Source organism: Amycolatopsis sp. NBC_00348 (assembly GCF_036114655.1).
In the GTDB taxonomy this organism is placed as follows: Bacteria; Actinomycetota; Actinomycetes; order Mycobacteriales; family Pseudonocardiaceae; genus Amycolatopsis.
In genome coordinates this window covers 6,185,581-6,243,251 of record NZ_CP107994.1, presented here as the reverse complement: position 1 = coordinate 6,243,251, position 57,671 = coordinate 6,185,581, and the positions used below count along the sequence as shown (strand labels likewise).

Here is a 57,671-nt window from a genome sequence, read left to right as displayed (position 1 = left end):
GTTGACCAGCTCCAGCAGGCGGTAACCGCCGTTGCCGACGCTCACCTCGTCCAGCAGCAGCACCGGGTACGTCATCCGGCGCCGCCGCCACACCCGCCACGGCCGCAGCCGGTAGGCGCGCCGCAGGTCCTCGAGGAAGGCGTTGAGCAGCAGCCGGCAGACGTATTCGGGCGCCTCCTCCTGCCACTGCCCCTCGGTGAGCCGCCGCGCGAACCGCACGAAGCTGCCGGACATCTCCGGCGCCAGGTGCGGCTGCCGGAGGAACCAGCGGTACCGGCCGGACAGCAGCGGGACGCGCCCGGTGACGGCGATCCGGAAGGTCAGCAGGGTCAGCCCGCGCACGAGCAGCGAGAAGACCTTCCAGATGCCCTGGTTCTCCGGCAGCTGCTTGACCGCGTCCTCGGCGGACGAGCTGAACCGCTCGGCGAGGCTGATCCGCCGGATGGCCCGCCGCAGCACCCCGTCGGGATCGTCGCGGCCGTCGTAGTCCTGCAGCATCAGCCAGTAGACGAGGTCGAACAGCGGGAACGGCAGCCGGCTGGTGTGCGCGGTCGCGCTGTCGCCGAGCTCCTTGCGCGCCTCCCGCAGGACGTCCCGGACGACGGTGACGGAGTCCGCCGTCGCGGGCCCCGCCTCGTCCCGGTCCTCGTGCTCGGCGAGCCCGGGCCGCGCGTACCGGATGCTGCCCTGCGGTTTCGCGGTCTTGAGCCGATCCGCGACGGCGGCCAGCACATCGGCGCTTTCCGGTGGCCGGACCAGGCACACCATCGGCAAACCGCGCCGTTCGGACCGCTCGTCCTGGTAGTCCGTCCACTCGCACTGTTCGTCGAGTTTCCGCGGCCGATCCCCGAATCGCGGCCGCAGGCACAGCGCACCGAGCAGTTTCACCAGCGCGTCGGCCCCGAGAAAGCCGAGCGGTCCCGTTCTCCCCATGGGCCCAGAATGGCACATTGGGAGCGGCGCTGGTCCCGGAAATGTACCGACAATGCCGGAACCGAAATCCTATCCCCGCTGGACGTCGGGCCCGCCGGCGGCGGCCGGACCGGTGTAGCGCGCCCCGCCGAAGGCGAGAATCAGGTAGCCGATGATGGAGAACACGAACAGCCCGAAGAACCCGAAAACCCCGCTCTTGCCGAACGCCTTCGCGACGTCGATCGAGACGATGATCGCCACGACCAGGTTGACCACCGGGATCAGCAGCAGGAGCAGCCACCACCCGGAGCGGCCGGCGATCTTCAGCAGGATGTAGGCGTTGTAAATCGGGATGATCGCCGCCCAGCCGGGCCGCCCGGCTTTGGTGAACACCTTCCACAGCGCGATGATCGTGAGCACAGCGAAGATCAGGCCGGAACCGAACCCGATGCCGAGGCCGAAGACGGACGTCGAGTTTTGATCGTTCATGGAGCGGGAGTGTCCTTCCGGGAGCGTCAGTCGTGACGGGTGACCTTAGCGTCGACCGAATCGGCTCACCGCAGGTGGGCGGTCATTTCCCGCGGCTTTCGAATATCGGGCGGCCCACCGCATTCGAACGCGCCGGGATCACGGGCGTTGCTCAGCCCAGCCGGCCGGCTTCCGCCGCGGCCCGGGCCACCGACTCCGCCGCGCGGCGGGACGAGCCGGTCAGCTTCCCGCGGGCCATCGCCAGGAGCACGGCCGGCTTCGGCGGGAACGCGCCGAGCTGGCTGAGCATGGTCAGGTCGTCCCGCACCGCCTCGTGATTCGTGACGCCGTCCGGGCCGACGCGCAGCACGTGGATCTGCTCGAAGTCCATGGCCCGGCCGGTGGCGGGCAGGATCTTGTCGGGCTTGCCGTCCCGGAAGCGGACGAACGGCCGGTTCTGCACCCCCTGCATCCGCAGCCGGACCCAGGCGACCCCGGCGTCGAAACCCGCGTCGAGCACCGGGAACCGCAGGTCGTCGAAGGCGGCGCGCATCCAGGCACCCGAGGCGAGCAGCGCGCCGGGCCCCGGCACCGAGCAGGCGGGCGGGGCGACCGCGGCCTCCCGGTTGACGAACGCCGGCGCGGCCACCGACCGCGCGAGATCGGGATCGCCGGTCACCAGGACCCGGAAGACGTCGATCGCGGACTGCAGCTCGGTGCTGGTGGTCACGGTTCCCTCCTCGGACCGGACCGCGCTGATCCGGCGTAGCCTCATCTAATGATAGTAATGCGTTCCAGTCAATGTGACGCATGACGGTGAAGTACGCTGAGTGACGTGACGCGCCCCTACAAGTCCGCCAGGCGGACGTCCGCGGCGGCGGAAACCCGCCGCGCCGTGCTCGCGGCCGCACTAGCCCTGTTCGAGGAGCGGGGCTACGTCGGGGCAACGCTGGCGGAGATCGCCACGCGCGCGGAGGTGGCGGTCAACACCGTCTACACGAGCGTCGGCGGCAAGCCGCAGCTGCTGATCGAGCTGATCCGCGAAGCCGCGAACAACGACCAGATCGACGATTCCCTGCGCAGGCTGAACACCGCCCGGTCCGGCCGAGAGGTCATCGCCGAAGTCGCGGAGGGCACCGCAACAGTCTTCCGCGACCGCGCATGGCTGCTGGGCGCGCTGTACGACAACGCGGGCACCGAGCCGCTGTTAACCGAGGCGGTGGAGAGCGCCGAAACGGCGTACGCCGACAGACTCGCCGAAGCAGCGTCCCGCATAGCTGCCCTGGGCGAACTCCGCGAGGGGGTCGACATCGCGACAGCGTCGGACATCCTCTGGTTCCACTTCGGTTTCCGCCCATGGCGAGACCTCCGAACACGAGGCTGGTCCTGGCAAAGAGCGACCACCTGGCTGACCACCCAGGCGGGCCACGCACTGCTCGCCGAGCCACCAGCTCAGTGAGCGTCGGTTCGCGAGCGACCACAGTGGACGGTCCGCGGCCGGACGGGAATTCCGAAACCATTTGACGCGTCAGTAGTACCTTGTGGCGCAAGAATTGGCTTCAGGTACTTCATCCCCGATCAGATCGCGTACTTCAACCAGTGGGGAACCTAGGACGGAATCCAGCCGGTGCCCGCGGAGTGCGGAGGTGGGGAGTTCTTCCCGTTGGCCAACGGTCCCGTGGCCAAGACGGCGACCGGTGACTCCGTCTTCTTCGTCTGGGACGAGACCTTCAACCCCGGGCTGCTACCGTCACGTCGTCGACTGGGTCACCTTCACCACCAAGTACCACTTCGACCGCGAATATCCACTACCGCGAGGAGGCCTTTGTGCTTCATGCGGGTCCTTCCTGCGGTTCGGGGATCGCTTCGAGTATCCTCCCTTCGCTCTTCAGGACGCGGAGCGCCATGACCGCTCCATCACCATCCATGGTTATGATTCCCGTCCAGTCCCGCTGTACCGCCGCCCAGCGCCTCCTGCACTCGGTGACCACCTCCGGCATTTTCTCCGCGTAGTCCCGGGCGCCGTCACCCGTCTTGAGGATCTCGTGCAGTTCTTTCGGCATCGCCGAGAAGACCTCGACTCGCTCACGTGCGAACCGGAAGACGTGGTCGGTACCGACGAATTCGATCCCGCCGAGTTCGACGCGAACGTCACATTCCGCGTTGACCGCCTGCGGAGAGTGATCGGCGCCCAGTCGCCGTTGCTGCCGCACGGTCAGGTACTTGTACGCGTTGTCACGATCGCCGACGAAAGTCAGGAGTGCTGCAGCGCTTGCGCGGACCAACACACGTGAAAACCACTCGAACCTGTCCGATGTGATGTGGAAACCGGGACGGCTCGAGGTCTGGCCCTGTGCATCGACGGTCTGGATGTCCGGGAAGAAGTTTTCCTCCTGCACCAGGCCGTACGGGTCGGGAGAGGGCTTGCCTGGTTCGGCGAGTACACCGCCGCCCACGGGATCGAGCAGGCGTATCTCGATCCCGCCTTCCGCGACGAAAGCTGTCGACATCAGCAGGCTCGGTAGCGGATCGGCACTGCCGCGCCCATCGCCGAGTGCGATCACTTGGACCCGCTCGGCCGAGGCCATCAGCTGATTGTGCTGCGCGCTGGGCTGGCCGTGTGACCCGCGTCCGTCGACCAGCGCGATGCGCAAGGGCTCACCGGCTTTCTTGCCAACGAGAAAATGCCCAGGTCTGCTCCGTCGTGAACCCTTCGCCTCCGCACCTTGACCCCGCAGTGCCCAGCCTGCGTCGAGTGCGAGGTCCACGTCGACGGGCTCGAATCGGTACCCGGAATGCCTTCGCTGCAAGATCTTCCGCGCCGCGGTCAGCGCGAACGCTGCACCGAGTTCCTGCGCTTGTACGCCCTTGCGGTGATACCTCGGGTCGTGTCCGTCGGGTGAGAGTGCCATCCGGCCGCCATGAGCTTCCAGCGTGGTGAGGTAACGCAAGCAGTTCCAATGCTGGGAGAGGCCGCGCGACGGGTTTTGCCCGGACAGCGTGGTCGCGCGGCCGAACGTCTGCAGCAACTCCCACGGCGTGATCGTGAAGCCGCTTAGGTGTTCGGCTGCAGGGACGGGCCCGAGGGCAGGTTTGCGCAGCACCTCCGGTTTTTCGTCTTCGGAACGCTTCTTGTCCTGTTTCGCGATGTAGCGGGCTACGGCTCCGGACAGCTCTGCGGTGGAGTGAATCGCCACATGAGAGCTCTGCAAGAGCTTTTCCAACGCGTCTCTGAGCTCCATGGTCTTCCCCGTCCCCTTGTGCGTTTGCAGTGATGCACCGCCTTCCAACTCACCGGATTTCCCGGAGTTTGTCTGCCGCCTGAAGGATGACGATCCGCGCAGGGCAGTTGACTGTACGTATGCCTTGTCCGGTGAACAGCGGCAACCGTCCGCTCGGCTGTTTCCACGCCACTCGTTCGGCCCAGCCGTGCTACCGATCCGAGTGTTCCCTGGTGAGACTGCAAATGCAGGTCCTGCCCTTACCCCCCCCCCGTGTGACCATGGGCATGGCACAGACCACTTCCGCCACTCGCGAACGTCAACAGGATCCGCTCGCCTTCCCCGGGAGCGAGAAGCTGGTGAAGCTCATCGGCGTGCCCTGCGAGCGGCCGCGGATGGGGGATCTGCCTTGGTCGCTGCGCCAGGTGAACGTCGAGTGGGAACCCGGGTACCAGGATCGGCAGGAACGCGCCGGGCGTCGTGGGCTGCCGATGGTTGATGCTCAGCTCGGCCGGTAGGCCGGCAACCTGGATCGGTGCCCGGGTGGCGGGCGGTGTGGTGCCGTCGCCGATGACGGTGAGGGGTGCCGGCTGAGGAACCCGACCCGGATGCCGCGGGTGTCAGGGTGCTGGGAGAGCGCGGTGTGTCAGTGGGCCGGGCCTGGGCGGGTCGCTGGCGCCGGCGCTGGCGACGTGGTGCTGTCAGTGAGGCCGCGAGCGGGACCTGGAATCGTTGCTTCACAACGAGACTATGACGAAGTAGTCGTACCGGACTGGCATGAGCGGCCTGTCGGCACACTTGGCCATATGCTGACCTCGCTGATCACAGGGCTTTTCGCGCTTGGGGGTGTGGCTCTTGGTGTGCTCCTTGAGCCCGTCAAAGCGGTTGCGGCCAGCCGAGTAAAACGCCGTCAAGACCGCACCGAACTATGTTCATCGTTTATCAGAACTGCAGCCGCGATGCGCTCACACGTCTTTGCCTTGAATGTGCGGCATCGTATGCAGGAGATCGGCGGAATCGAAGTCGACAGCAGTGAGGTTCGTAGCATCGAGGAGCAGTACTTCTCGCATCGCACCGAGCTGCGACAGCAACTTCTCCTGTTGCAGCTACACGGACCGGATGAGCTCGCTCCCCAGGCGGGGATCGTGCGCAATGCCGACCGCGCGCTCCGTGACGCACGGTTCGCGCTTGACGACGACAGCAAGTTCGATCGGCACGTCATGCCCAACGCGGTCAAGACCGCAGCATACGCATTCGAAGCGGAGATCGAAGTGTTTGCGATCCTGGGCCGTAAACTGATCTGACAAATTGACTAAAGTCGACTTCGGTCGAGTCGAGATCCGGCGCGCTCAAGGTGAGATCTTCCCTCGGCGACGGGGACGAATCGTCCTCGCTGGAGGCGGGTGGCTCGCGGCGCCGGCCGCGCGTGTGGTTCCGGGTCGTCCGGTGACCCTGCAGCACCTCGCCGCATGAACGAACGTCGGTTCTGCCCGTGTCACACCGCGATGGCTCAGGATCGGCGTTCGATCCCGGGGGCATTCCGGCCCAGGCCGGCTTCGCCGGGTTACGGTGCCTGAACGAGGGTGCGGCCGATGTAGTCGTCTGGGGCGGCTGTGGTGCCCGGTAGGACGAAGAAATACCCGCCGCCTACCGGGAGTACGTACTTGTCCAGGGCCTGGCCGGCCAGGCGGCGTTGCACCGTCGCGAAACCCGTCTCGACGTCGCGCTGGAAGCAGACGAATACGATTCCCTCGTCGCGGTCGGTGGTCGGGGTCGGGTTCGTGCGGAATGAGTAGCCGCGGCGCAGGATGCGGTTCGGCTCTGTCTCCGGGGTTCGCGGGTTCGCCCGCCGGATGTGGGAGTCCAGGGCGACCACTTGCCCGGACGGGTCGGCCGCGTAATCGAACGTGGCGTCCTCGCGGTCGTGGCCCAGTGGGGCGCCGTCCGTTTTGCGGCGGCCGATTACCGCCTCCTGGCGGGCTGTCGGTTCGGCGTCCCACAGTGCCGGTGAGAAGCGGATCCGGCGCACTACCTGGTAGGTGCCGCCCGCGGCCCAGGCCGGCTCGCCGTCGTCCGCCCAGACGAACCTCGCGGCGACGGCTGGGTCGCGCACGTCCGGATTGCCTTCGCCCTCGCGGAACCCGAACAGGTCCCGGGTCGCCGCGCGGCCGTCGGTGGTGGTCGTGTTCTCCTCGCGGAAGCCGTCGATCCGCCAGCGCGGGCGCAGCGCGCCGCCCACCGGTGCGAGCGCGCGGCGCAGGGCGGCGTCGGCGGTCCGTGCGTCGTGCGAAGCCACCTGCAGGAGCAGATCTCCGTGGCACAGCGCGGGATCCAGGACGTCGTTCGGGAACGCGGGCATCGCGCCCAGCCGCCGCGGTGCGCGCTTCGCCAGGCCGAACCGGCCGTCGAACAGCGACGCGCCGACCGCGATGGTGACCTCGGCGTCGGTCGCGCGCGTCCCGGGGGTCAGGGCCCGGAAGATCGCCTCCGGCGTTCCGGAAACCACGTCGAACGCGGCGAAGACGGCGGCCGCGGGCGGTGCCGTCACCACGCCCGGCTGGTGGGGGACCGGCGGCGCCGGGGCCGCAGGCGCGGGCGCGCAGGCCGCCACGCCGAGCAGGCCGGCGCCCGCCAGCACGGTTCGCCGCCGCACGCTGGTCAACAGCCCACGGCGGCTAGCACGTGCTCGTACCTCGGGCGCGACGGCGAGTCCGGTGGGTACGCGGTCGTCAGCAGCTCCTTCGCCCGCTCGGGCTCGCCCAGCACCAGGAACGCGGCCGCGACGACGACGGGTTCGGCGCCCCACTGGCCGTCATTGCCGCCGAGCCGGGTGATGACCTCGGCCTTCGGCTCGGCGAAGGCCCGCACCGTGCGCCGGGCGTCGAGGTGCGGCAGGACGCCGGTCCGCAGGTACCCCTCGATCGTCGGCACGTGGGCGGCCAGCTCGGCGGGCGTGCGGAAGGTGAGCACCGGCGGGTTGCGCACCAGCGTGCCCAGCAGCTCGCGCTGGACCAGGTCCGGCTTACCCCGGACGAAGGGCTCGCCCCGCAGCTCGGCGGCCTTCGCGCCCACCTCCGGCAGCAGCAGCGAGGTGAACAGCGTGAGCTGCACGGCGTCCTTGGCGTACCGCGGGCGCATCACCAGGTCGAAGTCGATCCGCTGCTTGCCGCCGTCGATCTTCCGCGTGTAGGCGATGCTCTTCGCCGGCCGCGTGAAGCCCTCGGCCCGCAACGGCTCGTCCAGCCGGGCCGCCAGCACCTCGCGGGTCCAGGCCGCCGCTGTCGCGCGGTCGAGGGGACCGCCGTCGCTCGTCATGGGACGTTCCACTGGTACACACCTACCACCTGCCGGCCCACATGCCTACCGACGCCGACGGCTTCCGCACCCGGTGTCGTGTTGAGCCAGGTGTCGAACGCCCGCTGCTCCGGGGTCAGCCGGGCCGTGCCGCTCTTGACCTCGATGCCGATGAGCCTGCCGTCGTCGGGCCGCACGATGGCGCCGTCGAAGATCCGGGTCTGGCCGTCGTTGCCGGTGACCGTCACCGGCTCGCGGATCACCTCGTAGCCCAGCTCTTCGAGCCGGTCCCAGACGTCCGCTTCCGCCTGCGAGCCCGGCCGCGCCCCGGTGGTGCCGACGAAGTGCCCGGCGTGGTCCCGGATCGAGCCGTCCGGGTACTGGAAGGTGCCGTCGCCGAGCGCGATGCGCCGCGGCTTCTCCGGGATGGCCGGCTTCGCCGACGTGCCCAGCGGGTCGACGAACGTCGTCGGGGCGTCGCCGACGTAGGCGTACAGGTTGGTGTCGCCGCCGCCGAAGCCCAGCGAATCCTGGCTGAGGAAGCGCTGGTCGGTGGTCGAGTAGTACCGCGAGCGGTACTGGTACAGGCCGTTGCCCTCGTCGTCCCGGCCGGTGAAGCGGGTCGGGTTGCCGCCGTCGTCGCCGGTCAGCGTGGTGGCCCCGAACGGCTGGTAGGTGTACTCGCCGGTGACCGTCCCCGCGCCGTCGGCGACGGCGATCGTGCTGCCGAGCCGGTCGGTGAGCAGCGAGCGGGTGGTGCCCCCGGACGTCCGGGCGAAGACCTCGTCGACACCGCCGGTGAGCAGGTTCGCGCTGGGCGTCCCGCCGGTGAGCTCCTGGACGACGTTGAGCCCGTCGAACAGGTACCCGGTGGTCACGCCGACGGTGGTCTTGCCGGTGCGGCGGCCGAGACCGTCGTAGGCGTAGGTGGTGCTCACCCCGGCCTTGGCCGACGACGCCAGCTGCCCGCGCGCGTCCCAGACGTAGCTCGTGGTGCCGTCCGAGGTGGGGTTCCCGTCGGCGTCGTAGGTCCGGGCGACCCCGGCCAGGCTGGTCAGCTGGTTCGCCGCGTCGTAGACGGCGGGCCCGTAGGCCGCCGGGACGTCGCCGCGGGCGTAGCTGCCGCCCGCCTGGGTCAGCCGGCCGGCCGGGTCGTAGGCGTAGGACAGGTCGCCCAGCGCCGTGCCCGCCTTGGCGTACCCGATCGCGGTGATCCGGTCGTCGGCGTCGTAGGTGTAGTTCTGCGCGATGCCGTCGGGCAGGGTGACCGCGCTCCGGCGCCCGGCGGCGTCGTAGCCGAGGGTCACCGTGTCGGTGCCGCGCTGGAGCTGGGTGAGCTGGCCGTCGGCGTCGTAGCCGTAGGTGATCTGCGGCTGGCCGGTGACGGTGAGGCCGGTGCGCTGGTCCGCCGCGTCGAAGGTGTAGTCGAGCTGCCCCTGCGGGCTCACCGCGCGGGTGATCCGGTCGAAGCCGTCGACGGTGAAGGTCGTGGTGCCGCCGGCCGAGTCGGTGATCGAGGTCGCCCGGTCGCCCGCGTCGTAGGCGTAGGCGATCTGGCTCTCGGCCGTGCTCCCGGAGACGCCGAACCGGGCCTGGGTCAGGCGGCCGAGCGAGTCGAACGCGTAGTCGCTCGCTTTGCCCCGGGCGGTGGTCAGGCCGGTCCGGTTCCCTTCGGTGTCGTAGGACGTCGTCGTGACGCGGTTGAGCGGGTCCGTCTCCGTGGTCGCCCGGTTGGCCGCGTCGTAGGTGTAGGCGGTGACGCCGCCGCGCGGGTCGGTCAGCTTGACCGGGTTCCCGTTGGCGTCGTACTCGTAGGCGGTCACCCGGCCCAGCGGGTCGGTGATCGACCGGACGCGGTCGTCGGCGTCGTAGGTCGCGCGGGTGACGGCCCCGGCCCGGTCGATCTGGGCGACCGGGCGGCCCGTGCCGTCGGTCACCCGGCGGGCGACGCGGCCGAGCGCGTCCGTCACCGTGACCGGGTCGCCGAGCAGGTAGCCGTAGCTCGTCGCGTGCGAGAGGGGATCGGTCACCTTCGTGACCCGGCCCTGCTCGTCGGTGTCCACAGTGGTCACCCGCGTCAGCGGGTCGGTGGTGGTCCGCGGGGCGCCGTTCGCGCCGTAGCCGAACGTGGTGACCCGCCCGAGCGGGTCGGTGGCCTGGCTCAGCTGGCCGAACGGCCCGGCGTAGGCGTAGGTCCGGGTGCGGGCGGCCGCGGTCCCGGCCAGCTCGGTGGTCCCGGTGACGTCGCCGAAGGCGTCGTAGGTCAGGTCCGTGCGCCGCCCGAGCGGGTCGGTCGTGCTGGTCACCAGGTTGGTGGCCGGGTCCCGCGCGATGGTCGTCGTGCGGGCGAGCGCGTCGCCGAACGCGGCGGTGTCGGACGTGCTGTAGCCCGCCGCGTTGAAGGTGACCCGGCGGACGGTGCCGCGCGGATCGGTCAGCTTGGTCTCCGTCACCTTGCCGGCGGAGTCGGTCAGGTAGGCGAACTGGTAGGTGCCGCCGCCGGCGACGGTCTGCTTGCTGACGCGGCCGTTGGTGTCGTAGAGGTTGGTCAGGTAGACGGTGCCGCGGGGGTCCTTCGCCGTCGCGAGCCGGCCCTGCCCGTCGTAGGTGTACGTCGTGACCGCGCCGGTGGCGTCGGTGAACGTCGAGAGCCGGCCGCTCGCGTCGTAGGTGTAGCCGACCGCGCGGCCCGTGTTGTCCTCGGCGCGGGTGATCCGGTTCGCCGTGTCGTGCGCGAAGCTGATCCAGCGCCCGTTGGGCGAGGTGACCTGGGTGATCGGGCCCTTCGCCCGGACGTGCCCGTCGGTGTCGGCCTGCGCCGGCCCGCGGGTGATCGTCACGGTGTTGCCGAAGCGGTCCCGGATCGCCTGCAGCGGCGCCTCTTCGCCGAACACCAGCGTGGTGCCGTCGCGCAGCCGGAGGTCGAAGCCGTTGCCGTTCCAGGCCAGCACCGAGCCGGCGTACTTCGTCGGCGTCGGGTCGGCGGCGAACGCGGCCGTCAGGTAGTCGGTCGGCCCGGTGCCGCCGGGGGTGATCCGGTGGTACTTGACCTTCGCGCCGTCGGGCAGGATCAGCTGCCCGTCGATCCACTGCTGCTGGGCGTAGAGGTAGACGTCGTAGTCCGAGCCGGTGCCGACGCCGAACGTGCGGCGCCCGGTGTCGGCCTGCTGGTAGGTGCGGGTGACGCCGATCGGCAGCGTGTCGGACACCGTGAGGTCGGTGTGGGTGTCGCTGAGCAGGCCGCTGCCCAGGTCGACGGGATCGCCGCCGACGGTGTCGCCGCCGGGGGCCGGCGCGGCGTCCGGCGGGGCGTCGACGCCCGGCTCGATGAGCATCGCGCCGGTGAACTGGTAGACCTCGGTGCCGGGATCGGGCACGACCTGCTTGCCGTCCGCGGTCACCTTGCCGTGCCCGTAGACGAACCAGCCGCGCCCGGCCGGGTCGTAGTGCCAGAAGTCCATCGTCGCGCCGGGCGGGGCGTGCGGGTAGTTCGGGTAGATCACCCGCGCGCCGGTCGGGAAGACGTAGGAGCTGCCGGGCTGCACGGTGAAGTACGTCGGCACGTTCGACTTCGGCAGCGGGAACGGCGGCCGGTCCACCGGGATGGCCGTGATGCCGAGTTCGGTGACGACCTTGCCGGCGCTGTCGCGCACGACGGCGCCCTTCGGCAGCCGCACCTCCAGCCCGGGGATGGCCGGGGTCGTGACGACCACTTCGGCCGGTGCCGGCGACGCGAACCGCACCACGTGCTTCGTGTCGAGCGCGGTCATCCAGATCGGGTACGGCAGCACGGTGGTCCGCCCGGCGACGAGGTCGACGCCGTCGTCGTAGAGCCCGAACCGCCGGTCCGGGGTGCTCGCGCTCGCCCCGTCGATCCGCAGCACGCCGTGGCCGGGGGTGACGCCCTCGAGCAGGAACCGGCCCTGCGCGTCGCTCACCCCGCGGGCCGCGCCGACGGACAGGGTGACGCCGGCCAGCGGGTGGCCGTCCAGGGTGCGCACCCGGCCGGACACCGCGGTCGAGCCCGGCTTCCCTTGCAGCGCCGGGGTTTCGTCCCCGGTCACCGGGGGCAGGTGGGTGGTCCAGTCGGCGCCCGACAGGTTGCGCGCGTCGGGGACCCAGGAGGCGCCGGCGGCCGGGCTGGTCTGCGTGCCGGTGTCGGGCCGCTCCGCCCTCGGCCGGTTCGCGGGCTTGCCGCCCTCGGCCAGGGCGCGCGGGACACCGGGCAACGGCGGCGCCGCCGTCGCGCGCGGGGCGGACGGCTGCGTGACGAGCGGCTGCAGCGCGGCCCGCGTGACGAGCTTGAGGGTGTCCGATCCGGTGTAGGAGTAGGGACTGACGACGATCTCGTAGGTGCCGGTGACCGGCAGCGTCGCGATCGGCACCGACGCGGCGCCGGCGTGCTGGGTCAGCACCGTGCCGTCCGGCTTGCGCACCTCGACGTACGGGTAGTAGGGCAGCGTGGTGCTGGTGGAGTTGAGCGAGAGGTTCTGGCCCGCGGTCCCCGCGTACGTCAGCCGGACGCTCTGCCCGGCACGGCTCATCGTCACGGTTTTCGCGGTGTTGAAGGCGATCGCGCCGCCGTCGAGCTGCTGCGACAGCGTCGCCGAAACCGAGCCGGTCGCGTTCGCCCCCGGCGCGAGGATCAGCCGGTACGTCCCGGCCGCGCCGACCTTGGTGTCGACGGCGCCGCTCTTGTAGACGAGGATGTCCGCGCTCTCGACGCCGTTCGCGTCGACCACGCGGGCGCGGAAGTAGCCGGCCGCGGGGAAGGTCCAGTTGGTGAACCCGATCGACAGCCGCTGGTTCGCCGTCGCGGTGAAGGACGTTTCGACGTACTTGCCCGCCTGCGCGACGGTCATCGTCTTCGCGGCCCCGCCGACGGTCGCGGTGCCGGCGTCGGTCCGTTCGGCCAGGGTCAGTTGCGCCGTACCGGTTTCGGCGAACGGGTACACCACGATCTGGTAGGTGCCCGCGGCCGGCAGCGGCCCGAGGTCGACCTGCGTGGCGGTGATCGTCCCGTTCCGCAGCAGCCCGCCGTCCGGCCGGATGACCATGACGCCCAGGTAGTAGGTGAAGCCGTAGGACGGGAAAGCCAGGCTGAGCCGCTGGTTCGCGGTCCCGGTGAAGCTCAGCCGGGTGGTCTGGCCGGGCCGGGTCGCCGAAACCGTCTTCGGGGTGCCGACGGCGATGGTGCCGCCCGCGGTTTCCGCGGACAGCGTCACGGCGGCGGAACCGGCGCCGGACCCGTCCGGGGTGAGCAGCAGGCGGTACGCGCCGGAAGCCCCGGGCACGAACCAGAACGTGCTGAGCGAGCCGACGTCGTAGGCCGCCTCGACCTCTCCCGTCGGCTTGATCACCTGCGCGAGGACCGTCCCGGGCAGCGTCCAGTTCGTGAAGGCGAGCGACAGCCCGCTGCCGGCCGTGGCGGTGAAGGCGAGCGACGCCGTCTGCCCCGACTGCGGGAGGTTCACGGTGACGGCCGGGCCGGTGGTGGTGAGGGTGCCCGCGTCCTGCCGGGTGGTCAGCAGCAGCGTCGCGGACCCGGTGGTGGACTGCGGGCTCACCGTGATCAGGTAGCCGCCGTCGACCGGCAGCGCGGGGAAGTCCGCGTGGTAGCCGGACGGGCCCGCGTAGAGCGCCGAGCCGTCCGGCTTGGTGACCGTGAGGTAGGGGAAGTAGCCGAAGGTGTACTGGTCGAAGTCGAGGCTGAGCTGCTGGCCGGCGACCCCCGCGTAGGTCAGCCGGGCGTCCTGGCCGGGCCGGGAGATGGCGAGGTTCTTTGGTGCGCCGAGGGTGATCGCGCCCGCTTCGAGGGCCGGGGACGCGGTGACCGTCAGCGAGCCGGTGGTGGCGTCCGTCGAGCCGACCACCAGCGTGTAGGTGCCGGTCTGGCTCGGGACGAAGTCGTAGTCGCCGCCGCCGTCGGACTTGAGCAGGCCGCGCGTGGAGCCCTGCGCGTTCCACAGCAGCGGGGTGCCGTTGGGTTCCTTGACCGACAGCGTGAGCTGGGTGCTCGCGGCGAAGGTCGACCCGCTGAACCCGACGCCGATGTGCTGGCCCGCGGTCACCGGCAGCGTCAGCTCCGCCTGCTGCCCCGCCCGGGCGAGGGCCACGGTGACCCCGGCGCCGGCGGGGTCGAGCGTGCCGGTGACGCGGCTGGACAGCGTCGCGGTCACCGAGCCGGTGCCGGCCGCGTTGGGGTCGACGACCACCTGGTAGACGCCGCTGCTGGGTAGCGGCGGCAGCTCGTAACCGCCGTAGAGGTACGTGCTCAGGCGCGGCGCGTCGTAGTCGTTGCGGGCGAAGGGCGCGCCGTAGGGCGTGAAGACGGCGACCGAGTACTCGGTGGTGATCGTCGAGCCGGTGAGCCCGAGGCTCAGCCGCTGGCCCTTCGTGCCGGCGAACCGCAGCAGCGCGACCTTGCCCGACGCGGCCACGGACACCGTGGCCGCGGTGCCGTCGACCGCCAGGGTCGCCGCGGACCCGACGTCGGCGACGGCGTAACCCCTTGGCACGACGACGAAGTCGGTGCCCGACACCGCGGCGGTGCCACCGGGCGTCGCGACGGTGATCCGGCCGGAGGTGGCCGCGTCCGGGACGGTCACGGTGAGGCTGGTGGCCGTGGCCGCGGTGACGCGGGCGCGGGTGAGGCCGAACGTCACGGTGTCGTCGGCCGCGACGGGGGCGAACCCGGTGCCGGTCAAGGTGACCGTCGTGCCGGCGACGCCGGTCGCGGGGCTGAAGCCGGTGACCGCCGGGGCGGCGGTGGCCGCGTCGACGGTGAAGGACTGCTGGCTGGTCGCGGTGCCCGCGGTGGTCGTCACCGTGACGGGGCCGGTGACCGCGCCCGTGGGCACGGTCACCTCGAGGGAGGTGGCGCTCGCCGTCGTGACGGTGGCGGCCTTCCCGCCGAACTTGACGGTGTTCGCGCCGGCCGTGGCGGCGAACCCGGTACCGGCGACGGTGACCTTCGCGCCGGCGGCGGCTCGCGCGGGGACGAAGCTCGAGACCGACAGCGCCGAAGCGACGGTGCGGTCGATCGAGGTGACGTTGCCCGAATCGTCGTAGTTGTACCGCGCGGCGGCGCCCGAACCCGTGCTCTGGGAAACACCCTTCACGCGGCCGGCCGCGTCGTAGGCGTAGTTCGTCGGGGTCGAGGGCAGCGCCGCGGCCTTCGCCGTGGCGGCGGCCGGCTCGGCGCCCGCCGGGTGCGTGAACCCGGCGATCTGGCCCGCGATGAGCAGGGCGGCCGCGAACGCGGCGAATCTGGACGACCTGGCCATGAGCTCTAGTCCCCTCGTGCCGCATCCGGTCGGGGAAAGCATGCGCCGGGCCGTGCCCAGATCTTGCCCAGATTCCGCCCAGGCCCGGCACTGTGACGCCGGACCGCGTTTCCCGAACTGCCGTTGTGCGTTGAGGTACCGGCGTAGCACTATGCGTAACGAGGGGGAAGACTAGGGGGACTCGATGCGATTCGACCTGCTCGGACCGCTGGAGGCGCGAAGAAACGGGCGGACCGCGGAGCTGGGCGGGCCGCGGCAGCGTGCCGTGTTCGCCGCTTTGCTGGTTCGTGCGAACAAACTCGCCAGCGTCGACTACCTGGCCGAAGCCGTCTGGGACACCCCGCCGGCCAGCCCGGAGTCGAACCTCCGCACGTACGTCGCCGGCCTGCGCCGCTGCCTCCGCGAAGCGGGTGACGTGGAGGACCGGTTGCTCACCCGCGCGGGTGGTTATCTCCTGCGCGTCGAGCCCGGCGAACGCGACCTGGACCTGTTCGACCGCTACGCGTCGGCGGCCGAGGCGGCCGCCCGGCTCCACCGGTATTCGGACGCGCTGGAGTACTACCAGCAGGCGTCGGCGTTGTGGCGCGGCCGCGCGGGCGAAGGCCTGCGGGTGGGGGCGTTGCTGCACGCCGAACTGCTGGCACTGGAGGACCGCCGGACCACGCTGGCCGAGCGCCAAGCCCAGGTGCACGCGGAACTGGGCGAACACGACCAAGCGGCGTCGGAGCTACGGGAGCTCGCGGCACGGAACCCGCTGAGGGAAAGCCTGTGGGCACAGGCGATGCGGGCCCTGGCGCACGCGGGCCGCCGGGCCGAAGCGCTGGAGGCGTACCTGCAGATCCGCCGCCACCTGGTGGAAACCCTGGGAGTGGAGCCGGGAGCGGTCCTGCGCGAACTGCACCAGCGCATCCTCCGCGGCGACTTCCCGGGCGACGCGGTCTTCACGGCCCACACCCGAATCTTCGGCTGAGGTTCTTCAGGCCCGGCAATGGGTCAACGCGACGTACACGGCCGCGGTCGGCTATCAGCGGTGCGAAGTCCGACAACCAGAACTACAACTGGACGCCGGTCTGGCACATCGACCCCTGCTGAGCCGCAGCGTCGCCTTGCGCGCGGCCTCGACCCGGCCGCGCGCAAGCCCGACGGCACCGCCGCATCGGCGCCGCGGCGACGCTACGACACGGTCACCGAGGACCGGAGGTCGTTGAACCCGGTCGCCGCGTCCCACAGGCCCGTGTTGGCCGTCCGGATGGAGTACTCGGGCCGGGTGGGCAGCAGGGGATCGGCCAGTTCCAGCAGCAGCGCGTACGTGCCGGGGGCCAGCGAAGACGGCACCGTCACGGTTTGCGCCACGGTCTGCGCGCCGGGCAGCCAGGTGCGGGGGTCGGCGGCGAGCGGGATCCGCGTCACCGCCCCGGTGGCGGTGTTGCGCAGCACCAAAGCCACGCTGCGGGGATTGGTCGCCGCCGCGTAGCCGTCGTTGGTGAGCCCGAGCCGGATCGCGAGGCCCGACCCGCGCACGGCGGTGGCCGGGAAGGTGCCGTCGCGCAACGTGAACCGGTAGCCGAGGCGGTTGGTCACGTCCGCGAGGCAGCCCTGTGCGGCCCACGACTGCAGGACCGCCTGCTGGTAGTCGGTGTTGAGGAACGTCCAGTGGAACCGCGACAGCTCACCCGTGGCCGTGGGGCAGTCCGAACGGGGCGGGTTCAGCGCGCACGTCTCGCCGCCCATCGGCACCGTCCGGGTCTCGCCCTCCAGGTACGGGTACTCCACGGACGGGTTCTCGTAGGTGCCGAAGTCGTCCGCGCTGGCCAGGAAACAGTCGTTGTGGTGGCCCAGCCGCGTGTTGCCGCCCGCGTAGAGGGTGCGCTTGATCTTCGGCGTCCGCAGCTGCACGGCCCGCGTGGCGGGCAGAACGCTCAGCAGCTTGTCCACGACGGCCTTGCGGTTCGCCCAGTCCGCCGACGTGATCGCGCCCGCGTTGCCGAAGTTCTGCGTGTAATACCACTCGCCCCACGCACCGATGAACCCCGCCTGCACCACGTCGATGACGTCCGCGTTCGCCTTGAGGTACGGCGCGAGCTGGTCCAGGTGCCCGAGCACGCGGTCCTTCGGCGCGTCGTCTCCGGCGTCCGACGCCGTGTAGGCGAAGCGCAGCACCAGTTTCACCCCCGCCGCGCGGGCCGCGGCGAACTGCCGGCCCAGCCGGTCCAACGCGCTCTGGGCGATCGGCGTGGTCTTGTACTCGGCGAGGTAGAAGATGCACATCACCAGCGTGATGCCCTGCGAGACCCGGTACTGGCGCAGCGTGTCGGCGGAGAAGTCGGCCTTGTCGCAGTCCTGGGTGTGGTGGTAGAGCCCGCGTTCCGGGTTGGCGATGAGGTCGGCCGAGGGCTGGTAGACCGGACCGCTCGCCCCTCCGGTGTAGGTGTACGTGATCTTGGCGGAGGTCTCCACCGGGGCTTCGACCTGGAACACCGCGTCGGCGTCGTTCGGGCTCGCCGATTCGCCGATGTCGGCCCGGTCCACCGTCCAGTGGGCGATCCCGCCCGAGGACGTGAACGGCACCGGCTTCACCGGCGTCCACGCCCATCCGCCGCCCGCGTGCCGGTAGAGGGATCCGTTCTCCAGCAGGAAGTCCGCGCCGACCGCACCCTGGGCGAACCCCGTGCCGGTGTTCCGGTCCACGTCGAGGTAGACCCGCGCGAACGCGGGCGCGCCGGTGTACCCCATCTGGTAGGTGACGGTGGTGGCGGTGCTGGTCACCGTCGGGCCGGTGATCGCGGCGGCGGCGGGAACGGCCGCGACGCCGGTGAGGACCACGGCCATCACGAGGGCTCGTACGATCTTCGGCACGCGCTTCTCCGTTCCCGCCCGCGGAGCGACTGCCGTCACCCAGCGGAAGACGTCTTCGGTGGAGCCGACCACAGTGATCGAACGTTAGACGCGCACGCCGCAGGGGTCAATATCCGGGGTCAGGATGCGGACCACACGGTCAATCGATCATTTCCCGCCCGTTCGTGAATGAGTGAAGCTCACGTGAGAAAGCGCTTTCACAATTGGTTCACGGCGTGGACCTCGAATCGGCGCCGTGGTCGTAGGCCTGCTGGGCTTGCTGGATCTGCGGGCTGTGTTCGACCGTCCAGGAGTAGAGGTGACCGAACGGCTCGCGCAGTGACTCGCCGAGCGGGGTCAGGGAGTACTCGACGCCGACCGGCGAGGTCGGCAGCACGGTGCGGCGGATCATCCCGTTGCGTTCCAGGCGGCGCAACGACTGGGTGAGCACCCGCTGGGTGACCCCCTCCAGCCGGCGCATCAGCTCGTTGAACCGCGTCGGCCGCTCCAGTACTGCCATGATCATCATCGACCACTTGTCCGCGATCTGGTCGAGGATCGGCCGGCTGGGGCAGTCCGAGCGGAACACGACCCGGCCGCCGGTGGCGTCCGCGGCCGCGCCGAGCAGGTAGGTATCCCTCATGATCCCTGGTTCTCCCAAAGTGCGTTCTTGATCTTCACCGTCGTGCTGACCAGCATGGGTATGCATCGCAAACCTACAGGCCGATCAGTAACGCGAGGGATCCGTGATGACCGAACAGCCCTACTCGACCCTGCACGTGAGCACCGATCGCGGGGTCGCCCGCGTCGTGCTGCACAACCCGCCGGTGAACGTGCTCGGCGCGACGATGATGCGGGAGCTGCGCACGCTGCTCGACGGGCTCCGCGACGACCCGTCGGTCCGGGTCATCGTCTTCGCCGGCGCCGACCCCGAGTTCTTCCTCGCCCACGTCGACATGCTGATCCTGGAGGACGCCGACGCCCTCGACGAACTCGCCGAGGCGGCACCGGCGGGGGTCAACGTGTTCCAGGCCGTCGGCGAGCTGCTGCGTCACCAGCCCCAGGTGACGATCGTCGAGCTCGCGGGCAAGGCCCGCGGCGGTGGCGCGGAGTTCGTCGCGGCCGCGGACATGGCCTTCGCCGCGGCCGAGACGGCCGGGCTCGGTCAGATCGAGGCGCTCATGGGCATCGTTCCGGGTGGCGGCGGCACGCAGTACCTGCGTGAGCGGGTCGGGCGCAACCGCGCCCTGGAGATCGTCCTGGCCGCCGACCTGTTCGACGCCGAGACCGCCGCGGCCTACGGCTGGATCAACCGGGCCGTGCCGGCGGCCGAGCTGCGCGGGTTCGTCGACCGGGTCGCCCGCAACATCGCCGCGCTGCCCGACGGCGTCATCGCCGCGGTGAAGCAGGCTTTGCCCGCCGACGACCTCACCGCCGGGTACCTGCGTGAGCACGACGCGTGGGCGTCTCAGGTCGAATCGCCCGCCGTGCAGAAGCTGATGGCCGCGGCGTTGCCGAACGGGGTTCAGACACGTGAGGGTGAGCGCGACCTCGAAACGCTGATGCGCACCATCGCCCGCTGAGCGTCAAGGAATCGACCGTCGACGTCGGTCCCGTGCGTGTGAGGGGAAACGCGAATCGCCGTTCTCAGCCGTGCAGGGCGCTCCCGGCCTGCCAGGCGCTCCAGCTGATCGCCCAGTCGCCGTGGCCGTTGTTGATCGACAGCTGCGGGCCGCCCGAGTTGGTGACCTCGACGACGTCGCCGGCGTTGAAGTTGTCGAAGAACCACTTGGCGTTCTCGGTGTTCATGTTGAGGCAGCCGTTCGAGACGTTGTCGCTGCCCTGCACCCCGACCGTCTTCAGGTTCTCGTGCAGGTACTCGCCGTCGTTGGAGATCCGGACGTCCCAGTTCTCCGGCGCCTTGTAGTAGCCGGGGTCGCCCTCACACACGCCGTAGCTGCAGGAGTCCATGATCGTGTGGTCCACCTTCGACAGCACGGTGTGCGTGCCGTTGAACGTCGGCGTCGGGCCCCGCGGCGGGGTGTCGACGGTCTTGCCCATGCTGATCGGCGCGGTCTTCACCAGCTGACCGTTGTGGAACGCCTTCATCTGGTGCGTCTTGCCGTCCGCCTTGGCGACCCAGGAGTCGTGCACCTTGTAGCTGGCCGAGACGTCCTGGCCGCCGTACACGCCGCCCCCGATCGGCATCCCGAAGGTCGTGGTCTCGAGCTTCACCGTCGAGCCGGCCTTCCAGTACTCCTTCGGCCGGAAGTGCACCTCGCGCTTGCTCACCCAGTACCAGCCGCCACCCTGGGCGGGCGAGGACGTCACCTTGAAGGACTTCTCCACCGCGGCCTTGTCGGCGATGTCGTGGTCGAACTTCAACCCGATGACCAAGCCGACGCCGATGTCACCCGACGCCGGCTGGAACAGCGAGGCGGTGGCGACCCCGGACGGCTTGAGGGTGTGCACTTCCCCGCGTTGCTCGGTCGCCGCACCGGCCTGGTTCACCGCGGTGGCGACCGCTTGGTAGGTGGCCCCGTACCGCAGGTTGTCCGCGCTGGTCCAGGTCGTCTTGTCCGGCGACAGGTCACCCTTGACGGCGTTGCCGGTCTGCGGGTTCGTGACCGTGACCGCCTGCAACGTGCCACCCGACGCCCTGACCACGATCGGGTCCTTCGGGCTCAGCTGGTCGCCGCCCTCGAACGCCACCGTCGCGGCCGGCATCCCGGGCACCGTCGCCGTCCCGGCCACTCCGACCGCTCCGACTGCCTGCGCAGTCCCGCCGGTCTCGTTCTGTCCACTACACGCGGCCAACAGCAGGGTCACCAGGCCGAGCCCGGCGATGCGGATCACTCTCACGGTCCATCAGACGTTCGACCCCGCGCCAAGTTGCGTCACGATCCGGTCACTCGTGGACGAGTTGCCGCCGGTCGTCCGAGCCGCTCGCAGCCTCGCCGGTTCCGTACCTGTCGTCGGCGTCCGGCTGGCATCGCCTGATGCCGATCCCAGCCGGACGGGGTACCCACCCAGCCCGAGGTTTCTCGGGCTGGGTGATCATGCCGCATCCGATATATGTGACGCCCACGTCGTCTCACGTCTCTTCACGCGGCCGCTGCTGGGCAACCCGACCGATCAGCCGCCGAGCAGCTCGGCGAAGCGCTCCGGGCTGATGTTGCCGCCGCTGAGGATCACGCCGACCCGGCCCGACGTGGCGATCTGCCCGCTCAGCAGGGCAGCGATCCCGGTCGCCCCGCTCGGTTCGAGGACGAGCTTCAGCCGCTCGAAGGCGAACCGCATCGCGTCCCGGATGGCGTCGTCGGTGACCAGCGCGATCTCGTCGACGAGGTTCCGGTTGATCGAGAACGTGAGCTCGCCGGGGATCTCGGCGGCCTGGCCGTCGGCGATCGTGTGGGGCACGGGGATCGCGACGCGTTCGCCGGCCGCCAGCGACCGCTTGGTGTCGTCACCCGCCGCCGGTTCGACGCCGACGACCCGGATGCCGGGCTGCAGCGCCTTCGCGGCCGTGGAGCTGCCCGCGATGAGGCCGCCGCCGCCGACCGGGACGACCAGCGTGTCCAGCGAACCGGCCTCCTCCAGCAGTTCCAGCGCCGCGGTCCCCTGACCGGCGATGACGTGCGGGTGCTCGTAGGGCGGGATCAGCGCGAGCTCGCGCTCGGCGGCCAGCGCCTGCCCGATCGCGACCCGGTCGCCGGTGTACCGGTCGTAGGTGACGATCTCGGCGCCGTAGCCCCGGGTCGCGTCCACTTTGGACTTCGGGGTGTCCGCGGGGACGAGGATCACCGCGCTGCTCCCGAGTTCCCGCGCGGCGAGCGCGACGGCCTGGGCGTGGTTGCCCGAGGAGTAGGCGGCCACGCCCTTGGTCAGCTGCTCCGGCGTGAGGCGCGAGACGGCGTTGTACGCGCCGCGGAACTTGAAGGCCCCGATGCGTTGCAGGTTCTCGCACTTGATCAGCACCTCGGCGCCGACGAGGTCGTCGAGGGTGCGGGAGCGGACCACCGGGGTCCGGTGCGCGACGCTGGCCAGCCGGGCGGCGGCGTCGCGGATGTCGTCGAGGGTCACGGGCGCGGTCATGGTGCTCCTTGGGCGCGGATGTCGGCGAGGTAGTTGTAGGCGGAGGCGCGGGAAATGCCGATCCGGGCCGCGACCTGCGGCACCGCCCGCCGCACGGCGAACACGCCGCGGGCGTGCAGGCTGCGGAACAGGTCCAGCCGCTCGTCGCGGCTGAGCGCGGCCCAGGGTTTGTCCAGGCGCAGCTGGTGCTCGTCGACGATCGCGTCGACCACGGCGTCGACGTCGTCGCCGAAGGTGGTCGTCGGTGGTTCCGCGGTCGTGCCGACGTCGGCCAGTTCGCCCACGAGGGTCCGCAGCCGGCCCAGCGCGGTGACGTCGAGGTTCACGCAGAGCGCGCCGAACACCGCGCCGCCGCTGTCGCGCACCAGCATCGTCGAGGACTTCACCAGCTTGCCGGACGCGGTGCGGGTGACGTAGTTCAGCTGGTCCTCGGCGTCGTCACCCCGGGCGAGCAGGCCCATGCCGATCTCGCTCATCGACCCGCCCACCGAGCGTTCGGTGACCGACCCGGCGATCGCGACGACCGAGCTGTCCGGCTGCCGGAAGTCGTGCACGACGACCTCGCAGAACGAGCCGAGGGTCGCGGCGATGCCGTCGGCGACCGGGGCGAGCGCCGCGAGGATCGCGTCCCGCTCGGGGACCTCAGACATCCCGCACCCGGGCGAGCGCCTCGACCTCGACCACGGCGCCGTAGGGCAGTGATGCCACCCCGACACAGGTGCGCGCGGGCCGGGGCTCGGCGAAGAACCCCTCGTAGACGGCGTTGAGGCCGGGCCGGTCGGCGATGTCGGTCAGGTAGGCCACGACCTTCACGACGTCGGCCCGGCTCGCGCCCACCGACCGCAGCGCGGCGTCGAGGTTGGTGAAGGCCTGCGGGCACTCGGCATCGAACCCTCCCGCCACCAGCTCGCCGGTCCCGGTGACACCGAGCCGCCCGGACACGGAAACCAGATCGCCGCTGCGGAAGGCCGGCGGGTAAGGGTGCTCGTTGCTCATGGACTCAGCGTATAGCGGTTGGACGAACTGTCCAGATGGCCTGCGTCACGCCGTTGCCGAGCAGGCCCTCGCGTCGGCTGCGGGTCGGCCCTTCCTGCTAAAGCGCAACGTGCGGCCGGTCGCCACCCAGTGCGGCCAGCACGGTCCGGTAGGTCAGGTCGGCCCGCGCGCCCACCTCGCCCGCCGCGGTACCCAGCGCCGGGGAGTCCGTCGGCAGCCGTGCTGCCTCGTGGACGACGGCCAGGTAAATGGCGCAGCACCACGCGGTGTCGGTGGCGGTGATTTCGCCGGCTTCGCGCAACCGCTTGAACAGCAGCTCGAGCCCGGCTGTGACCTCGGGGCTCATGGGTGTCATCTGGGTGGCCGGGTCCGCGGTGAGTTCCATGATCGCCCGGCTGCCGACCTTGAGCTCGAAGAGGAGCTCGGTCAGCCGGTACAGCGCCGCGACGGGCGGGGCCGTCGCCACTCGCGCCTGCTCGAGCCCGCGCAGGTAGCGCTCGTTGAGCACGCCGGTCAGCGCCTCCAGCAACGCCTTGCGGGACGAGAACCGGCGGTGGACGGTGGCGCGCGCGAGCCCCGCGGCGTCGGCGATCCGCTCCAGCGTGGCGTTCGCGTCGACGGCGAGCACCTCCTCGGCGGCCGCCAGGATCCGCGCCGTGCTGCGCTCCGCGTCCGCCCGCAAGCGCCGCGGTCCGGCGTCTGCGCTCATCCGAACCCCTTCTCGTCCCGGATCAGCCTACATCCGAAGCGCTGCTGTCTCGACTCCTGGACTAACTGAGACTCTCGTGTAGCATTTGTGTGGTCAAGTCAGACGCGAAAGGAACGTCATCATGGATCTGGATCTTGCGGGCAAGCGCGTCCTCGTGACGGGGGCGAGCAGGGGCATCGGACTGGCGACGGTCGAGGCGTTCCTCGCCGAAGGCGCCGAAGTCGTTGCTGTGTCGAGGAAGAGCACTCCCGAGCTCGAAGCCACCGGTGCGACGTTCGTGTCCGCCGACCTCCTCGACCCCGCCGCGCCGCGGCGGGTGCTCGACACGGTGCTCGCGAACGACCCACGCCTCGACGTGCTCGTCAACAACGCCGGCGGCGGCGATGTGGCCGAGGCCGACCTCCTCGACCCCATCGGCGGTTCCGGCGCGGTGTGGAGCGGCGTCCTCGCGCTGAACCTCGGCGCCGCCGTGGAGATGACCCGGGCGGCGCTGCCGGCGCTGTCGCGGGCGCGAGGCGCGATCGTGAACATCAGCTCGAGCTCCGCGCGCGACCCGCGCGGGGTGCCGCTGTCGTACGCCGCGGCCAAGGCCGGGCTGAGCGCGTTCTCCCGTGGGCTGGCGGAGAAGCTGGGAGAAACGGGCGTCCGGGTCAACGTCGTCACCCCCGGCGCCACCCGGACCGCGATCCTGACGAGCCCGGACGGCTACGTGGGAAGGCTGTCGGCGAGCATGGGCATCGACCAGGAGACGGTGCTCGCGGCGATGCCCGAGCAGTCGGGAATGGTGACCGGCAAGCTGATCGAGCCCGCCGAGATCGCCCGGCGGTGCTCCTGCTGGCATCGCCGTCGATGCCCAGCACGGTGGGCTCCAACTGGACCGTCGACGGGGGCATCCTCAAGACACCGTAAGCGTCCTGCCGACCCCTCCGCACCTCGTGCTCGGGGTGATCGGGTTCTTCGTCCCCGGCAACACCGGGTCGGCGCCCGCCGGTCCATTGTGGACGCAGTATTCGGTGCTGATCTTCAGTGTAAGCCGGTTCCTGAACGCCTTGCACACCCTCATCGGCGTGCTGGAGCATCATGGCCGCGCGCCTGACAGCTCCGCGGAGGCACGCCGGTGTGACCGGTTCGTGTCCGAAATGTTCTTCCCCGCTCTCGCCCGCCGGTTATAGTCGCTGGCCAGGGCTCTGGAGTGCCGGGCCCTTCCTTGGGGGAAGGAAACGACGTCGGATGAGCGGGTTCGTCACCGCGGCTTTGGCTTTTCCTGCCGTGCTCTTCAGCTTCCTGCTGATCGTCGTCATCGGGTACTGGGTGCTGGCCCTCGTCGGGGTGCTCGACGTCGAGGACGGTGAAATCGGCTTCTTCGGCGGGGTTCCGCTGCCCATCCCGCTGTCGCTGCTCGTCGCCTTCAGCTGGTTCCTCAGCCTCGTCGGGACCGTTCTCATCGACGGCGTGGGCACACCCCTGCGGGTCGGGCTCGGCTTTGGCGTGCTGGTCGCCGCGCTCGTGGGAGGGGCGCTCGGGACCCGGCTGGTCGTCGTGCCGTTGCGGCGCGTCTTCGCCGGGGCCGTGCCGAGCCGGCAGGACTTCGTCGGCCGGGTGGCCGTTGTGCGGACCTCGACCGTCACCGAGGACTTCGGGCAGGCCGAAGTGGCCGCCGCCGATGGGGCGTCGGCGATCATTTCCATCCGGCTGGCCGGGGAAGGCAACCTCGGGCTGGGCAGCCGCGTGGTCATCTACGACTACGACAGCGAGGGTGAGTTCTTCTGGGTCAGCCCGCTGGAACTCGAAGCAGAAAAGGACTGACGCATGGATGCCATCGGCCTGGGTGCCGGCGTGTTGATCGCCGTCGTGGTGCTGATCCTGCTGGTGCTGTTGTTCGTCGTGAGCCGGCTGTTCCGGAAGGTGCCGCAGGGCAAGGCGCTGATCATCTCCAAGGTGCGCAAGGTCGACGTCACCTTCACCGGCGCCGTCGTGCTGCCCGTGCTGCACAAGTCCGAGGTCATGGACATCTCGGTGAAGACGATCGACATCGAGCGCACCGGCCAGGAAGGCCTGATCTGCCGGGACAACATCCGCGCCGACATCCGGATTTCGTTCTTCGTGCGGGTCAACAAGACGGCCGAGGACGTGGTGAAGGTCGCGCAGGCCATCGGCACCGAACGCGCGAGCGACGAGACGACATTGCAGGCGCTGTTCAGCGCGAAGTTCTCCGAGGCGTTGAAAACCGTCGGCAAGCAGCTCGACTTCGTCGACCTCTACACCAAGCGCAACGAGTTCCGCGACCAGATCATCCGCGTCATCGGCACCGACCTGAACGGGTACAGCCTCGAGGACGCGGCGATCGACTACCTCGAGCAGACGCCGATGACGTCGCTGGACGCGGCGAACATCCTGGACGCGCAGGGTATCCGCAAGATCACCGAGCTGACCGCGATCGAGCACGTGCGCACCAACGAATTCCGCCGCCACGAAGAGAAGGAGATCACGCGCCAGAACGTCGACGCCCGCGAGGCGATCCTCGAACTGGAGCGGCGCCAGGCCGACGCGGAGATCAAGCAGCGCCGCGAGGTCGAGACCATGCGGGCGCGTGAAGAGGCGGAAATCCTCAAGGTGCAGGCCGAGGAGCGGCTCAAGTCGCAGGCCGCGCAGCTGCGCACCGACGAGCAGCTCGGTATCCAGCAGCAGAACCAGCAGCGCGAAATCGAAGTCGCCGGCAAGAACCGGGAACGCGTCATCGCCATCGAGTCCGAGCGGATCGAAAAGGACCGCCTCCTCGAAGTGATCGGCCGCGAGCGCGAGACCGAGCTTTCCCGGATCTCGAAGGACAAGGAACTCGAAACGGAGAAGCGGTCGATCGCCGAGGTGATCCGCGAGCGGATCGCCGTCGACAAGACCGTCGCGGAGCAGGAAGAGAACATCAAGAAGCTGCGCGTGGTCGAGGAGGCCCAGCGCACACGCGAGGCCATCGTCATCCGGGCCGAAGCCGAAGCCCAGGAGAACCTGGTCAAGGGCATCAAGGCCGCCGAGGCTTCGGAGCAGGCCGCCAAGCACAAGGCGCGCGAGGAGCTGACCCTCGCCGAGGCGCGCCAGCAGACCGCCGAGCTGGAGACGCGGGCCAAGATCCGGCTGGCGGAGGGCATCCAGGCCGAGGAGGCCGCCGCCGGCCTCGCCGCGGCGCTGGTCAAGGAGCGCGACGCCGACGCGCTGGAGAAGGTCGGCCGCGCCGAAGCGATCGTCGAACGCGAGAAGGCGATCGTGATCGCCGAGGCGCTGCGCGACAAGCTGAAGGGCGAGGCCGAGGGGCTCACCGAGAAGGCCGCCGCGCTGGCCGCGCTCGACAGCGCGAGCCGCGAGCACGAGGAGTACCGGCTGCGGCTGGAAGCGGAGAAGGAGATCCGGCTGGCCGCGCTCGATGTGCAGCGTGACGTCGCCGAGGCGCAGGCGACCGTGCTGAGCGTCGGGCTGGAGAAGGCCGACATCGACATCGTCGGCGGCGAGACCATGTTCTTCGACCGGATCGTCGGCTCGATCGGCCTCGGCAAGAGCATCGACGGCTTCGTGCAGCACTCCGACGTCGTCCAGTCGCTCGCGCGGCCCTACCTCGACGGGTCGGCGAGCCTCACCGACGACCTCGCCAAGCTGATCGGCGCGGTCAGCACCGAGGACGTGAAGAACCTGACGCTGTCGGCCTTCCTGGCGCAGCAGCTGAAGGCGGGCGGTCCGGACACGGACAAGCTCCGTGAGCTGATGACCACAGCGCAGCGGCTCGGCCTCGCCGAGACGTCGGTCGCCACCGTCGTCGCCGCGAAGCAGTGACGGCGGCCGAGACGGAGCTGGACGCGGGCACGTATGACGTGCTCCGCGTCCGGCTGGCCGCCCAGGCGGCCGAGCTGGCCAACCGCGCGGACGAGCTCAACGCGCGCCGGCTGGCGGTCTTCGGCAGCGCGCAGCTCGCGCTGGTCGGCACCGAACGCATCCGCACCGCGAACAACTGCGTGCCCCGGGACATCGTCGCGGTCGGCGGGCGGATGTTGTTCGGCTACAACGTCTTCATCGGGCTCAAGCCCGAGACGGCGGTCGATGACGTCTTCTCGCTGCAGCGCTTCAGCCACGACGAAAACGCGTTCCGGTTCGACGACGTGAGCGCGCAGGACCTGCCCGAGCTGCTGCGGGACGAGCAGTTCGGGCGGGACTTCGGCGAGCTGTACCGGTACTACCGCCAGGCGAAGCTGCTGCAGCTGCGCCGGCTGGACGGGAAGCTGCTCGCGGTGTTCCAGATCGGCCCGCGCACCGAGGACATCCGGGTGCTGCGGTGGGGTATCGCGTCCGACGGCGCGGTGTCCTACCTGGACAACCGCGGTGAGCGCGACCACGTTTTCCCGCCGTCGCACGATTTCGAGTGGGTCGAAACCACGCGCGAGAACCACGTCCTCGGCCGGCATCCGCACATCTCGATCGAGGACGAGGTGTTCGTCGAGACCGTCGGCGGCAACCTGACGGTCAAGGTCGAGAACAACACCGAGACCGGCGCCGGCGTCTACGCCGAGCCGGTCGACGAGCCGTTGCAGAGCCTCGCCGACGCCGAGGTCTCCTACGCCCGGATCGGTCCGCTGATCCTGCTGCGCATGCTGCCGTACAAGGAAACCACCCACCGCTACCTGGTCTTCAACACACGCACCCAGGACGTCGTGCGGCTCGACGGCATCGGGCAGGCGTGTCAGCGGCTCCCCGAGGACCACGGCATCATCTTCCCCGGCGGCTACTACCTCGACACCGGCGTGAGCAAGACGTTCGACACCACGGTGGACGGTCTCGAGTTCGAGCGCGTGATCCGCTCGCCCAACGGCGAGGACGTGCTCTACGTCTTCCACGCGCGGGCCGAGGGACGCTCGCTCCTGCTGCCCTACAACGTGATCCGCAAGGAGGTCGCCAACCCGATCCCGTGCCACGGGTATTCGCTGTTCGACGACGGCACGATGATCCTGTTCCGCGCGCTGTCCGGCGAACCGAGCCGGGTGCACCCGATGCAGGTGTGGCGCACGCCGTTCCAGTCGGACACCTACGCCGCGTCACAGCCCGCCGGGACCGGGCCGCTGGAGCGCGTCGGGAACGCCGATCTCGTCCGCGGGATCTCGGACTGCCTCTCGATCACGACGATGATCGCGGACATGGCGCCGTCGGCGGCGGTGTTCGAGGCGCTGATCGCCGCGTGCGCGCGGCTCTTCGACCACTACCACTGGCTCGGCGAGTCCGAGCTGGGTGATCTGCGCTCGCCGCTGTCCGACGTCCGGGTCACCGCCGAGCAGGTGCTGGACGAGTTCGAGACGGTCACTTCGCTCACCGCGCAGGCGGCCGAGGCCGTCGACACGGTGGCGGCCGACACCGCGTCCCTCGTGCGGCGGGTCCGCGGCGAGGCCCTGGACACGGCGGACGCGTGGGTGCGCCGCCTCGCCGAAATGCACCGGGCGCGGGGGCGCCTCGTCACCGTGCGGGAGCTGCGCTACGCCGACACCGCGCGCGTCGACACGCTGATCGGCGAGCTGGACACGGAGTTTGCCGAGGCCGCGCACCGCGCCGTGCGGTTCCTGCAGGGCGAGGAGGCGTTCACCGGCTACCACGCCGAGGTGGACGCGCTGGTCGCCGGGGCGGCCGCGATCGCGACGGTCGCCGAGGCCGGCCCGGTCGCCGAGCGGCTCGACGAGCAGTCAGCCGGCCTGGAGGTGCTCATCGACGTCGTCGGCGGGCTCGACATCGCCGACGCCGTCGTCCGCACGAAGATCCTGGAGCGCGTCGGCGAGGTGATCAGCGCCGTCAACCGCGCCAGGGCCACCTTGGACGCGCGGCGCCGGGAACTCCTGGAGACCGAGGGCCGGGCGGAGTTCGCCGCCGAGTTCGCGTTGCTCGCGCAGGCCATCACGGGCGGGCTCGCGGTCGCGGACACCCCGGAGCGCTGCGACGAGCAGCTGGGCAGGCTGTTGCTGCAGCTGGAGAACCTCGAATCGCGGTTCGGGGAGTTCGACGACTTCCTGACGTCGCTCGGGGAGAAGCGCACCGACGTCTACGAGGCGTTCTCCTCGCGCAAGCAGGCGCTGCTCGACGAGCGGGCGCGGCGGGCGGACCGGCTCGTCGATTCGGCGGGCCGGATCCTCGGCAGCGTGACCCGCCGGGCCGGTTCGCTCGGCTCGGTCGACGAGATCAACACCTACTTCGTGGCCGATCCGATGGTCTCGAAGCTGCGCAGCGTCGTCGAGGACCTGCGGGCGCTCGGTGACCAGGTCCGCGCCGAAGAGCTCGAAGGCCGGGTGAAGGCCGCCCGCCAGGAGGCCGGCCGGAGCCTGCGCGACCGGCTGGACCTCTACGGCGAGGGCGGCGGGACGATCCGCCTCGGACGCAGCACCTTCGCCGTCAACACGCAGGACATCGACCTGACGCTGGTGCCGCACGAGAGCTCGATGAAGTTCGCGATCACCGGCACCGACTACCGGGCGCCGGTGCGCGACGAGGCGTTCGAGGCGACGCGGCCGTACTGGGACCAGCTGCTGGTCTCGGAGTCGCCGGAGGTCTACCGGGCCGAGTACCTCGCGACGTCGATCCTCGCCGAACGGCCGGTGGCCGAGCTGGTCGAAGCCGACCTGCTCGACGTCGTGCGGAGCGTGGCCGGGGAGCGTTACGACGAGGGTTACGCGCGCGGGGTGCACGACCACGACGCGGCCGCGATCCTCGCGGCCCTGCTGCGCCTGCGGTCCGCTGCCGGTTTGTTGCGCTACCCGCCCGCGGCCCGTGCGGCGGCTCAGCTGTTCTGGGCCTTCGGCGCCGACGAACGGGCCAAGGCCGCGTGGACGACGCGGGCCGCGTCGCTGGGGCGGGTGCGGGAGGCGTTCGGCCACCCGAAGGCGATGGACGACCTGGCGCGGGAGCTCACGGACGCGATGACGGCGTTCCTCGACGGCGCCGGGCTGCGGCTCGGGGCCGAGTTCGCCGGGGAGTACCTGGTCGAGGAGCTCGCCGTCGCCCAGCCCGGGTTCGTCACCGACAGCGGCGCGCGCACGGTGCTGGACAAGTTCCGGCTCGACCGGCGGAGCTTCGCCGAGGACCTGCGTTCCCTCGACGCCCTGGCGGACCGGTACCAGCTGGCCGACGCCTGGCTGCGATCCTTCGTGGCCGCCGCCGGGCTGCCGGCCGACGAGCTGCCGGAGGCCGTCGCGATCGAGCTGTGCGACCTCCCGCGGTACGACTCGTCGGCGACGCTGACGACCACTGTGGACGGTCTGCTCGGCGCGCACCCGCGGATCACCGGGCGGTCGGTGACGCTGCGGCTGGACGAGGTGCTGGCCAGGACGCACCGGTTCCGGCGTGATCGCGTGCCGGGGTTCCGCGCCTACCAGCGGCTGCGCAACGAGCTCGTCGCGGCCGAACGCGACCGGCTCCGGCTGGACGAGTACAAGCCGAAGGTGATGAGCGCCTTCGTGCGCAACCGGCTGCTGGACGAGGTCTACCTCCCGCTGATCGGCGACAACCTGGCCAAGCAGCTCGGCGCGACCGGGGACGCCAGGCGCACCGACCAGTCCGGCCTGCTCCTGCTGATTTCGCCGCCGGGGTACGGCAAGACGACGCTCATGGAGTACGTGGCCAGCCGGCTCGGGCTGGTGTTCGTGAAGGTCAACGGGCCGGCGCTCGGCCACGACGTCACCTCCGTCGACCCGGCCGACGCGCCCGACGCGACCGCACGGCAGGAGGTCGAGAAGATCTCGTTCGCGCTGGAGCAGGGCAACAACGTGCTGCTGTACCTCGACGACATACAGCACACGTCGCCGGAGCTGCTGCAGAAGTTCATCTCCCTGTGCGACGCGCAGCGCCGGATGGAAGGCGTGTGGGAGGGCCGCACGCGGACCTACGACCTGCGCGGCAAGCGGTTCGCGGTGTGCATGGCCGGGAACCCGTACACCGAGCAGGGCAAGCGGTTCCGCATCCCCGACATGCTCGCCAACCGCGCGGACGTGTGGAACCTCGGCGACGTGCTGTCCGGGAAGGAAGACCTCTTCGCGCTGAGCTACGTCGAGAACTCGCTGACGTCGAACGCCGTGCTGGCGCCTTTGGTGTCCCGCGAACAGTCCGATGTGGACGTCCTGGTGCGGATGGCGCGCGGTGACGGTTCGGTGCGCACCGACCAGCTTTCGCACGCGTATTCGGCGCCGGAGCTGGAGCAGATCCTCGCGGTGCTGCGGAAACTCCTGCGGGTGCAGCGGACCGTGCTGGCGAACAACCGGGCCTACATCGCCTCGGCGGCGCAGGCGGACGCGTCCCGCACCGAACCGCCGTTCCAGCTGCAGGGTTCGTACCGGAACATGAACAAGCTGGCCGAGCGGATCGTGCCGGCGATGAACGACGCGGAACTCGAGGCCCTGATCGACGACCACTACGCGGGCGAGGCGCAGACGCTGACTTCGGGCGCCGAAGCCAACTTGCTCAAGCTGGCCGAGCTGCGGGGCCGCCTGTCCGAGGAGCAGGCCCGCCGGTGGGCCGACGTCAAGGCCGCGTACCTGCGGGCGCAGGCACTGGGCGGCGACGACGAGGACCCGATGAGCCGCGCGGTCGGCGCGGTGGGCCTGCTGGCCGACCGGGTGGGCGCGGTCGAAACCGCCATCGGACGTGCGGCGCAACGGCTTGTGCGCGAAGAAGCTTAGTCCGGCCGTGGTCGAGGAAACTGCGCTGTTCAACAACTCTGTTACGAGGTCTCACCGGGGCTGCTCGGGCACCTCGACCAGTGACGCCGCTGTGGCGTCGTTGACCTGCTGATACAGCCTACTCTGCGAGTGTATACGCCGCGTGTATACGCATCAGGTATAGTGATCCCTGCTCGGGGAGACCCGGGTAGGGAGGGGTAGAAAATGTCGGTCTCGCACACCTTGCTCGCGTTGCTCGAATCGGGCCCGCGGCATGGCTACGACCTCAAGCGGACGTACGACGAGCAGTTCGGGCAGGACCGCCCGCTTGCTTACGGGCAGGTCTATTCGACGTTGTCGAGGCTGCTGCGCAACGGCATGGTCGAGGTGGCGGGCGTCGAGAGCGGCGAGGGGCCGGAGCGGAAGCGCTACACGATCACCGACGCGGGGGTCACCGACGTCGAGACGTGGTTGCACACTCCGGAGAATCCGCAGCCGTACCTGCAGAACACGCTCTACACGAAGGTGGTGCTCGCGCTGCTGTCCGGGCGCAGCGCCGCCGACGTGCTCGACGTCCAGCGCGGCGAGCACCTGAACGTGATGCGTTCGCTGACCAAACGCAAGAACGGGGGCGACCTCGCCGATCAGCTGATCTGCGACCACGCGCTCTTCCACCTCGAGGCGGACCTGCGGTGGCTGGAGCTGACCGCCGCGCGCCTCGGCGAACTCGAGAAGGCGGTGCGCTGATGACCACGCCCGGAACGCCGTTGCTCGTCGGCAACGGACTGCACAAGTCGTTCGGCCGCACACAAGCGCTCGACGGGGCGGCCCTGTCCGTCTCGACCGGGGAAGTGCTCGCGATCATGGGCCCGTCCGGCTCCGGCAAGTCGACGCTGCTGCACTGCCTCGCCGGCATCGTCCGGCCGGACTCGGGCACGATCAGCTACGGCGGCGCCGACCTCGTCGGGATGGACGACAAGGAGCGGAGTGCTTTGCGGCGCACCGAGTTCGGCTTCGTGTTCCAGTTCGGCCAGCTCGTGCCCGAGCTGTCCTGCCTGGAGAACGTCGCGCTCCCGCTGCGGCTCACCGGCGTCAAGCGGAAGCCGGCCGAGGCCAAAGCGGCCGAATGGCTCGCCCGGCTGGAGGTCGACGGACTGGCGAAGCGCCGTCCCGGCGACGTCTCCGGCGGGCAGGCACAGCGGGTCGCGGTGGCGCGGGCGCTGGTGACCGAGCCGAAGGTGGTCTTCGCGGACGAGCCGACCGGCGCGCTCGACTCGCTCAACGGCGAGAAAGTCATGCAGATGCTCACCACCGCGGCGCGGGAAACGCACGCAGCGGTGGTGCTGGTGACCCACGAGCCGCGGGTCGCGGCCTATTCGGACCGGGAGGTCGTGGTGCGCGACGGGCAGACGGTCGACCGGGAGCTGGTCGCGTGATGCGGGATCTGGCGCTGGGACTCCGGCTGGCCGTCGGGGGCGGCCGGATGTCCGGCGCGGCGCTGCTGCGCCTCGCGATGACCGCGTTCGGGATCGCGCTCGCGGTCGCCGTGCTGCTGCCCGCGGCGGCGGTCCAGCACCTGACCGGCGCGCAGGCGGAGCGCAAAGCGGCGATCGCCCAGGTCACCGAGCCGCGCGCGGGCGTCGCCCCGCTGCGGACCTACAACTGGTACCCGTCGGTCGGCGACGACTTCGTGAAGGTCACCGCGGTCGCGGCGACCGGACCCGGCTCGCCGGTGCCGCCGGGACTCACCCGGCTGCCCGCGCCGGGCGAGCTCGCCGTGTCACCGGAGCTCGCCGCGAAGCTGGCCGCACCGGGCGGCGGTTCGCTGAAGGCGCAGCTGCCGGGGCAGGTGGTCGGCCAGATCTCGCGGGACGGCGTTTCCGGCGCGGGTGATCTCGCCGCGTTCTACGGGGTGCCGGCCGCGCAGATCGAGGCCGAAGGCGCCAGGGGCAACAAGGTCTACGCGTTCGGCAAGCCCTACACCGGGCTCGGGCTGTCGGCGGCCATGCTGGCCATCATCCTGCCGATCGCGGCGGTGCTGCTGCTGCCGTTGCTGATCTTCGTGACCACCGCGTCGCGGATGGGCGCGGCGCAGCGGGAACGCCGGCTCGCCGCGCTGCGGCTGATCGGCCTCGACTCGCGGCAGGTCAAGCGGGTCGCGGCGGCGGAGTCGCTGGTCGGGGCGGTGATCGGGCTCGTGGCCGGCCTCGGGTTCTTCGCCGTGCTGCGCACGTTCGTCGCGGACATCCTGCCGTTCGGCCTGCGGATCTTCCCGGAGGACTTCGTCCCGGACTGGCCGCTGGTCGTGGTGATCGTGCTGCTGGTGCCCGGCCTCGCGGTCGGCTCGGCGATGTTCGGGCTGCGCCGCACGATCGTGGAACCCCTCGGGGTGGTCCGCCAGGGCAAGCCGATGCGCCGGCGGATGTGGTGGCGCTGGGCGCTCACCGCGACGGGCGTGCTGCTCCTGGCCGTGAGCCTGGCGCTCGGTCGCGAGACAAGCGACACGACCGCCGGGATGACACTCGCCACGGGCAGCGTGTTCCTGCTGGTGGGCGTCGCGGCCCTGCTGCCCTGGCTGGTCGAACGGCTCGTGGAGCGGCTGCACGGCGGTCCGCCGTCGTGGCAGCTCGCGATCCGGCGGCTGCAGCTGGACAGCGGCACCGCCAGCCGCGTCGTGTCCGGCCTGGTCGTCGTGCTGGCCGGCACGATCCTGGTCCAGGGCGTGCTCACGTCCCTGACCGGCGGCGTCGAGCAGCAGGTCGCGCCGGACAGCGTGGCCGCGGCCCCGGTGCGGGTGCAGACCACCACCGCGCACCAGACCGAGGCCGCCGAGCGGGCGGCGTCGGCGGCCGGGGTGACCGGGGTGCACCCGGCCACGAACATCATGGTCCAGTCCGGCCGCGAGTCGACCTACGGCGTGGTCGGTGACTGTGTCGCACTCAAGGTGGAAGCCGACATCGGCGGCTGCGCCGACGGCGACGTGTTCTACGTCGTGCCGTCGCGGGGCGGTACCGCCCCGGCGGGAACGGTGCAGCTGCGGAGCTTCCTGCACGACAGCGAGGCGAACGGTCCGGAGTGGACGGTCCCGGGCGGCGTCAAGGTCGTGCCGTCGGCCACCACGGCGACGGCGGCGGAGGGGACGTTGTTCGTCACACCGGGTGCGCTCGGCGGGCTCACGGTGCCGGCCTCGTCGGTCGCGCTGTACGTGTCGGGCACCGGCGACCCGCAGGCGCTGACGGACAACGTCGCGAGGGCGGTCAACGCGCTCGCGTGGAACGCCACGGTCAGCAAGAGCAGCTACCTCGACGACTTCCACGCCCAGGACCAGCGGATGGTGGAGAACTTCCGCTCGGTGCTGATCACGGCGGCACTGTTCGTGCTCGCGGTGGCCGCGATGAGCCTGCTGATGCTGTCGATCGAGCAGATCAGCGAACGGCGGCGCCCGCTCGCGGCGTTGTCCGCGGCCGGCGTGCCGATCGGGGTGCTGGCCCGCGGAGCGCTGTGGCAGACCGCGGTGCCGGTGGTGGTCGGCGTGGTGCTGGCGATCGCGGCGGGGCTGGGGCTGACCGCGCCGATCCTGTCGCTGGCGGACCGGCCGATGATCGTCGACGTCCCGGTGCTGCTCGCGCTGGCGGGCACGACGGTGGCGGCGGTGCTGCTGGTGACCGGGTTGACGATGCCGTTGCTGCGGCAAGCGACCCGGTTGGACACGTTGCGCTCGGAATGAGCCGCTGCCGGCGCGTCGCGCCGACCCGACCGGCGATCTTGTCCAGCCGGCGGGTGAAGGACACCGGCAGTGGCAGCGGCTCGGGAGTCACGTCGTGCTCCGGTCGCGCAGTGCGGCGTCGAGTTCGGCGAGGCCGGCGGCGGTGCGCAGATCCGGCGGGTCGAGCCGGCCGACGCGGTGGTCGTCTTCTTGCAGTGCGGTGACGAACCGGGCGACGTGCTCGGGTGCCGGGGTGATGGTGGGTCCGCCGAGGTACCGCACGACGACGAGGTCCTGGCCGGAGTGGGTTTCGATGGCGGCGGCCCAGCCGCGGGTCTCGTCCCACAGCAGGGCGACGTCGCGGCCGGGGTAGCCGGGCAGCTGTTCGTCGAGGGCGACGTAGGCGGAGACCGGGGTGTCGTGGTCGACGAGGCAGGATTCAGGACCGATGCCGAGTGCGGTGGTGACGTCGGCGAGGTAGCCCCACAGGGCGGTGAGGGCGGGGTGGCCGGTCGGGATGTGCAGCGATGCGGTCACGGGTACGGGTGCCTTCCGGGACAGTGTCGTTCGAGGACAGTGTCTTTCGAGGACAGGGCCTTTCGGGGACTTGCGGGGCCGGCGCAGGACCGGTGCGGGGTTCCGGTCCTGCGCCGGGTGGGCTCGTCAGGCCTGGATTTCCTTGTGGTCGCCGGTGGTGCCGGTGATCTCGATACGGCGTGGCTTGGCCTTTTCGGCGACCGGGATGCGCAGGGTCAGGACCCCGGCTTCGTAGTCGGCGGCGATGTGGTCGGTGTCGAGGGTGTCGCCGAGGAACAGCTGGCGGGAGAACACGCCCAGCGGCCGTTCGGAAACCTGCATCTGGACGTCGCCGCCGCCGGGGAGGGGTCGTCGTTCGGCCTTGACGGTGAGGACGTTGCGTTCGACGTCGAGCTCGATGGCGTCGGGGGTGACGCCAGGCAGGTCGAAGCAGACGACGAACTCGTCGCCGGCGCGGTAGGCGTCCATCGGCATCGCGGCCGGCTTGGACCAGGTTCCGGGGGCTGCGGCGCCGAGCACCTGCTGGGCGAAGCGGTCCAGCTCGCGGAACGGGTCGGTGCGCATCAACATGGTTCCACCTCCTGGGTTCGATGATCTGGTGTCAACACGCCCCACTGTTCTAACATGTCATCACAACGATGACAAGTGAGTAGTCGTCAAAGGGATGACAGGTGGTGGACATGGATCCGATCCGTGCCGCGCGAGACGTGCACGAGGTGGTCCTCGCGACCGGCCGCGGCGAGGTGCCGCCCGACCGGCTGCTGGGCGCCCTGGTCTCGCTGCGGTCCCTGCGTGAGCAACTCACCGGGTGGGAACCGGAGCTGATCGCCGCGGCAAGGTCCGAGGGCGTCAGCTGGGCGGCTCTTGCGCCGGCCCTGGGTGTGGCCAGCCGGCAGGCCGCGGAACGGCGGTTCCTGCGACTGAGGCCGTCGGCGACGGGCGAGACGACGGGGGAGGCGCGCGTCGACGCCGAGCGGGACCGGCGTGCGGGTGATCGCGCGGTCGCGGACTGGGCTCGGCGCAACTCGGCGGTGCTGCGGCAGCTGGCCGGGCAGGTGAATGCGCTGGAAGACCTGGACGGCGCGGCTCGCGCGGACGCCGACCGCCTCGGCGCGGCACTCGGCGGCGACGACGTCACCAGTCTGCTGCCTCCGCTGGCGGCGGTCCGTGGCCACCTGGGACGAGATCATGCGGGCCTGGCCGACCGGCTCGGCGCCATCGAAGACCACGCCGACGTGGTGCGCCGTGACGCCACCGGGCACCGTCGTGATCGTGCCACCTGATCACTGCAGAACCACTTCTCGTGTCATGTGGTGGCGCATCGGAGGCTGATGGAACCCACCGCCAGGAGAACAGCTCGATCGGCCACCTGCCGGCGTGACTCGTTTCCGGCAATGGCCGCACCGTCGGTTGTGACGCGATCGACCCGCCGCCCCGAGGACGCCGAGTGGTGAATTCGGCACCCCTGCTCGCGGCCGTGGTCGCTGTGGGTCCCGACCACGTCGCCAGGTTGGTGGACCTCCCACGGCGAACCCCGCGCGTCGATACCGACGAACCTCTTCTTCGTGGCTCTCGGGTGGTCAGGTCCACCGGGACGTCACGGCCGGTCGGCACACTCGCGATGCAGGGCCGCGCCACGCTTTCCGCGGTACTGACCGCGATCTGCTGCACCAGCGCGCGATGTGCGACGTCGGCCGGCCTCTCGTTCGCACGCGCGTCTGTGGTCCGGTCCAGCTCGGGATCGCCATCGGACGGCTCGGTCGTGATCACCACGTCTCCGGTCGCGCGGGCTCCGACTGTCCCGTGTCGTTCACCTGGGTGGGCTCAGGCGCCGAGGCGGCTGTAGATGCGGCCGGCCAGGGACGCGGCCAGCCGGTTCAGCGCGCCCAGCGGGTCGACTTGCGCGAACTGCCCGAGCAGCTCGGCCGCCGCGTAGGCCTCGGCCTCCGACAGCACCGCCGCGCACCGCTCCCGCCGGCCCCGCTCCAGCAACCGCGTCAAGGCTTCGGCGTACTCGCTCAGGTCACGTACTCCGACCAGGCCGTACCGCTCATCGAGCGGGCTCTGCTGCGTGATGTCGTCGCTCATGGCCGCACGCCCTCCTCATCACTCGTTCGACTGCCTTCAGAAAATCTATGACGGTCGGAGTAGACATTCAACGTCGGGTGTGTGTACTGTTCTGCTCATACCGAGAGAGACAACGTCAAGCAGGCGCGGGAGAAGACGTAACTACCCGCGAGGTGAGACAAGGCGGTCAGGCAGCACGGAGCCGATCTGGAGAACAAGGTTGCGGCTGGTGACCAGGAGTGTTGCTCCGGAGACCGGGTCGTGAAGAAGGTTTGACCGAGTAGTACCGGTCCGGAGTGGAAGTGCAGGACAAGGGCAGTGGCAAGACCGGTCAGGTGGCCGGAGCCGATCGGTGAAGGGGCTCCGGGCAGTGGCCAGCGGCGTCAGCGTGCTGGGACCGATCAGTGGAAGGGTTCCGGCAGTGACGTACGCAGCAAGTGATGTAGCGGTAACCGATAAGTGGAAATCACCGGAGAGAAGGGAACGGGAACATCATTGGATCGCCCGCGGCGGCCAGGCAGTACTGCCGCGCGGGTGCCGTGGTCCCATCGAGTTCGGAGGTGGTGCTCGGTCACGAGTAAGCGATCCCCGCACGATCCGGCTTCACGTCGGATGCGGGTGCAGGAAGCCGGCGGTCGCGCCGGTTGACAATGGTGAAGATCCCTACCCTCGAGGACCCCGGGTGCCGTGCGCGGCGCCCGGGGTCCTTTGTGACGTGGAGGTGGAATGATCCCAGACCAGCAAGGCCCGGCCACGCCCAGCAAGGCCGACAAGTTCGACGACGACCTGTACCCCGCCTACACGATGGGCCGGGCCGCCGACATGCTCGGCACCACGCAGGGGTTCTTGCGCAGCCTCGATGAGGTGGGCCTGATCACCCCGCAGCGGTCCGCGGGCGGGCACCGTCGCTACTCCCGCCACCAGTTGCGCCTGGCGACGCGGGTGCGGGAACTGGTCGATCAGGGCACCGCCATCGAGGCCGCCTGCCGCATCATCACCCTCGAAGACCAGCTGCACGAGGCCCAGCGCCGCACCATCGAACTCCCCACCGGCGACTGAATCCCGGCTCGGCACGCGGCCTCGGTGCCGCGTGCCGATGTGCGGCCAGGCCCGGCTTTCCGTGCCATGGCAGGGACGCCGACCACGGGCGCCTGCTGGGTGAACGAGTCTTGCTCGACGGCCGAATGACGCCTCGTCCGGCGTCCGGCGGCCAGTTCAGAGCGGAGTTTGCGGACTCGTCGACAGCCGGCTTCGTCCTTCGCCGACTGGGTGAGCGACGTGTTCGCGGCGACGCGCTGACCGATGCGGCACCCGGCGGCGGAACTCGGCCGGTGCGTAGGCCGGCAGCGCGTGCCCGCACGAGGAGATGTGCACCGGCAGCCGCCCGGCGATCCGCGGGTCGCCGCGTCGCGCAACGACGACCGTCGTCGGGGCCCGGCACCGGCTCGCGGTGCCGGGCCCCGACGGCGGAGTGGATCAGTTCGCGGCGCAGGCCGACGTGATGCCGTCGGCGCTTCCGGTGCCCTGGAAGCCGAATTCGGTGGACTGCCCGGCCGCGACGCTGCCGTTGTAGCCGACGTTGGTCCAGTTCACCGTGCCGCTGGTGCCGCTGTTGCCGGCGCTCCAGCCGTTGGTGACGGTCGCGCCGGAGGGCAGGTTCGTCGTCACCGTCCAGCCGTTGAGGGCGGTCGCTCCCGCGGTGACCTTCACCGTCGCCACGAACCCGCCGTTCCAGGAGTTGAGGGAGACCGAGGCGCTGCAACCGCCGGGCTGGGACGTGGTCGTCGTCGTGGGCGTGGTGGGAGTCGTCGGGGTGGTCGGTGTCGTCGGCGTGGTGGTCGCGCCGCCGGCGTTCAGGGCGTCGAGGACACTCGTGTACGCGGCCTTCTTGTTCCCGTTGTTGTCGAACAGGAGCGGGTTTTCACCCGTGCGCCAGGAGTCGCTGTCGCGGATGCCCCAGACGGTGATGCCGGCGCAGCGGGCGACGGCCATGCAGGCGCGCGTGACGGTGCCGTAGACGGCGGCCTGGTTGGAGCCGGAGATGTCCAGTTCGGTGATCTGGACTTCGACGCCGAGGTCGGCGAACCGCTGCAGGTTGGCCTGGTAGTCGCCCGGGGCGGAGTTGGAGAGGTGGGACTGGAAGCCGACGCAGTCGATCGGGACGCCGCGGGACTTGAAGTCCTGCACCATGTTGTAGATTCCGGTGCTCTTGGCGTTGATCCCGTCGGTGTTGTAGTCGTTGTAGCAGAGCTTCGCGCCGGGATCGGCGGCCCGCGCGGCGCGGAAGGCGGCTTCGATCCAGTCGTTGCCGGTGCGCTGCAGGTTGGAGTCACGCCGGCCACCGCCGCCGCCGTCGGCGAAGGCCTCGTTGACGACGTCCCACGAGTAGACCTTGCCCTTGTAGTGGGTGGCGACCTGTGTGACGTGGTTGATCGCGGCCTGGCGCAGGGCGGAGCCGCTGAGGCCCTGGGCCCAGCCGGGTTGCTGCTGGTGCCACAGCAACGCGTGCCCGCGGACGCGCTGGCCGTTGCTCACCGCCTGGTTCAGGATGCGGTCGCCGCCGCTGTAGCCGAACTGGTTCTGGTTCGGTTCGGTGGCGTCCCACTTCATCTCGTTTTCCGCGGTGACCATGGTGAATTCGCGGTTCAGGATGCCGGTGTAGGTCGCGTCACCGAGCTTCCCGGCCGAGACGGCGGCGCCGAAGTACCGGCCGGTCTGAGCGGCCGACGCACCCAATGTCGTGGCGGCGCCGGCCGAGGTGGCGAGCACCAGCGAAACTCCGAGCGACGTCGCCAGGAGCGTCGAAGCGACTGCCGCGCGGGACAATGACCGCGATGTCATCTTCATGTTCACACCTTCCGGAGTGCACCTGGGGGCCAGGCGGGGCGAGCTTTCAGTTGACGTTGGCCGAGAACGAGTTGACCGCCAGGCCCACTCCGCCGCTCCACGGCTCGAACCCGGCCTGGACGCTGGTCAGGTACCAGGAGCGATCGACGCGCGTCCGGGCGTCGACGTCGTTGACGAAGTCCATGACGTTGAACGACCAGCCCGAGATCGTGGACTGGGCGACGTAGGAGACCACGTCGTTGCCACCGTTGTAACCCTGCCACACGTCCCAGCCCCGGCCGCCGAGACTGGTGGTGCCCACCCGGCCGCCGACCGGTTGCACCGATCCCGTGCGGTTGAACCAGATCATCAGCTCCATCTGGTTGACCCCCGTGGTCTTCGCGGCCGGGTCCATCCAGATGTCGTAGGAGGCGTCGAAGACGGACCCTCCGACGTAGGTGTAGGAGATCGAAGACGGTGCGCTGCCGATCCGGTTCAGCTGCCGCGGCAGGTTCGTGCCGGGGGAGCAGTTCCCGTAGTGGCAACCGACGTAGACCGCCGGGTACGACAAGGGGGCGCCACCGCTGGTGGATCCCTGCTGGGTCTGGATCCGGAACCCGCCGCCGGTGACGTTGATGCACTGCTGGGCGCTGCTGCCCCACCGGTTGTTCATGACGACGTACCGGCCGCCGATCGTGGTCGTCCCGTACTGGTCGCAGATCAGGGTGTCCGCGTGCGCGGCCGGTGCCGCCGTGACGGCCGGCGCCACGAGCCCGGCTGTGACCAGTGCTACCGCGGACAGAGCGTGCTTCAGCTTCACGTGCCGCCTCCACCTCGTTGTGGGAGTGTGCCTGGGAGCGCTCTCAGGTCGACCGCTTCCGATGAAACCACAGGGGAACCGGTGAGCAAAGAGTTCACCCGTGATCAATTTTCCTTTCTCCCGACGAAAGTTTCGCCGGTGATTGCCAGGGGGTGTGGGTGGCGGCTACCGTGCTGGGAGCGCTCCCAGCCTGGATCACCATCAGCACGCCGACGAAGACGAGGAGATGGCGTATGCGGGCAACGAAGTCGCGGGCCGGTCTGGTCCTGCTGGCCGCGGTGGCGCTCGGGGTGACGGCGGCCGCCGTGCCCGCGGACTACGAGCGCGTGCTCAACGGGACCTTCTCCGGCGGCACCCTCGACCCGTGGTGGGCCGGGGCGGGGACGACCGGCCGCGTCGCCGGCGGGGAGTTCTGCACCGACGTACCCGGCGGCACGGCCAACGGCTACGACGCGCTGGCGGGTCAGAACGGGGTGCCGTTCGAGGCGGGACAGCCGTACACGCTGACCTTCGACGCGCACGCGACGAGCACCCAGCAGATCTCCGCCGTGGCGGGCGAGGCCGTGTCGCCCTACCGGCAGATCTCGCGGACCGACCTGACGGTGACGCCGTCGACGCAGCACTTCACGGTCACGTTCTCGTCCACTTTGGACTTTCCGGCCGCCGGTAACGGCCAGCTGGCGTTCTGGTTCGGCGGTCAGGCCGCCGCCAACACCGTGTGCCTGGACAACATCTCCCTCGTCGGCGGCGTCGTGCCGCCCGGCGGCCTGCCGCCGACGAGCGGCATCCGGGTGAACCAGGAGAGCTACGTGCCCGGCCTGCCCAAGCGGGCGACGCTGATCAGCGGCTCGACCTCGCCGCTGACGTGGACGTTGAAGAACGCCGCCGGGAGCGCGGTGGCCACCGGCCGGACCACGCCGCGGGGCGCGGACGCGGCCTCCGGTGAGAACGTGCACGAAATCGACTTCTCCGCCTACGACACCGCGGGCACCGGCTACACGCTGAGCGTCGGGTCCGAGACCAGCTTCCCGTTCGCCATCTCCGCCGACGCGCTGCAGAAGCTGCGCCAAGACTCGCTGGCCTTCTTCTACCACCAGCGCAGCGGGATCGCGATCGACGCCGCGTACGTCGGGGCCGCGTACGCGCGTCCGGCGGGGCACGTGAACGTCGCGCCGAACCAGGGTGACGACAACGTCCCCTGCCGGTCGGACCTGAACTGCGGCTACACCCTCGACGTGCGGGGCGGCTGGTACGACGCGGGCGACCACGGCAAGTACGTGGTCAACGGCGGAATCGCGGCCTGGGAACTGCTCGACGAGTACGAGCGGGCGCTGCGGCTGGGGGACGCGAGCGCGCTGGGCGACGGCAAGCTGGCGATCCCGGAACGGGCCAACGGCGTGCCCGACATCCTCGACGAAGCCCGCTGGGAGGTCGACTTCCTGCTGGAGATGCAGGTGCCGGACGGCAAGCCCCAGGCGGGCATGGTGCACCACAAGATCCACGACGCGCAGTGGACGTCCCTGCCCACCCGGCCCGACCAGGACAGCCAGCCGCGCCGGCTGTCGCCGCCGAGCACCGCGGCGACCCTGAACACGGCAGCTGTCGCGGCGCAGGCGTCGCGGCTGTGGCGGACCATCGATCCGGCGTACTCGGCGAAGCTGCTCGCCGCGGCCGAGAAGGCGTACACGGCGGCGAAGGCGAACCCGAACGTCCTGGCCGACCCGAATGACGGCACCGGCGGCGGGACGTACAGCGACAACACCGTGAGCGACGAGTTCTACTGGGCCGCCGCCGAGCTGTTCACGACCACCGGGAAGAGCGGCTACCGCGCCGACGTCACCGGATCTGCGCTCTACCGCGGGAAGAGCTTCACGACGCACGGCTTCGACTGGGCCTCGACGGGCGCGCTCGGGGACATCACGCTCGCCGTGGTGCCCACCGATCTGCCGGCGACGGACGTCGCGGCGATCAGGACGGCGGTCACCACGACCGCCGACAGCCACCTGGCGCAGATGGCGTCGATGGGCTACCCGGCGCCCTACCGCACGGCCGACGGTTCGTACGAGTGGGGTTCCAACGGCCTGGTGGCCAACAACGGCGTGGTCCTCGCCCTGGCGTACGACTTCACGAAGCAGGACAAGTACCGGGACGGCGCGTTCGCGGCGATGGACTACCTGCTGGGCCGCAACCCGGCGAACTACTCCTACGTCTCCGGCCACGGTGACCAGCCGGTGACGAACGTGCACCACCGGTTCTGGGCGCACCAGCTGGACGCTTCGCTGCCGACCGCCCCGCCCGGCGCGTTGTCGGGCGGTCCCAACAGCGGCCTGCAGGACCCGACCGCGGCGCGGTTGCTGGCCGGCTGCGCGCCCCAGCGGTGCTTCGTCGACGACATCCAGGCGTACTCGGTCAACGAGGTCGCGATCAACTGGAACTCGGCGCTGGCCTGGCTGGCCGGCTGGACCGCCGAGAAGTCGTCGTCCACTGTGGACACGACCGCGCCCGCCGCGCCCGGCACCCCCGTCGTGTCCGCGGTGTCGAGCGGCGGCGCCACGCTGACCTGGACGGCGGCCGCGGACCCGGAGAGCGGCGTCAAGAGCTACGACGTGGTCCGCGTGACCGGCTCGGCCCGGACGGTCCTCGCCACGGTCACCGGGCCGACGGCGAGCCTGACGGGTCTCTCGCCGTCGACCGCGTACACGGTCGTCGTGGTAGCGCGCAACGGCGCGGGCCTGGCGAGCCCGGACTCACCTGCCGCGCAGTTCACCACACAGCCGGCCACCCCGGCGGGCGGCTGCCAGGTGACGTACGCGGCGAACACGTGGAACGGCGGCTTCACGGCCACCGCCACGCTGAAGAACACCGGCACGACGGCGTGGACGAGCTGGAAGCTCGGCTTCACCTTCCCGGGCAACCAGAAGGTGACGCAGGGGTGGTCGGCGACGTGGGCGCAGTCCGGCGCCGACGTGACCGCCGCGGCCATGCCGTGGAACGGCTCGGTGGCGCCGGGGCAGTCGGTCGCGATCGGGTTCAACGGCAGTTACACGGGGACCAATCCGGATCCGTCGGCTTTCACGGTCGACGGGAGGGCGTGCGCCTGACGACCGGCCCGCTCGCCGGGTCCCGAGAACCCGGCGAGCGGGTGTTCCCCGCTCAGAACCAGTGCCCGCGGCCGCCGACCTTGCGCCCGGTCCCGCCCAGGACGGCGAGGATGACACCGGCGACGGCCAGGACGATGCCGATCGTGTACAGCACGGGGATGCCGATGAGAAAGCCGAGGACGATCAGGATGACGCCGAGGATGATCACGGTCGGGAAGCTCCTTCTGCTCGCAGAGGGCCGGGCACCGGGATGTGGTGGCCGCTCGCCTGGGCCCGGAGTGCCCAGGGATCTCCGCGGTCAAACAGACGTCTTCATCCCATCGGTCCATGAGCCGTTCAGCGCAGCGTCCACCGCTGGTTCGCCTGCCCGCTGCAGGCCCAGAGGATCAGCTGGGTGCCGTTGGCCGTGCCCTGCCCGTACGCGTCGAGGCAGAGGCCCGACTGGACCCCGGTGATCGTGCCGTCGGTGGTGACGGTCCACTGCTGGTTGGCCTGGCCGTGGCAGTCCCAGACGATCACCGGGGTGCCGTTGGCCGTGCCGTGGCCGGACGCGTCGAGGCACTTGGTCCCGCCGACGGTCAGCTCCTGGCCGGCCCGGGTCCACGCCTGACCGGTCTGCCCGCCGCAGTCCTGCAGCCGCACCTGGGTGCCGTTGGCGGCGCTCGCGGCGTCGAGGCACCGGCCCGACTGCGTGCCGACGATCTGCCGGGCCGCGGACGTCCCCGGGGTGCCGATGCTCCCGGACACGGACTGCAGCGCGCCGAACCAGGTGGCGGCCATCTTGTCGTACCCGGTGGCCGTGGGGTGGATGCCGTCGGTCAGGTCGCCGGTGGTCACGGCGGAGTGCATGTCGACCAGGTGCACGTGCTTGCCGGCGTTCTGGTTGCTCTGCACGATCCCGGGGATCGCGGAGTTGAACGTGCGGACGGCGGACTCCTGCCCGGAGTCGGCGAGGGGGGTGATCATCGCGACGAAGACCTCGGCGTCCGGTGCGGTCGCGGTGATGTGGTCGATCAGCCCGGACAGCCGGGCGGGCGCGCGGCCCACGTCGTAGTTCTGCAGGACGTCGTTGGTGCCGAGGTGCAGCAGGACCGTGTGCGAACCGGTGTTCCGCAGCCAGGTGACGATGTTCGCGTCGATCTGGTCGATGCGCCAGCCCGGGTGACCCTCGTGGTCGTGGTCACCGAGGGCGGCCGGGCCGTTGTACTGGGAGCCGGTGAAGTCGACCTGGTAGCCGCCCGCGCTCAGGCGCTGCCACAGTCCGATCCGGTACCCGCCGGGGACCTGCGTGCCTTCGGTGATGGAGTCGCCCAGCGGCATGACCCGGACCCCGCCGTTCGACTCGGCGGCCGCCGGGGTGCCCGGGAGCAACGCGCTCAGGAACAGGGCTGTCGTAGCCATGACGAGTCGGATGCGCATGGTTCTCCTCGATCGGTCAGCCGAAGGTCCACTTCTGGTTGGCTTGCCCGGTGCAGGTCCAGAGCCGGACGGCCGTGCCGTTGGCCGTGCCACCGCCGGTCACGTCGAGGCACAGTCCGGATTGGACACCGGTGACGGTGCCGGCCGAGGTGACCTGCCAGCGCTGGTTGGCCCCGCCGTTGCAGGTCCAGATGACGACCTTGGTGCCGGGGGTGGTGCCCTGCCCGGAGGCGTCCAGGCACCGGGTGCTGTCGCCGCTGTAGACGGTCAGCTCGCCCGCGGTCGTGCGGGTCCAGGACTGGTTGCCACCCCCGTTGCAGTCCCAGATCTGCACCTGGGCGCCGGGTGCGGTGCTCACGCCGTTGACGTCCAGGCACCGGCCCGCGCCGGCCGCGCGCACCGGGCCCGCGGCCGGCCCGGTACCACCGGGGCCCGCGGCGGCGATGACCTGCTGCGCGCCCGAGGGCCAGCTGGTGCCGCTCACCTGGACGTTCCCGCTCAGGACGTTGTTGTGCGGCGAACCGGTGGCCACGTTCGTCGCGCCGCCGTTGTACCAGTTCCCGCTGAACGTGCTGTCGTCGGTGTTGTTGCTGCCGCTCGCGTTGGTGAAGGCCCACACCCCGGAGTCCTGGATCACGTTGGCCGACAGGGAGACGTAGCGGGAGCCTTCGTCCAGGTACAGGCCGACCGTGCGGTTGTTGTCGTAGACGTGGTTGTGGTCGATCGAGCTCCCCGGGTTGGCGGAGAGGTTGTAGATGCTCCCGCCGTCGTGCATGAGCTTCTTCGTGCCGTGCACCCGGTTGTAGCTGACGACGGTGTCCCGCAGTGTCGTCGCGGTGGTGTACACGGGCTGGTAGTCGTACAGGCCCCGGTTGCGGTAGTCCTGGCTGCCACCGGGGTCGTTCGCGCCCCAGCCCCAGCCGACGTCGATGCCGTCGTAGGTGAGGTCGGCGACGTCGTTGTGCGTGATCACGGCGTGCGTGACGTAGGTCGACAGGATGCCGGCCATTTCCCGGTAGTCCAGGGCGACCCGGCTCACCGTGTTGTTAGACAGCGTGATGTCGCGGTCGGTCATCGCCGCGTTCGACGGGTGGTGGGCGTCCGGCCGCACGCCGCCGACCACGATGCCCGCGCCCGAGTCCTCGGTGAAGGTGTTGTGGTCCACGGTGATCGACGACGCCCCGAGGCCGACCCCGGACGCGTGGGCGTTCGCGTCGTTGCCGATGCCCAGCGCCACCTGCCCGAGGTGGGTGAAGGTGTTGCCGCTGAACGTGATCCCGGTGGCGGCCGAGACCTGGACGGCGGCCGGGGCCTGCGCCCAGCTGTTGCGGGCGCCCTCGAACAGCGGGCAGCCCGACTGGCAGGAGCTCAGGAAGTCGCCCGGCATCGATGCCGCGGCCGGGAGGAACGTGCCGCTCTGCTGGTCGGCGTAGCCGACCGACGTGCCGGGCGTGAGCCAGGTGGTGTGCTCGAAGTGCAGGCCGCTGAAGGTGAGGCCGCGCACCGGGTTGTCGTAGCCGCCGCTGATCTGCAGGAGGGACGTCAACCGCGGCAGCTCCACGTCGTGGCTGCCGGGAGCCCAGCCGCTCGGCGCCTTGTAGTAGAGCTTCCCGGCCTGCGGGTCGAGGTACCACTGGCCGGTGTTCTTGAGGAACGAGTAGGAGTTCTCCAGGAACAGCCGGCCGCCGCCGAAGGGCTTGGCGAGGGTGTCGTAGCCCCAGTTGTTGTTGTTCCACGCGGGTTGCTGCATGACGACCGAGGTGCCGCTGACGTGGTCGACGGGGGAGTACCGGTCGGTGAAGGAGTTCTGGCTCTCCACTTCGATCCGGTTCTGCTGGGGCAACGTCGCCAGGTAGTCCAGCGCGGAGTTGACGATGGTCATGCCGGCGGTGGTGATCTGCACGTCGCTGCGGGAGATCGGGATCGAGGCGCGTGGCGCCGTCGCGCCGTCGACGAACAGCTGCCGCGAGTCGGCCCCCCGCGGCACCGAAGCCACCCAGACGTTCTGGCCCGCGTCCTGCACCGTCCAGCCGGTGACCTGCGTACCGCCGGACAGGATCGGCGTCTGGCCGGAAGCGGCCCGCCAGGTGACGGTGTGGCCGTTGCGCCCGGAGTCGGCGCTGGTGAACGTCAGCGGAGCGGCGAGCCGGTAGGTGCCGCCGGCGAGCTGCACGACCACGTCGTCGGCGGCGGACCGGGCGCGGGCCAGCTGCTGCGCCCTGGCCGGGGTGGCGACGGGCTGCTCGGGGGTGCCGGGGTCGGCGTCGTCACCGGTGGGCGACACGGCGATGGTGACGGTCGCGGCGTGGGCGGGTGGCGCGGCGAGCGCGGTCACCACGAGGGCGGTGACGAGTGCGGCGGCCACGGATCCGGTGCGCGGCGGCATGGCGGTACCTCTCCGGGGACGGGTCTCGGGCGCCCGAAAGTCCACAGTGGACCAGGCGAACCTGGGAACGATGTGTACGACTCATACGAGGTCAAGGTCGGGTAAACGTCAAGAGACGAAAGGACCCATTGTCCCCATCCGGCATCGTCACCTGCGGGAACGTATGTAAGTTTCACCTTGGGCTTTCCGGGTGTTGACCGGACAGGTGAGCCGCGAGGTACAGTCACTGAACGGTGCCCACAGAGTCATACTCATCGGGTGACTCGTAACGAGGAAGCCGCACCGCCGGCCCCGTACCGGCCCGGCTACGAAGTGGTGGCCGAGCAGATCCTGAATCTGATCGCCGAGCTGGAACTGCGGCCCGGTGACCGGATGCCGACGGAGGTCGAGCTGGCGGCGCGGATGGGCAGCAGCCGGACGGTGGTGCGGGAGGCCGTCAAGATCCTCTCGGCGATCGGCCGGGTACGAGCGCACAAGGGACGTGGGCTGTATGTGTCCGACGACGAGAGCATGCTCGGCGCTTCCCGGTGGGGCGGCTTTTTCCTCCCTGCCGATCTCGGCCACGTCTACATGCTGTTCGAGTTCCGCCGGGTCCAGGAGACCGCGGCCGGCAGGCTGGCCGCGGGGAACGCCACCCCGGTCGAGCTGCGCGCGATCGAGGCCGCCGCCGAGACCTGCCGGTACGGTCACCTGAGCGGGCAGAGCGCGCTGTTCGATCGGGGTGACAACGACTTCCACCTCTGCGTCGCCACCGCGTCGCACAACCGGTTCCTCGTCGCGGCCGTGCGCGAAGCCCGCCGCCTGCAACGCCAGACGAACATCATCGGAATGTCCGGCGCGACAGGCGGCCACGCTTCGGACGCGATCGAGGAGCACGCCGCCATCTACCGGGCGATCCGTGACGGCGACCCGGACGAGGCGGCCCGGGCGGCCGCCGTCCACCTCGACAACACCCTGGAGGACTATCGGCGCGAGATCCAGCGGCGTCTCTTCGGTCAGTGAGCAGAGAAGCGTACTCGGGGCCTGGCTTCGGGTACGCAGTCCTGTGCTCACTCCTTTGTGGACGGCCGCCATCGAGGGACGGGCACGATTCGGTGCGGATGAGTAAGTTTCACCGCGCATTGACCTTTGCCGCCGCCCGCTTCTATCTTGGCTCTTGCCTGTTCGGTCGGTGACCGGACGATTCCGGAGCGCGCATCGACTTTCCTCACGACCCTGGAGAACGACGATGTTCGAAGACCAGAGGGAGCCCCGCGATGGTGAGGTTCAGAGCCCTGTTCGCGTCCGTGGCCGTCGGGGCGCTGCTCGCGATGGCCGGGACCGGCACCGCACAAGCCGCACCGGGTGTGCGGTCGGCGGCCGCCGCCGGGACCGCCGGCTGCGGAGCCGCCCCCGGCCTGGCGAGCGGCAACCACACGATCTCCAGTGGCGGCCAGAACCGCGGCTACATCCTGCGGATCCCGGCAAACTACGACAACAGCCACCCGTACCGGCTGTTCGTCGGGCTGCACTGGCGCGGCGGCACGGCCGACGACGTCGACTCGGGCGGGACCGACGGTTACAACTGGTCCTACTACGGGCTCCGGCGGCTGGCGGACAGCGCGGGCAACACCACGATCTTCGTGGCGCCCCAGGGCAACGGCAACGGCTGGGCCAACCCCGGCGGCCAGGACGTCACCTTCGTCGACGACCTGCTGAGGCAGCTCGAGGCGGCACTGTGCGTCGACACCTCGCAGGTCTTCGCCGGCGGATTCAGCTACGGCGCGGCCATGAGCTACGCGCTCGCCTGTGCCCGGCCGGCGGTCTTCCGCGCGGTCGCCGTCTACTCCGGGGCGAACCTCAGCGGGTGCAGCGGCGGCACCCAGCCCGTCGCGTACATCGGTCTCCACGGCCTCCGGGACGACGTGCTGCCCATCGCGTCCGGACGTTCGCTGCGCGACCAGTTCGTCCGGAACAACGGCTGCACGCCGCAGAACCCGCCCGAGCCGGCGCCGGGCAGCCTGACGCACGTCGTCACCGCCTACTCCGGCTGCCGGGCCGGGTACCCGGTGGTCTGGGCCGCGTTCGACGGCGCCGGGCACGACCCGGGTCCGAGGGACGGGTGCACCTGCGACGGCTGGCAGACCTGGACCTCCGGTGAGGTGTGGAAGTTCATCACGCAGTTCGACTCGTCGACCCCGCCGGCCGGGACTCCGGTGCAGGTCGGGGTGAACTACACCCTGGTCGCCGAGCACAGCGGCAAGCTCCTGGACGTCAGCGGCGTCTCCACCGCGGCCGGCGCCTTGCTGCAGCAGTGGCCGGCCACCGGCGGGCAGAACCAGCAGTTCGACTTCCTCGACTCCGGCGACGGCTACTACCGCGTCCGGGCCCGCCACAGCGGCCTGGTGCTCCAGGTGGCCGGTACCGCCACCGGCGCGGACATCAGCCAGCAACCGGACTCCGGCGCCACCGCCCAGCAGTGGCGTGTGGTCGACCAGGGCGGCGGCGTGGTCGGCCTGGTCAACCGGCTGAGCGGCCTGACGATGGACGTGTGGGGAGCCTCGACCGCCGACGGCGCGCGGATCTCCCAGTGGACGGCCACCGGCGGCGCCAACCAGCGATTCCGGGTCCAACGAGCCTGAGCGGCCCGTTACCCGGCGGTATCGTCGAGCGAGCCCCGCAGAGACAATGACGTCTTGGGAGAGCGAACGTGTCGTCCGTCGAGTTGCCCCAGCTCCGTCCGACCCTGGCCGACGTCGCGCGAGCGGCCGGGGTGTCGACCGCCACCGCGTCCCGCGTGCTCAACGGCTTTCCCCGGGTCCGGCCGAAAACGCGCAAGCAGGTCGAGTCGGCGATGTCGGCTCTGGGCTACGCCCGGCAGAGAGCCGCGCGGGCGACGGCGGGGCGCACCGGATCGGTCGCGCTGGTCGTGTGCGAGGAGGTGCTGCGGCTGTTCGCCGACCCCTACTTCGCCCGCATCTCCGCCGGTGCCGGGAAGGAGCTGACCGAGGCGGGCCTGCAGCTCGTCCTGCTCACGGTGCCCGCGACGGAGAACTACCAGGCCCCCGTGGTGCGCTACCTCGACGGCGGCCACGTCGACGGTGCCCTCGTCGTCGGCATGCACGGCCGCCGCCCGCTCGACCTGGACTGGCTCGGCATCCCGGTGGTGTTCGGCGGCCGCCCGGTCCGTGAAGGGGACTGCTCCTCCTACGTCGACGTGGACAACCGGGGTGGTGCGCGGCAGGCCACCCAGCGCCTCATCAACGCGGGCCGGCGCACCGTGGCGACCATCGCCGGACCTCAGGACATGACCGCGGGCGTGGACCGGCTGCTCGGCTACCGGGAGGCGGTGGTGGGCGCCGGCCGCGGCGACCGCGGCCTGGTGGTGTTCGGCGATTTCGGCCAGGCGTCCGGCGAGCACGCCACGGCCCGCCTGCTGGACCGCAGGCCGCACGTAGACGCCATCTTCGCGGCCTCCGACATGATGGCGGTCGGCGCGCTGCGGGCCCTGCAGCGCGCGGGGCGGCGGGTGCCCGGGGACGTGGCTGTCATCGGGTTCGACGACCTGCCGATCGGCCGTCGGACGGATCCGCCGCTCACCACCGTGCGCCAGCCGATCGAAGAGATGGGCGCCCGGATGACGGGTGAACTGCTCGCCATGCTCGGTGGCTCGGCCACGCCCCGCTGTGCCGTGCTGGACACCAAGCTCGTTCTGCGCGCGACGGCATGACTTTTGTGTTAGCGCTAACAATCCGTCTGCGGAGAAGTCCGCAGCGCTCGAAGGAGGATTCGTGACCACTCGAGTCAAACCGGTGCGCGCCGTCCTGGTTCTGGCCGCGATGCTGGCGGCCGCCCTGACCGGCGCGCCACCGGCGTCCGCGGCGTCGACGTCCCTCGCGAGCGCGGCGTCGGGGCGGTGCCTGAACGTGACGGGCGGCGTCGACACGCCGGGAACGGCGTTGGAGATCCGGGACTGCACCGGCCAGGCGAGCCAGGCTTTCGAGTTCACCGCCGCCGGTGAGCTGCGGGGGATGAGCGGGACGCGGTGCGTGGACGCCTACGGCAACCAGACGGCGCCCGGCACGGCGGTGATCATCTGGTCCTGCACCGGCGGGGCGAACCAGCAGTGGCGGCAGAACTCCGACGGGTCGGTCACCGGGGTCCAGTCGGGGTTGTGCCTGGACGTGAACGGGGCCGGGACGGCCAACGGCACCGCGGTCATCCTGTGGACGTGCCACGGCCAGAGCAACCAGCGGTGGAGCACGAGCACCCCGCCGCCGACGGGCGCGGGCCCGTGCGACATCTACGCTTCGGGCGGCACGCCGTGCGTCGCCGCACACAGCACGGTTCGCGCGCTCTACGGCTCCTACAACGGAAACCTGTACCAGGTCCGGCGCGCGTCCGACAACGCCACCCGGAACGTCGGCGCCCTGGCGGCGGGCGGTGCGGCCGACGCCGGAGCCCAGGATTCCTTCTGTTCCGGCACGTCCTGCGTCATCACGGTGGTCTACGACCAGTCCGGGCGGGGGAACGACCTGTGGTACCAGGGGTCGAGCGCGGTTCCCGGGTCCAGCCAGAGCAGTCCCGCGAAGGCCACCACGGAGTCCCTCGCGGTCGGGGGCCAGAAGGCTTACTCCCTGTACATCAACCCCGGCAACAGCTATTGGCGGGACGGCCACCTGACCGGCGTGCCCACCGGCAGTGCGCCCGAGGGCATGTACATGGTGACGAGCGGGACGCACGTCAACAGCGGCTGCTGCTTCGACTACGGCAACAGCGAGACGACCAGGAAGGCCGACGCGGCCGGGGCGATGGACGCGATCAACTTCGGCAAGCAGTGCTGGTTCGGCGGGTGCTCCGGCACCGGCCCGTGGGTGCAGGCCGACCTCGAGTGGGGGCTCTACCCCGGCGGGAGCCAGTCGTGGAACCCCGGCCAGCGGGCGTTCGGCAGCAAGTTCGTCACGGCGGTGCTGAAGAACAACGGGACGTCACGGTTCGCCATGAAGGGCAGCGACGCCCAGTCCGGCAGCTTGACGACACTGTGGGACGGCGGGCTCCCGAGCGGGTACAGCCCGATGAAGAAGCAGGGGGCGATCGTGCTGGGCAGCGGTGGTGACTGCTGCAAGCCCGGCGGCGGCGCCAACCTGAGCGCCGGGACGTTCTACGAAGGAGCGATGGTCGCCGGCTACCCGTCCGACGCGACGGAGAACGCGGTGCAGGCCAACATCGTCGCCGCCGGTTATCGCTGACGCCGGTTCCGCTCCCGGGGAAGAACCGAACGCCCGAGCCGTATCCGGCGGCTCGGGCGTTCGGGACGGTCGCCGGGGATCAGACGCGGCTCCACCGCTGGTTCTGCTGTCCGTTGCAGCTCCACAGGATCGCGTGGGTCCCGTTGGCGGTGCCCGCGCCTTCCGCGTCCAGGCACAGTCCGGAGTGGACGTTGTGGACCGAGCCGTCCTGGCCGAACGTCCACCTCTGGTTGTCCTGCCCGGTGCACGGCCAGCTGAGCACGCGGGTGCCGTTGGTGGTGCCCTGGTGGTCGGCGTCGAGGCACTTGTCGCCGAACACACGGACCTCGCCGTTCTCCCAGGTGGTCCAGAGCTGGTTCGCCGCGGTCTGGCAGTCCCAGATCAGCGCGCCCGCGCCCGCGGCCGTCGAAGCGTTGTCGACGTCCAGGCAGCGCCCGGATCCCGCGCCGCGCAGCCGGGACGTCGTGGCGGCCAGCGGGGCACCACCGGACACCCGGTACGCCGCGACGCCGTGCGCCGGCACGCTCGCGCCGATCGGGCCGCCGGTCGTCGAAGTCGCGCCGGTCCACACGTCGGTCAGGGTGAACGCCGAGCCGGAGAGCCCGATCTGCGCGGCGGTCGTGCTCACGGTGGTCGTGGCGCTGCCGCGGTTGAGCAGCCCGACCGCGACCGAGCCGTCGGCCAGCGGCTTCGCGAAGACCTCGACGTCGCCGTCGTCACGCACCCGGCGGCCGCCGGCGCCGAGCCGGTCCTGGTCGACCGCCAGCAGCCGCGGGTTCCGCAGCACCGCGCTGATGTCGGCCGACATCGTGCGGATGTCGTTGCCCGCCATCAACGGCGCGGCCATGAGGGCCCACAGGGCGAAGTGGGCGCGGGACTCGGTCAGCGACAGCCCGGGCCGCCCGACGACGAGCATGTCCGGGTCGTTCCAGTGCCCCGGGCCGGCCTGCGCGGCCAGCGGGGCGGTGACGTCGAGGACGTTGCCCACGCCCATCGGGTAGCTGTTGGTGTTGCCGTTCTGCCAGACGTCCAGCAGGTCCTCGGTGGTGCGCCAGAGGTCCGCGACCTGGCCCCAGTCGTACTTGTCGCCGGTGATGGCGTGGTAGCTGTTGGGGTTGATGCTGTAGACGATCGGGCGGCCGGTGGCGCGCACGGCGTCGCGCATCACCGTGAACCGGGCGACCTGCTCGTCGCGGGTGCCGGCGGGGGAGCACCAGTCGTACTTGAGGTAGTCCACGCCCCACGACGCGAACGTGGTGGCGTCCTGGACCTCGTGCCCCGCGCTGCCGGTGGAACCGGGGTAGGTGCCGGTGCGCTGGGCACAGGTGCGGTCGGTCGGCACCTGGTAGATGCCGAACTTCAGGCCGCGCCCGTGGATGTAGTCGCCCAGCGCCTTCATGCCGCTCGGGAACTTCGACGCGTTGGCGCGCAGGGCTCCTTGGGAGTCGCGTTGCGGGTCGAACCAGCAGTCGTCGACGACGACGTACTGGTAGCCCGCGTCCTTCATCCCGGACGAGACCATCGCGTCGGCCGCCTGACGGATGGCGGTCTCGGTGACGCCGCAGCCGAAGCTGTTCCAGCTGTTCCAGCCCAGCGGCGGGGTGAGCGCCGGGCTGCCGGGCGCGGCCACGGCGGCCGGCGGGGTCGGTAGCACGGTCGCCAAGGCCAGTGCGGTGGCCGCGGCGGTGAGCAGGTGCAGGATGCGGTGGCGCGGTCGAACGGGCATCGTCGCCCCTTTCCGGGAGTGGAAGCGGAGTGGCGGCCGGCCGGCGACGCCGAAGCGCTCGTTCACCCGGGCCGGCCGCCGATTCGTGACGTCAAGCGGCGAACTGCCACCAGTTCACGTTGAACAGGTAGCCGCTGCCCCCGGTGAACCGGAGGTACAGGTCGTGCGTCCCCGTCGCCCCGGTCACCGGGCAGGACACGCTCGTCCAGGTCTGCCAGCCACCCGTACCCGGAACGGTGCAGGTTCCCGCCAGGGTGCCCCCGGTGCTGTCCAGCCGGACTTCGATCCGGCCGCCGGCGGCCGCGGAGGCGACTCGCGCGGTGAAGGTCCGGGCGCCGGTACCGAAAGCGGCGCCCTTGACCTTGATCCAGTCACCGTTCTCGAGGTAGCCGACGTTCATCCCGCCCTCGGTGGACGGCTCGGTCTCGACGCCGGACTCCCAGGCGATCGTTTCCGCTTCCTGCCGCGTGTACGGGTTCAGCGTGCCCACCTGCGGCACGCCCGTCGTGCTCATGCCGATCGTGGGGATGGTGCCGTCGGCGTTGTAGGTGAACTTCTCCACGGCCACCGAGCGCGTGTAGCCGCCGCCGCCCGGCAAGGCGCCGTTGTGGTAGAAGAAGTAGGAGTTCCCGTTGAAGTCGATCACGCCCGGGTGGTTGGTGAAGCTGCTTCCCTGAGTGGGCATGACCGTCCCGCGGTACGTCCACGGTCCGGTGGGGCCGGGAGCGGTCGAGTAGCCGATGAACTCCGAGCAGCAGTTCGCCGCGAACACGTTGTAGTACAAGCCGTTGCGCTTGTAGACCCAGGGACCTTCCTCGAACAGCGTCGGCCGGCTCGCGTTCCCCGTGCGCGTGCCGAACCCGGCGGTGGTCAGGGGGATCTGGGTCGGACCGCTCGAGTAGGAGATCATGTCGGCGTTGAGCTTCACGTACCACAGGTGCGGGTTGCCCCAGTACAGGTAGGCCTGCCCGTCGTCGTCGACGAACACCGTGGGGTCGATCTCGCCGTTGCCGACGAGCGGGTGCCCGAGCGCGTCGCTGAACGGCCCGGTGGGGCTGTTCGACACGGCCACGCCGATCGCCATCGCGCCGGTCGCCCGGACCGTCATCGGGACGTACCAGTAGAACTTGCCGTTGCGGTAGACGGTCTGGCCCGCCCAGGCGTTGGCGCTCGCCCACGTGAAGCTGGCGAGGTTCAGGGGGGAGCCGTGGTCGGTCCAGTTGACCATGTCCGCCGACGACCACACCCGCCATTCCTTCATGGTGAAGTACGTCGAGCCGTCTTCGTCGTGTCCGGTGTAGAGGTAGACGCGGCCGTTGTACACCAGCGGCGCGGGATCGGCGGTATAGATGGTCTGGACGATCGGGTTGTCC

Annotated in this window: 43 protein-coding genes (2 of these 43 only partly in view); 19 read left to right on the top strand and 24 right to left on the bottom strand. The window is 70.5% G+C overall.

Annotated features, from left to right (window positions below):
* From OHS58_RS26885 to OHS58_RS26875, 3 genes are all read right to left on the bottom strand, one after another.
* Positions 1-933, bottom strand: partial view of a hypothetical protein gene (locus tag OHS58_RS26885; protein ID WP_328644409.1) — the start only. It extends 1,854 nt beyond the left edge of the window; only the first 933 of its 2,787 coding nucleotides appear in the window; it begins with the start codon at positions 931-933; its stop codon lies off the left edge, out of view.
* Positions 934-1,002: 69 nt separating this feature from the next.
* A complete protein-coding gene (locus OHS58_RS26880) occupies positions 1,003-1,401 on the bottom strand; it encodes a DUF5684 domain-containing protein (RefSeq protein ID WP_326958782.1) in 399 nt (132 codons plus the stop codon).
* Between the two features lie 151 nt (positions 1,402-1,552).
* Positions 1,553-2,110, bottom strand: a complete 558-nt coding sequence (locus tag OHS58_RS26875) for an ester cyclase (RefSeq protein WP_328644408.1) — start codon at positions 2,108-2,110, stop codon at positions 1,553-1,555.
* 105 nt (positions 2,111-2,215) lie between these two features.
* Between OHS58_RS26875 and OHS58_RS26870 the strand changes: the two genes are divergently transcribed.
* Complete coding sequence (locus OHS58_RS26870; RefSeq protein ID WP_326943789.1) at positions 2,216-2,839, top strand: TetR/AcrR family transcriptional regulator; 624 nt, start codon at positions 2,216-2,218, stop codon at positions 2,837-2,839.
* Positions 2,840-3,212: 373 nt separating this feature from the next.
* Here the strand turns inward: OHS58_RS26870 and OHS58_RS26865 are convergent, their stop codons facing one another.
* Positions 3,213-4,622: a hypothetical protein gene (locus OHS58_RS26865; RefSeq protein ID WP_328644407.1), complete on the bottom strand. Its 1,410-nt coding sequence runs from the start codon at positions 4,620-4,622 to the stop codon at positions 3,213-3,215.
* Between the two features lie 260 nt (positions 4,623-4,882).
* Between OHS58_RS26865 and OHS58_RS26860 the strand changes: the two genes are divergently transcribed.
* Both OHS58_RS26860 and OHS58_RS26855 read left to right on the top strand, forming a co-directional pair.
* Positions 4,883-5,119 (top strand): hypothetical protein, encoded by a 237-nt coding sequence (locus tag OHS58_RS26860; protein ID WP_328644406.1) that lies wholly within the window; start codon positions 4,883-4,885, stop codon positions 5,117-5,119.
* Positions 5,120-5,407: 288 nt separating this feature from the next.
* Positions 5,408-5,905: a hypothetical protein gene (locus OHS58_RS26855; RefSeq protein ID WP_328644405.1), complete on the top strand. Its 498-nt coding sequence runs from the start codon at positions 5,408-5,410 to the stop codon at positions 5,903-5,905.
* Positions 5,906-6,165: 260 nt separating this feature from the next.
* Here OHS58_RS26855 and OHS58_RS26850 read toward each other — a convergent pair whose 3' ends face one another.
* The 3 genes from OHS58_RS26850 to OHS58_RS26840 are packed head-to-tail and all read right to left on the bottom strand — an operon-like array spanning position 6,166 to position 15,181.
* Positions 6,166-7,254, bottom strand: a complete 1,089-nt coding sequence (locus tag OHS58_RS26850; protein ID WP_328649864.1) for a Dyp-type peroxidase — start codon at positions 7,252-7,254, stop codon at positions 6,166-6,168.
* A 5-nt stretch (positions 7,255-7,259) separates the two neighbouring features.
* Positions 7,260-7,916: a hypothetical protein gene (locus OHS58_RS26845; RefSeq protein WP_247056338.1), complete on the bottom strand. Its 657-nt coding sequence runs from the start codon at positions 7,914-7,916 to the stop codon at positions 7,260-7,262.
* Positions 7,913-15,181, bottom strand: coding sequence for an RHS repeat-associated core domain-containing protein (locus OHS58_RS26840; protein WP_328644404.1), 7,269 nt, complete (start codon positions 15,179-15,181; stop codon positions 7,913-7,915). The genes OHS58_RS26845 and OHS58_RS26840 overlap by 4 nt, the downstream gene beginning before the upstream one ends.
* Before the next feature lie 184 nt (positions 15,182-15,365).
* Here OHS58_RS26840 and OHS58_RS26835 point away from each other — a divergent pair, with 184 nt between their 5' ends.
* Positions 15,366-16,151 (top strand): AfsR/SARP family transcriptional regulator, encoded by a 786-nt coding sequence (locus OHS58_RS26835; protein WP_247056333.1) that lies wholly within the window; start codon positions 15,366-15,368, stop codon positions 16,149-16,151.
* Between the two features lie 203 nt (positions 16,152-16,354).
* Here the strand turns inward: OHS58_RS26835 and OHS58_RS26830 are convergent, their stop codons facing one another.
* Both OHS58_RS26830 and OHS58_RS26825 read right to left on the bottom strand, forming a co-directional pair.
* On the bottom strand, positions 16,355-18,037 hold the full coding sequence (locus OHS58_RS26830) for a DUF4832 domain-containing protein (RefSeq protein WP_328644403.1): 1,683 nt from the start codon (positions 18,035-18,037) through the stop codon (positions 16,355-16,357).
* A gap of 208 nt (positions 18,038-18,245) precedes the next feature.
* Entirely contained in the window at positions 18,246-18,659 is a 414-nt protein-coding gene (locus OHS58_RS26825; protein ID WP_328644402.1) for a winged helix-turn-helix transcriptional regulator, read from the bottom strand.
* A 106-nt stretch (positions 18,660-18,765) separates the two neighbouring features.
* On the opposite strand from OHS58_RS26825, the gene OHS58_RS26820 reads away from it, so the two are divergent.
* The gene (locus OHS58_RS26820) at positions 18,766-19,599 is read left to right on the top strand and encodes an enoyl-CoA hydratase/isomerase family protein (RefSeq protein WP_328644401.1); all 834 of its coding nucleotides are present in this window, start codon (positions 18,766-18,768) and stop codon (positions 19,597-19,599) included.
* A 64-nt stretch (positions 19,600-19,663) separates the two neighbouring features.
* Here OHS58_RS26820 and OHS58_RS26815 read toward each other — a convergent pair whose 3' ends face one another.
* The 5 genes from OHS58_RS26815 to OHS58_RS26795 all read right to left on the bottom strand — a co-directional run bounded on the left by OHS58_RS26815 (position 19,664) and on the right by OHS58_RS26795 (position 23,816).
* A complete protein-coding gene (locus OHS58_RS26815) occupies positions 19,664-20,872 on the bottom strand; it encodes a L,D-transpeptidase (protein ID WP_328644400.1) in 1,209 nt (402 codons plus the stop codon).
* 279 nt (positions 20,873-21,151) lie between these two features.
* Positions 21,152-22,111: a pyridoxal-phosphate dependent enzyme gene (locus OHS58_RS26810; protein WP_328644399.1), complete on the bottom strand. Its 960-nt coding sequence runs from the start codon at positions 22,109-22,111 to the stop codon at positions 21,152-21,154.
* A complete protein-coding gene (locus OHS58_RS26805) occupies positions 22,108-22,761 on the bottom strand; it encodes a helix-turn-helix transcriptional regulator (protein WP_328644398.1) in 654 nt (217 codons plus the stop codon). The genes OHS58_RS26810 and OHS58_RS26805 overlap by 4 nt, the downstream gene beginning before the upstream one ends.
* Positions 22,754-23,107, bottom strand: coding sequence for a RidA family protein (locus tag OHS58_RS26800; protein ID WP_328644397.1), 354 nt, complete (start codon positions 23,105-23,107; stop codon positions 22,754-22,756). The genes OHS58_RS26805 and OHS58_RS26800 overlap by 8 nt, the downstream gene beginning before the upstream one ends.
* A gap of 97 nt (positions 23,108-23,204) precedes the next feature.
* On the bottom strand, positions 23,205-23,816 hold the full coding sequence (locus tag OHS58_RS26795; RefSeq protein ID WP_326958814.1) for a TetR/AcrR family transcriptional regulator: 612 nt from the start codon (positions 23,814-23,816) through the stop codon (positions 23,205-23,207).
* A 121-nt stretch (positions 23,817-23,937) separates the two neighbouring features.
* Between OHS58_RS26795 and OHS58_RS26790 the strand changes: the two genes are divergently transcribed.
* From OHS58_RS26790 to OHS58_RS26760, 7 genes are all read left to right on the top strand, one after another.
* Complete coding sequence (locus OHS58_RS26790; RefSeq protein WP_328644396.1) at positions 23,938-24,912, top strand: SDR family NAD(P)-dependent oxidoreductase; 975 nt, start codon at positions 23,938-23,940, stop codon at positions 24,910-24,912.
* A gap of 134 nt (positions 24,913-25,046) precedes the next feature.
* On the top strand, positions 25,047-25,622 hold the full coding sequence (locus tag OHS58_RS26785; protein ID WP_326958818.1) for a hypothetical protein: 576 nt from the start codon (positions 25,047-25,049) through the stop codon (positions 25,620-25,622).
* Positions 25,623-25,625: 3 nt separating this feature from the next.
* Positions 25,626-27,635, top strand: a complete 2,010-nt coding sequence (locus OHS58_RS26780) for a flotillin family protein (protein ID WP_328644395.1) — start codon at positions 25,626-25,628, stop codon at positions 27,633-27,635.
* Positions 27,632-32,503, top strand: a complete 4,872-nt coding sequence (locus OHS58_RS26775; RefSeq protein ID WP_328644394.1) for a DNA repair ATPase — start codon at positions 27,632-27,634, stop codon at positions 32,501-32,503. Before OHS58_RS26780 ends, OHS58_RS26775 begins: the two co-directional genes overlap by 4 nt.
* Positions 32,504-32,707: 204 nt before the next feature.
* Complete coding sequence (locus OHS58_RS26770) at positions 32,708-33,229, top strand: PadR family transcriptional regulator (protein ID WP_326943772.1); 522 nt, start codon at positions 32,708-32,710, stop codon at positions 33,227-33,229.
* Entirely contained in the window at positions 33,229-33,918 is a 690-nt protein-coding gene (locus tag OHS58_RS26765) for an ABC transporter ATP-binding protein (RefSeq protein ID WP_328644393.1), read from the top strand. Before OHS58_RS26770 ends, OHS58_RS26765 begins: the two co-directional genes overlap by 1 nt.
* Positions 33,918-36,209 carry an FtsX-like permease family protein gene (locus OHS58_RS26760; RefSeq protein WP_328649863.1) on the top strand — a complete coding sequence of 764 codons (2,292 nt, stop codon included), beginning with the start codon at positions 33,918-33,920 and terminating at the stop codon, positions 36,207-36,209. The genes OHS58_RS26765 and OHS58_RS26760 overlap by 1 nt, the downstream gene beginning before the upstream one ends.
* 87 nt (positions 36,210-36,296) lie before the next feature.
* Here OHS58_RS26760 and OHS58_RS26755 read toward each other — a convergent pair whose 3' ends face one another.
* Both OHS58_RS26755 and OHS58_RS26750 read right to left on the bottom strand, forming a co-directional pair.
* Positions 36,297-36,725 carry a DUF6292 family protein gene (locus OHS58_RS26755; protein WP_326943770.1) on the bottom strand — a complete coding sequence of 143 codons (429 nt, stop codon included), beginning with the start codon at positions 36,723-36,725 and terminating at the stop codon, positions 36,297-36,299.
* Between the two features lie 126 nt (positions 36,726-36,851).
* Positions 36,852-37,295: an Hsp20/alpha crystallin family protein gene (locus OHS58_RS26750; protein ID WP_328644392.1), complete on the bottom strand. Its 444-nt coding sequence runs from the start codon at positions 37,293-37,295 to the stop codon at positions 36,852-36,854.
* 110 nt (positions 37,296-37,405) lie between these two features.
* On the opposite strand from OHS58_RS26750, the gene OHS58_RS26745 reads away from it, so the two are divergent.
* Positions 37,406-38,008, top strand: coding sequence for an HSP18 transcriptional regulator (locus OHS58_RS26745; protein ID WP_328644391.1), 603 nt, complete (start codon positions 37,406-37,408; stop codon positions 38,006-38,008).
* A 541-nt stretch (positions 38,009-38,549) separates the two neighbouring features.
* Here OHS58_RS26745 and OHS58_RS26740 read toward each other — a convergent pair.
* Entirely contained in the window at positions 38,550-38,813 is a 264-nt protein-coding gene (locus OHS58_RS26740) for a hypothetical protein (protein ID WP_326943767.1), read from the bottom strand.
* A 705-nt stretch (positions 38,814-39,518) separates the two neighbouring features.
* On the opposite strand from OHS58_RS26740, the gene OHS58_RS26735 reads away from it, so the two are divergent.
* Positions 39,519-39,851, top strand: a complete 333-nt coding sequence (locus OHS58_RS26735; protein ID WP_326943766.1) for a helix-turn-helix domain-containing protein — start codon at positions 39,519-39,521, stop codon at positions 39,849-39,851.
* Positions 39,852-40,268: 417 nt separating this feature from the next.
* On the opposite strand, the gene OHS58_RS26730 is transcribed toward OHS58_RS26735, so the two are convergent.
* Together OHS58_RS26730 and OHS58_RS26725 are read right to left on the bottom strand one after the other, a co-directional pair.
* Complete coding sequence (locus tag OHS58_RS26730; RefSeq protein ID WP_326958836.1) at positions 40,269-41,639, bottom strand: endo-1,4-beta-xylanase; 1,371 nt, start codon at positions 41,637-41,639, stop codon at positions 40,269-40,271.
* Positions 41,640-41,685: 46 nt separating this feature from the next.
* A complete protein-coding gene (locus OHS58_RS26725; protein ID WP_328644390.1) occupies positions 41,686-42,438 on the bottom strand; it encodes a GH12 family glycosyl hydrolase domain-containing protein in 753 nt (250 codons plus the stop codon).
* Positions 42,439-42,671: 233 nt separating this feature from the next.
* On the opposite strand from OHS58_RS26725, the gene OHS58_RS26720 reads away from it, so the two are divergent.
* Positions 42,672-45,539, top strand: a complete 2,868-nt coding sequence (locus OHS58_RS26720; RefSeq protein WP_328644389.1) for a glycoside hydrolase family 9 protein — start codon at positions 42,672-42,674, stop codon at positions 45,537-45,539.
* Between the two features lie 52 nt (positions 45,540-45,591).
* Here the strand turns inward: OHS58_RS26720 and OHS58_RS26715 are convergent, their stop codons facing one another.
* The 3 genes from OHS58_RS26715 to OHS58_RS26705 all read right to left on the bottom strand — a co-directional run bounded on the left by OHS58_RS26715 (position 45,592) and on the right by OHS58_RS26705 (position 49,344).
* On the bottom strand, positions 45,592-45,747 hold the full coding sequence (locus OHS58_RS26715; RefSeq protein ID WP_247056273.1) for a hypothetical protein: 156 nt from the start codon (positions 45,745-45,747) through the stop codon (positions 45,592-45,594).
* Positions 45,748-45,875: 128 nt separating this feature from the next.
* Entirely contained in the window at positions 45,876-46,958 is a 1,083-nt protein-coding gene (locus OHS58_RS26710) for an RICIN domain-containing protein (protein ID WP_326943762.1), read from the bottom strand.
* Between the two features lie 16 nt (positions 46,959-46,974).
* Positions 46,975-49,344 carry an RICIN domain-containing protein gene (locus tag OHS58_RS26705; RefSeq protein ID WP_328644388.1) on the bottom strand — a complete coding sequence of 790 codons (2,370 nt, stop codon included), beginning with the start codon at positions 49,342-49,344 and terminating at the stop codon, positions 46,975-46,977.
* Positions 49,345-49,602: 258 nt separating this feature from the next.
* Here OHS58_RS26705 and OHS58_RS26700 point away from each other — a divergent pair, with 258 nt between their 5' ends.
* The 4 genes from OHS58_RS26700 (at position 49,603) to OHS58_RS26685 (ending at position 54,572) form a co-directional block, all read left to right on the top strand.
* Positions 49,603-50,346, top strand: coding sequence for a FadR/GntR family transcriptional regulator (locus OHS58_RS26700; RefSeq protein ID WP_328644387.1), 744 nt, complete (start codon positions 49,603-49,605; stop codon positions 50,344-50,346).
* Between the two features lie 254 nt (positions 50,347-50,600).
* Entirely contained in the window at positions 50,601-51,965 is a 1,365-nt protein-coding gene (locus tag OHS58_RS26695; protein WP_328644386.1) for an RICIN domain-containing protein, read from the top strand.
* Between the two features lie 68 nt (positions 51,966-52,033).
* On the top strand, positions 52,034-53,053 hold the full coding sequence (locus tag OHS58_RS26690; protein WP_326943759.1) for a LacI family DNA-binding transcriptional regulator: 1,020 nt from the start codon (positions 52,034-52,036) through the stop codon (positions 53,051-53,053).
* Between the two features lie 109 nt (positions 53,054-53,162).
* Positions 53,163-54,572, top strand: coding sequence for an arabinofuranosidase catalytic domain-containing protein (locus OHS58_RS26685; protein ID WP_442875571.1), 1,410 nt, complete (start codon positions 53,163-53,165; stop codon positions 54,570-54,572).
* A 79-nt stretch (positions 54,573-54,651) separates the two neighbouring features.
* On the opposite strand, the gene OHS58_RS26680 is transcribed toward OHS58_RS26685, so the two are convergent.
* Together OHS58_RS26680 and OHS58_RS26675 are read right to left on the bottom strand one after the other, a co-directional pair.
* Positions 54,652-56,298, bottom strand: a complete 1,647-nt coding sequence (locus OHS58_RS26680) for a glycoside hydrolase family 27 protein (RefSeq protein ID WP_328644385.1) — start codon at positions 56,296-56,298, stop codon at positions 54,652-54,654.
* Between the two features lie 91 nt (positions 56,299-56,389).
* On the bottom strand, positions 56,390-57,671 hold the 3' portion of the coding sequence (locus tag OHS58_RS26675) for a glycoside hydrolase family 43 protein (protein WP_328644384.1). It continues 107 nt past the right edge of the window; 1,282 of the gene's 1,389 nt are visible here — the last part of the coding sequence; its start codon lies off the right edge, out of view; it ends in the stop codon at positions 56,390-56,392.

Coding starts and splice junctions, on each gene's coding strand:
- OHS58_RS26880 (WP_326958782.1), bottom strand. CDS start 1,401: ATGAACGATCAAAACTCGACGTCCGTCTTCGGCCTCGGCATCGGGTTC.
- OHS58_RS26865 (WP_328644407.1), bottom strand. CDS start 4,622: ATGGAGCTCAGAGACGCGTTGGAAAAGCTCTTGCAGAGCTCTCATGTG.
- OHS58_RS26860 (WP_328644406.1), top strand. CDS start 4,883: ATGGGCATGGCACAGACCACTTCCGCCACTCGCGAACGTCAACAGGAT.
- OHS58_RS26855 (WP_328644405.1), top strand. CDS start 5,408: ATGCTGACCTCGCTGATCACAGGGCTTTTCGCGCTTGGGGGTGTGGCT.
- OHS58_RS26845 (WP_247056338.1), bottom strand. CDS start 7,916: ATGACGAGCGACGGCGGTCCCCTCGACCGCGCGACAGCGGCGGCCTGG.
- OHS58_RS26840 (WP_328644404.1), bottom strand. CDS start 15,181: ATGGCCAGGTCGTCCAGATTCGCCGCGTTCGCGGCCGCCCTGCTCATC.
- OHS58_RS26835 (WP_247056333.1), top strand. CDS start 15,366: ATGCGATTCGACCTGCTCGGACCGCTGGAGGCGCGAAGAAACGGGCGG.
- OHS58_RS26825 (WP_328644402.1), bottom strand. CDS start 18,659: ATGAGGGATACCTACCTGCTCGGCGCGGCCGCGGACGCCACCGGCGGC.
- OHS58_RS26820 (WP_328644401.1), top strand. CDS start 18,766: ATGACCGAACAGCCCTACTCGACCCTGCACGTGAGCACCGATCGCGGG.
- OHS58_RS26810 (WP_328644399.1), bottom strand. CDS start 22,111: ATGACCGCGCCCGTGACCCTCGACGACATCCGCGACGCCGCCGCCCGG.
- OHS58_RS26805 (WP_328644398.1), bottom strand. CDS start 22,761: ATGTCTGAGGTCCCCGAGCGGGACGCGATCCTCGCGGCGCTCGCCCCG.
- OHS58_RS26800 (WP_328644397.1), bottom strand. CDS start 23,107: ATGAGCAACGAGCACCCTTACCCGCCGGCCTTCCGCAGCGGCGATCTG.
- OHS58_RS26795 (WP_326958814.1), bottom strand. CDS start 23,816: ATGAGCGCAGACGCCGGACCGCGGCGCTTGCGGGCGGACGCGGAGCGC.
- OHS58_RS26790 (WP_328644396.1), top strand. CDS start 23,938: ATGGATCTGGATCTTGCGGGCAAGCGCGTCCTCGTGACGGGGGCGAGC.
- OHS58_RS26785 (WP_326958818.1), top strand. CDS start 25,047: ATGAGCGGGTTCGTCACCGCGGCTTTGGCTTTTCCTGCCGTGCTCTTC.
- OHS58_RS26780 (WP_328644395.1), top strand. CDS start 25,626: ATGGATGCCATCGGCCTGGGTGCCGGCGTGTTGATCGCCGTCGTGGTG.
- OHS58_RS26770 (WP_326943772.1), top strand. CDS start 32,708: ATGTCGGTCTCGCACACCTTGCTCGCGTTGCTCGAATCGGGCCCGCGG.
- OHS58_RS26765 (WP_328644393.1), top strand. CDS start 33,229: ATGACCACGCCCGGAACGCCGTTGCTCGTCGGCAACGGACTGCACAAG.
- OHS58_RS26760 (WP_328649863.1), top strand. CDS start 33,918: ATGCGGGATCTGGCGCTGGGACTCCGGCTGGCCGTCGGGGGCGGCCGG.
- OHS58_RS26750 (WP_328644392.1), bottom strand. CDS start 37,295: ATGTTGATGCGCACCGACCCGTTCCGCGAGCTGGACCGCTTCGCCCAG.
- OHS58_RS26745 (WP_328644391.1), top strand. CDS start 37,406: ATGGATCCGATCCGTGCCGCGCGAGACGTGCACGAGGTGGTCCTCGCG.
- OHS58_RS26740 (WP_326943767.1), bottom strand. CDS start 38,813: ATGAGCGACGACATCACGCAGCAGAGCCCGCTCGATGAGCGGTACGGC.
- OHS58_RS26735 (WP_326943766.1), top strand. CDS start 39,519: ATGATCCCAGACCAGCAAGGCCCGGCCACGCCCAGCAAGGCCGACAAG.
- OHS58_RS26730 (WP_326958836.1), bottom strand. CDS start 41,639: ATGAAGATGACATCGCGGTCATTGTCCCGCGCGGCAGTCGCTTCGACG.
- OHS58_RS26720 (WP_328644389.1), top strand. CDS start 42,672: ATGCGGGCAACGAAGTCGCGGGCCGGTCTGGTCCTGCTGGCCGCGGTG.
- OHS58_RS26710 (WP_326943762.1), bottom strand. CDS start 46,958: ATGCGCATCCGACTCGTCATGGCTACGACAGCCCTGTTCCTGAGCGCG.
- OHS58_RS26705 (WP_328644388.1), bottom strand. CDS start 49,344: ATGCCGCCGCGCACCGGATCCGTGGCCGCCGCACTCGTCACCGCCCTC.
- OHS58_RS26695 (WP_328644386.1), top strand. CDS start 50,601: ATGGTGAGGTTCAGAGCCCTGTTCGCGTCCGTGGCCGTCGGGGCGCTG.
- OHS58_RS26685 (WP_442875571.1), top strand. CDS start 53,163: ATGCTGGCGGCCGCCCTGACCGGCGCGCCACCGGCGTCCGCGGCGTCG.
- OHS58_RS26680 (WP_328644385.1), bottom strand. CDS start 56,298: ATGCCCGTTCGACCGCGCCACCGCATCCTGCACCTGCTCACCGCCGCG.